Source organism: Priestia sp. HNGD-A6, assembly GCF_045784335.1.
Taxonomy (GTDB): Bacteria; Bacillota; Bacilli; order Bacillales; family Bacillaceae_H; genus Priestia; species Priestia zanthoxyli.
The window spans coordinates 115,343-170,274 of record NZ_CP138622.1; the positions used below are offsets into that span (position 1 = coordinate 115,343).

The 54,932-nt window shown below is 34.1% G+C and carries 53 protein-coding genes, 1 tRNA gene and 1 pseudogene (1 of these 55 cut by a window edge); 35 read left to right on the forward strand and 20 right to left on the reverse strand.

Translation table 11 applies throughout. From position 1 onward, the window contains the following. On the forward strand, positions 1-3 hold the 3' end of the coding sequence (locus tag SCI76_RS27215) for a hypothetical protein (RefSeq protein WP_043981748.1). 564 nt of this gene lie to the left of the window's left edge; the window shows 3 of its 567 coding nt (coding positions 565-567); the start codon falls outside the window, past its left edge; the stop codon is at positions 1-3. Between the two features lie 534 nt (positions 4-537). Next, the gene (locus SCI76_RS27220) at positions 538-1,839 is read left to right on the forward strand and encodes a replication protein (RefSeq protein ID WP_099331432.1); all 1,302 of its coding nucleotides are present in this window, start codon (positions 538-540) and stop codon (positions 1,837-1,839) included. Positions 1,840-1,905: 66 nt separating this feature from the next. Here SCI76_RS27220 and SCI76_RS27225 read toward each other — a convergent pair. Next, positions 1,906-1,990: transfer RNA gene (locus SCI76_RS27225), tRNA-OTHER, on the reverse strand. Positions 1,991-2,150: 160 nt separating this feature from the next. Here SCI76_RS27225 and SCI76_RS27230 point away from each other — a divergent pair. The 5 genes from SCI76_RS27230 to SCI76_RS27250 all read left to right on the forward strand — a co-directional run bounded on the left by SCI76_RS27230 (position 2,151) and on the right by SCI76_RS27250 (position 5,205). Next, the gene (locus SCI76_RS27230; RefSeq protein WP_407545258.1) at positions 2,151-2,930 is read left to right on the forward strand and encodes a plasmid stabilization protein; all 780 of its coding nucleotides are present in this window, start codon (positions 2,151-2,153) and stop codon (positions 2,928-2,930) included. A 43-nt stretch (positions 2,931-2,973) separates the two neighbouring features. Then, positions 2,974-3,468, forward strand: coding sequence for an SMI1/KNR4 family protein (locus tag SCI76_RS27235; RefSeq protein ID WP_157774350.1), 495 nt, complete (start codon positions 2,974-2,976; stop codon positions 3,466-3,468). Between the two features lie 71 nt (positions 3,469-3,539). Beyond that, positions 3,540-3,959 (forward strand): hypothetical protein, encoded by a 420-nt coding sequence (locus SCI76_RS27240; protein ID WP_099331435.1) that lies wholly within the window; start codon positions 3,540-3,542, stop codon positions 3,957-3,959. Between the two features lie 266 nt (positions 3,960-4,225). Beyond that, positions 4,226-4,573, forward strand: a complete 348-nt coding sequence (locus SCI76_RS27245) for a hypothetical protein (RefSeq protein WP_099331436.1) — start codon at positions 4,226-4,228, stop codon at positions 4,571-4,573. A 185-nt stretch (positions 4,574-4,758) separates the two neighbouring features. Further along, positions 4,759-5,205 carry an RDD family protein gene (locus SCI76_RS27250; RefSeq protein ID WP_099331437.1) on the forward strand — a complete coding sequence of 149 codons (447 nt, stop codon included), beginning with the start codon at positions 4,759-4,761 and terminating at the stop codon, positions 5,203-5,205. 300 nt (positions 5,206-5,505) lie between these two features. On the opposite strand, the gene SCI76_RS27255 is transcribed toward SCI76_RS27250, so the two are convergent. Together SCI76_RS27255 and SCI76_RS27260 are read right to left on the reverse strand one after the other, a co-directional pair. Next, a complete protein-coding gene (locus tag SCI76_RS27255; RefSeq protein ID WP_265589655.1) occupies positions 5,506-5,637 on the reverse strand; it encodes a hypothetical protein in 132 nt (43 codons plus the stop codon). Between the two features lie 221 nt (positions 5,638-5,858). After that, complete coding sequence (locus SCI76_RS27260; RefSeq protein WP_194273219.1) at positions 5,859-6,233, reverse strand: hypothetical protein; 375 nt, start codon at positions 6,231-6,233, stop codon at positions 5,859-5,861. A 548-nt stretch (positions 6,234-6,781) separates the two neighbouring features. Between SCI76_RS27260 and SCI76_RS27265 the strand changes: the two genes are divergently transcribed. Further along, positions 6,782-7,012, forward strand: coding sequence for a transcriptional regulator (locus SCI76_RS27265; protein WP_194273220.1), 231 nt, complete (start codon positions 6,782-6,784; stop codon positions 7,010-7,012). A gap of 431 nt (positions 7,013-7,443) precedes the next feature. Here the strand turns inward: SCI76_RS27265 and SCI76_RS27270 are convergent, their stop codons facing one another. Both SCI76_RS27270 and SCI76_RS27275 read right to left on the reverse strand, forming a co-directional pair. Next, positions 7,444-7,761, reverse strand: coding sequence for a DUF3243 domain-containing protein (locus tag SCI76_RS27270; protein WP_099331439.1), 318 nt, complete (start codon positions 7,759-7,761; stop codon positions 7,444-7,446). A gap of 506 nt (positions 7,762-8,267) precedes the next feature. Continuing rightward, positions 8,268-8,612: a hypothetical protein gene (locus SCI76_RS27275; RefSeq protein ID WP_099331440.1), complete on the reverse strand. Its 345-nt coding sequence runs from the start codon at positions 8,610-8,612 to the stop codon at positions 8,268-8,270. A 568-nt stretch (positions 8,613-9,180) separates the two neighbouring features. On the opposite strand from SCI76_RS27275, the gene SCI76_RS27280 reads away from it, so the two are divergent. The 3 genes from SCI76_RS27280 to SCI76_RS27290 all read left to right on the forward strand — a co-directional run bounded on the left by SCI76_RS27280 (position 9,181) and on the right by SCI76_RS27290 (position 10,610). Further along, positions 9,181-9,933: a ComEC/Rec2 family competence protein gene (locus SCI76_RS27280; RefSeq protein ID WP_407545316.1), complete on the forward strand. Its 753-nt coding sequence runs from the start codon at positions 9,181-9,183 to the stop codon at positions 9,931-9,933. A gap of 2 nt (positions 9,934-9,935) precedes the next feature. Beyond that, on the forward strand, positions 9,936-10,157 hold the full coding sequence (locus SCI76_RS27285) for a DUF3006 domain-containing protein (RefSeq protein ID WP_099331442.1): 222 nt from the start codon (positions 9,936-9,938) through the stop codon (positions 10,155-10,157). 267 nt (positions 10,158-10,424) lie between these two features. Further along, positions 10,425-10,610, forward strand: coding sequence for a hypothetical protein (locus SCI76_RS27290; protein ID WP_048022023.1), 186 nt, complete (start codon positions 10,425-10,427; stop codon positions 10,608-10,610). A gap of 733 nt (positions 10,611-11,343) precedes the next feature. On the opposite strand, the gene SCI76_RS27295 is transcribed toward SCI76_RS27290, so the two are convergent. Further along, on the reverse strand, positions 11,344-11,847 hold the full coding sequence (locus tag SCI76_RS27295; protein WP_048022022.1) for a DinB family protein: 504 nt from the start codon (positions 11,845-11,847) through the stop codon (positions 11,344-11,346). A 282-nt stretch (positions 11,848-12,129) separates the two neighbouring features. Here SCI76_RS27295 and SCI76_RS27300 point away from each other — a divergent pair, with 282 nt between their 5' ends. From SCI76_RS27300 to SCI76_RS27310, 3 genes are all read left to right on the forward strand, one after another. After that, entirely contained in the window at positions 12,130-12,600 is a 471-nt protein-coding gene (locus tag SCI76_RS27300) for a VOC family protein (RefSeq protein ID WP_099331443.1), read from the forward strand. A 191-nt stretch (positions 12,601-12,791) separates the two neighbouring features. Then, on the forward strand, positions 12,792-13,265 hold the full coding sequence (locus SCI76_RS27305; protein ID WP_048022018.1) for a hypothetical protein: 474 nt from the start codon (positions 12,792-12,794) through the stop codon (positions 13,263-13,265). Between the two features lie 879 nt (positions 13,266-14,144). Next, positions 14,145-15,347 (forward strand): hypothetical protein, encoded by a 1,203-nt coding sequence (locus SCI76_RS27310; protein ID WP_099331444.1) that lies wholly within the window; start codon positions 14,145-14,147, stop codon positions 15,345-15,347. A 381-nt stretch (positions 15,348-15,728) separates the two neighbouring features. Here SCI76_RS27310 and SCI76_RS27315 read toward each other — a convergent pair whose 3' ends face one another. Beyond that, positions 15,729-16,010: a hypothetical protein gene (locus SCI76_RS27315; protein WP_099331483.1), complete on the reverse strand. Its 282-nt coding sequence runs from the start codon at positions 16,008-16,010 to the stop codon at positions 15,729-15,731. A gap of 199 nt (positions 16,011-16,209) precedes the next feature. On the opposite strand from SCI76_RS27315, the gene SCI76_RS27320 reads away from it, so the two are divergent. The 3 genes from SCI76_RS27320 (at position 16,210) to SCI76_RS27330 (ending at position 18,617) form a co-directional block, all read left to right on the forward strand. Then, positions 16,210-16,791, forward strand: a complete 582-nt coding sequence (locus SCI76_RS27320; protein ID WP_098113790.1) for a metalloregulator ArsR/SmtB family transcription factor — start codon at positions 16,210-16,212, stop codon at positions 16,789-16,791. A 92-nt stretch (positions 16,792-16,883) separates the two neighbouring features. After that, positions 16,884-18,110 (forward strand): MFS transporter, encoded by a 1,227-nt coding sequence (locus SCI76_RS27325; RefSeq protein WP_099331482.1) that lies wholly within the window; start codon positions 16,884-16,886, stop codon positions 18,108-18,110. A gap of 375 nt (positions 18,111-18,485) precedes the next feature. Then, the gene (locus SCI76_RS27330; RefSeq protein WP_265589654.1) at positions 18,486-18,617 is read left to right on the forward strand and encodes a hypothetical protein; all 132 of its coding nucleotides are present in this window, start codon (positions 18,486-18,488) and stop codon (positions 18,615-18,617) included. A gap of 131 nt (positions 18,618-18,748) precedes the next feature. On the opposite strand, the gene SCI76_RS27335 is transcribed toward SCI76_RS27330, so the two are convergent. From SCI76_RS27335 to SCI76_RS27345, 3 genes are all read right to left on the reverse strand, one after another. Beyond that, entirely contained in the window at positions 18,749-19,009 is a 261-nt protein-coding gene (locus tag SCI76_RS27335) for a hypothetical protein (RefSeq protein WP_099331481.1), read from the reverse strand. A gap of 265 nt (positions 19,010-19,274) precedes the next feature. Further along, positions 19,275-19,463: a hypothetical protein gene (locus SCI76_RS27340; RefSeq protein ID WP_063247199.1), complete on the reverse strand. Its 189-nt coding sequence runs from the start codon at positions 19,461-19,463 to the stop codon at positions 19,275-19,277. Between the two features lie 1,375 nt (positions 19,464-20,838). After that, positions 20,839-21,237: a BclA C-terminal domain-containing protein gene (locus SCI76_RS27345; RefSeq protein WP_239993432.1), complete on the reverse strand. Its 399-nt coding sequence runs from the start codon at positions 21,235-21,237 to the stop codon at positions 20,839-20,841. 349 nt (positions 21,238-21,586) lie between these two features. Between SCI76_RS27345 and SCI76_RS27350 the strand changes: the two genes are divergently transcribed. Then, positions 21,587-24,346 (forward strand): mucin 17-like protein, encoded by a 2,760-nt coding sequence (locus tag SCI76_RS27350; RefSeq protein WP_407545317.1) that lies wholly within the window; start codon positions 21,587-21,589, stop codon positions 24,344-24,346. An 11-nt stretch (positions 24,347-24,357) separates the two neighbouring features. On the opposite strand, the pseudogene SCI76_RS27355 reads toward SCI76_RS27350, so the two are convergent. Next, positions 24,358-24,795, reverse strand: a pseudogene (locus SCI76_RS27355) (collagen-like repeat preface domain-containing protein); the annotation flags it as partial. A 299-nt stretch (positions 24,796-25,094) separates the two neighbouring features. On the opposite strand from SCI76_RS27355, the gene SCI76_RS27360 reads away from it, so the two are divergent. The 3 genes from SCI76_RS27360 (at position 25,095) to SCI76_RS27370 (ending at position 28,615) form a co-directional block, all read left to right on the forward strand. Continuing rightward, a complete protein-coding gene (locus SCI76_RS27360; protein WP_099331448.1) occupies positions 25,095-26,192 on the forward strand; it encodes a glycosyltransferase family 2 protein in 1,098 nt (365 codons plus the stop codon). Next, complete coding sequence (locus SCI76_RS27365; protein WP_099331449.1) at positions 26,182-27,732, forward strand: glycosyltransferase; 1,551 nt, start codon at positions 26,182-26,184, stop codon at positions 27,730-27,732. The genes SCI76_RS27360 and SCI76_RS27365 overlap by 11 nt, the downstream gene beginning before the upstream one ends. A 439-nt stretch (positions 27,733-28,171) precedes the next feature. Further along, entirely contained in the window at positions 28,172-28,615 is a 444-nt protein-coding gene (locus SCI76_RS27370; protein WP_048018774.1) for a hypothetical protein, read from the forward strand. A gap of 935 nt (positions 28,616-29,550) precedes the next feature. On the opposite strand, the gene SCI76_RS27375 is transcribed toward SCI76_RS27370, so the two are convergent. Further along, on the reverse strand, positions 29,551-29,862 hold the full coding sequence (locus SCI76_RS27375) for a hypothetical protein (protein WP_099331450.1): 312 nt from the start codon (positions 29,860-29,862) through the stop codon (positions 29,551-29,553). A 326-nt stretch (positions 29,863-30,188) separates the two neighbouring features. Between SCI76_RS27375 and SCI76_RS27380 the strand changes: the two genes are divergently transcribed. Next, positions 30,189-31,283 (forward strand): YsnF/AvaK domain-containing protein, encoded by a 1,095-nt coding sequence (locus SCI76_RS27380; protein WP_099331451.1) that lies wholly within the window; start codon positions 30,189-30,191, stop codon positions 31,281-31,283. Positions 31,284-31,616: 333 nt separating this feature from the next. Further along, positions 31,617-31,787 (forward strand): hypothetical protein, encoded by a 171-nt coding sequence (locus tag SCI76_RS27385; protein WP_167387340.1) that lies wholly within the window; start codon positions 31,617-31,619, stop codon positions 31,785-31,787. A 339-nt stretch (positions 31,788-32,126) separates the two neighbouring features. Here SCI76_RS27385 and SCI76_RS27390 read toward each other — a convergent pair whose 3' ends face one another. Continuing rightward, a complete protein-coding gene (locus SCI76_RS27390) occupies positions 32,127-34,496 on the reverse strand; it encodes a P-loop ATPase, Sll1717 family (protein WP_407545259.1) in 2,370 nt (789 codons plus the stop codon). Between the two features lie 206 nt (positions 34,497-34,702). On the opposite strand from SCI76_RS27390, the gene SCI76_RS27395 reads away from it, so the two are divergent. Beyond that, entirely contained in the window at positions 34,703-35,551 is an 849-nt protein-coding gene (locus SCI76_RS27395) for an abortive infection system antitoxin AbiGi family protein (protein ID WP_407545260.1), read from the forward strand. 3 nt (positions 35,552-35,554) lie between these two features. Further along, the gene (locus tag SCI76_RS27400; protein WP_407545261.1) at positions 35,555-36,790 is read left to right on the forward strand and encodes an abortive infection system toxin AbiGii family protein; all 1,236 of its coding nucleotides are present in this window, start codon (positions 35,555-35,557) and stop codon (positions 36,788-36,790) included. Between the two features lie 136 nt (positions 36,791-36,926). On the opposite strand, the gene SCI76_RS27405 is transcribed toward SCI76_RS27400, so the two are convergent. Continuing rightward, complete coding sequence (locus tag SCI76_RS27405) at positions 36,927-37,508, reverse strand: VanZ family protein (protein WP_407545262.1); 582 nt, start codon at positions 37,506-37,508, stop codon at positions 36,927-36,929. Positions 37,509-37,527: 19 nt separating this feature from the next. After that, complete coding sequence (locus tag SCI76_RS27410) at positions 37,528-38,676, reverse strand: tyrosine-type recombinase/integrase (RefSeq protein WP_407545263.1); 1,149 nt, start codon at positions 38,674-38,676, stop codon at positions 37,528-37,530. Between the two features lie 479 nt (positions 38,677-39,155). Here SCI76_RS27410 and SCI76_RS27415 point away from each other — a divergent pair, with 479 nt between their 5' ends. Continuing rightward, a complete protein-coding gene (locus SCI76_RS27415; RefSeq protein ID WP_155017629.1) occupies positions 39,156-40,127 on the forward strand; it encodes a helix-turn-helix domain-containing protein in 972 nt (323 codons plus the stop codon). Between the two features lie 252 nt (positions 40,128-40,379). On the opposite strand, the gene SCI76_RS27420 is transcribed toward SCI76_RS27415, so the two are convergent. After that, on the reverse strand, positions 40,380-41,387 hold the full coding sequence (locus tag SCI76_RS27420; protein ID WP_108674965.1) for a DUF3231 family protein: 1,008 nt from the start codon (positions 41,385-41,387) through the stop codon (positions 40,380-40,382). A gap of 334 nt (positions 41,388-41,721) precedes the next feature. Between SCI76_RS27420 and SCI76_RS27425 the strand changes: the two genes are divergently transcribed. Continuing rightward, positions 41,722-42,195 carry a hypothetical protein gene (locus tag SCI76_RS27425; protein ID WP_108674964.1) on the forward strand — a complete coding sequence of 158 codons (474 nt, stop codon included), beginning with the start codon at positions 41,722-41,724 and terminating at the stop codon, positions 42,193-42,195. Between the two features lie 280 nt (positions 42,196-42,475). After that, the gene (locus tag SCI76_RS27430) at positions 42,476-43,306 is read left to right on the forward strand and encodes an STAS domain-containing protein (RefSeq protein ID WP_108674963.1); all 831 of its coding nucleotides are present in this window, start codon (positions 42,476-42,478) and stop codon (positions 43,304-43,306) included. Between the two features lie 195 nt (positions 43,307-43,501). Here the strand turns inward: SCI76_RS27430 and SCI76_RS27435 are convergent, their stop codons facing one another. After that, entirely contained in the window at positions 43,502-44,608 is a 1,107-nt protein-coding gene (locus SCI76_RS27435; RefSeq protein ID WP_155017628.1) for an endospore germination permease, read from the reverse strand. A gap of 953 nt (positions 44,609-45,561) precedes the next feature. Here SCI76_RS27435 and SCI76_RS27440 point away from each other — a divergent pair. The 3 genes from SCI76_RS27440 (at position 45,562) to SCI76_RS27450 (ending at position 48,940) form a co-directional block, all read left to right on the forward strand. After that, positions 45,562-46,938 (forward strand): aspartate aminotransferase family protein, encoded by a 1,377-nt coding sequence (locus SCI76_RS27440; RefSeq protein WP_155017627.1) that lies wholly within the window; start codon positions 45,562-45,564, stop codon positions 46,936-46,938. A gap of 277 nt (positions 46,939-47,215) precedes the next feature. Beyond that, complete coding sequence (locus SCI76_RS27445; RefSeq protein WP_155017626.1) at positions 47,216-48,067, forward strand: MurR/RpiR family transcriptional regulator; 852 nt, start codon at positions 47,216-47,218, stop codon at positions 48,065-48,067. 249 nt (positions 48,068-48,316) lie between these two features. Continuing rightward, positions 48,317-48,940: a LysE family translocator gene (locus SCI76_RS27450; protein ID WP_155017625.1), complete on the forward strand. Its 624-nt coding sequence runs from the start codon at positions 48,317-48,319 to the stop codon at positions 48,938-48,940. A 310-nt stretch (positions 48,941-49,250) separates the two neighbouring features. Here SCI76_RS27450 and SCI76_RS27455 read toward each other — a convergent pair whose 3' ends face one another. Continuing rightward, a complete protein-coding gene (locus tag SCI76_RS27455; RefSeq protein ID WP_108674958.1) occupies positions 49,251-50,117 on the reverse strand; it encodes an Rpn family recombination-promoting nuclease/putative transposase in 867 nt (288 codons plus the stop codon). A 418-nt stretch (positions 50,118-50,535) separates the two neighbouring features. Between SCI76_RS27455 and SCI76_RS27460 the strand changes: the two genes are divergently transcribed. Next, positions 50,536-50,961, forward strand: a complete 426-nt coding sequence (locus tag SCI76_RS27460) for a VOC family protein (protein ID WP_155017624.1) — start codon at positions 50,536-50,538, stop codon at positions 50,959-50,961. A gap of 143 nt (positions 50,962-51,104) precedes the next feature. On the opposite strand, the gene SCI76_RS27465 is transcribed toward SCI76_RS27460, so the two are convergent. Beyond that, the gene (locus tag SCI76_RS27465; RefSeq protein WP_155017623.1) at positions 51,105-51,482 is read right to left on the reverse strand and encodes a hypothetical protein; all 378 of its coding nucleotides are present in this window, start codon (positions 51,480-51,482) and stop codon (positions 51,105-51,107) included. Between the two features lie 17 nt (positions 51,483-51,499). After that, positions 51,500-52,684 carry a hypothetical protein gene (locus SCI76_RS27470; protein ID WP_155017622.1) on the reverse strand — a complete coding sequence of 395 codons (1,185 nt, stop codon included), beginning with the start codon at positions 52,682-52,684 and terminating at the stop codon, positions 51,500-51,502. Positions 52,685-53,313: 629 nt separating this feature from the next. Here SCI76_RS27470 and SCI76_RS27475 point away from each other — a divergent pair. The 3 genes from SCI76_RS27475 to SCI76_RS27485 all read left to right on the forward strand — a co-directional run bounded on the left by SCI76_RS27475 (position 53,314) and on the right by SCI76_RS27485 (position 54,458). After that, positions 53,314-53,526, forward strand: a complete 213-nt coding sequence (locus SCI76_RS27475) for an alpha/beta-type small acid-soluble spore protein (RefSeq protein WP_108674954.1) — start codon at positions 53,314-53,316, stop codon at positions 53,524-53,526. 179 nt (positions 53,527-53,705) lie between these two features. Beyond that, entirely contained in the window at positions 53,706-53,978 is a 273-nt protein-coding gene (locus SCI76_RS27480; RefSeq protein WP_155017621.1) for an HU family DNA-binding protein, read from the forward strand. A gap of 33 nt (positions 53,979-54,011) precedes the next feature. Beyond that, the gene (locus tag SCI76_RS27485; protein ID WP_155017620.1) at positions 54,012-54,458 is read left to right on the forward strand and encodes an Rpn family recombination-promoting nuclease/putative transposase; all 447 of its coding nucleotides are present in this window, start codon (positions 54,012-54,014) and stop codon (positions 54,456-54,458) included. Positions 54,459-54,932: the final 474 nt, after the last annotated feature.

Consider the following 54,932-nt stretch of genomic DNA (forward strand, 5'->3'; position numbering starts at 1 on the left):
TAATAAAAAGCTTCTACTAGTGGGTCAGTCCCCGAGATAGTAGAAGCTTTTTATTGTTATGTTGTAACTTGATTATAAAATCCGTCGATTATAACACATTTTTAATATATTGAGGAGGGTTATTTTTTTGACCCTCCTCAATCTTTAAAATGAATTGTATAATAAAATAAATTTATTATTAAGGAAAAACAGTTAAAAAGAATTCTTTTGAGATATATTACTAATTTTTATTGAATTATGAGATTAATTAACGCTATAATAAAACTAACAAAAATGACCGGAATAGAAAAAAGACTTCAACTGTTTAAGTAGTGCGACCAACACACTTAAACCGTTCCCCCTAATTGCGGTAGGGAAAACACTTGTCGAAGTCTCTTGTTAATAGATTTAGTTTTCTATAAAGTAAAACTTATGTTTTTATTTTATATGAAATTAACATCTATTTCAAGGGCTTAGTTCATCAAAATCAAGGCATTGTTTTCCTTTCTTAAGGGAAATAGTGTCTTTTTTGTGTTCCTTGAAGGAGAAGATGAACAAATGACAAAAATATTGACCTGCTATTTAAAAGATGTAGACACCTTCAACGGAAGGTTTAAGTGGTTATGGAAGAATAAATCCATACTTCGGAAAAAGAAAGAAGAGTTTTTAGAAATTATTCGTACCCATTACAAACAGAACCAATCAGCCATACATAAAGAATTTCCTAAAAAAAGAATGGAAATGCTCGATCATGTCATCTATAACCTAGTGGCTACAGGCATCCAAGCCATTCGTTCTGAAACGCTCATGAAGAAATTTGAAGTTTCTAAAAGTACGGTTTCTCGTTTTGTACGTTCGTTAAAAGCGACGCCGTTTGTCCTTGTAGCACGTTACATTAAAGAGGATGCAACAGGTACTCATCCTGATAGCTATGTGTTTATTCTTAAAAGCCATAAGAACTTTAATCACATTTGCGAAGAAATCTTTTTTGCCCATGATACAACAGGTATACAAACGGTCCAACAAGAAGAAATGACAACTCCTGTGACGCTTCCTGTGATGCATCCTGAAAGTGTTGAAAACGTTGATACAACAAGCTTAAAGGCCGATAAATCATCTGGTGCCTTTATTAACCTTGATTTACCTGTAAATCATATAAATAATCATTTAATGTCTGCTTCACAGTCATTTACTTATATCAAAGGTGTTCCTAAGAAAGTCAATCAAGTCTACGCAGGTAAGTATGGTCATCAATTAAAAGACTTTTATGCTCGCATTCAAAATGCTGCAAAAACCGTCAAACGAGATACAGAGATTGATATTACTAAAGGGCAAGTACATGAAATTGCGTATACATCTATTATTGGATTAGACAAATATGTACATGAAGCTAATCATAAAGGCAATTCTTTGTCCTTAGATAATATGTGCCAATTACTCTATAAAATTGCGAAAAACCAATTCTATCAGTTGGTTGATCCTAAAAACCAGGATTATTCATCAGTATATCCAACTCATGAGGAAGTTATACATAAAGAAGAGTCATCAACAAAATTGTTTATACCAAAACATATTATCCGTAAAGAAATCGTTCCTGATTGGTTACAGGCTGAGCAGGATCAAGAGAAGGGTACAAAAAAAGTAGAACTATCTTTAGAACAACAGCTTGAAATGATTCAGTTAAAACAAGACCTAGGACAAGAACTTACACCAGAAGAAGAGAACTTGCTGCAAGAACATTGCTCAACATACAGTACGTTAGAAATGGCGAAACTGAAACAAGATTTAGGACAAGCATTAACACCTGAGGAGCAGAAATTGTTGCATCAACATGTTAAATTAAAGGAACCAGCTTCTTAATTTTTAAAAATAGCTAAAGTACAGCAAGGACTTTCACTATTTTTAACGTATTCAGTGTTTTAAGGGCGGACTTGGCAGGATTTGAACCTGCAAGACACCAAAGTTGTATAGTGTAATACGACTGGCTGCTCTGCCATTGAGCTACAAGTCCACACTACAAGTATGCACATAGTCTTTGTTTATATGTACGACAGAAGAAAATGTAAAAAGTGAAGAAATCCCTTAGAAGCTAAATTATTACTAGGATATGTTTATTTAGAACACTGTTCTAAATAATAAATAAATCTATATCTACGCAGGAGGAGCACATTATGCCACATAAAATTACGTTAACTGGATCAGCCACAGGACCACTACGAGAATACGATCGCTATGTTGCCTTTGATATGCGTGAAAAAGGGTCACCATCTGCGCCTAAAGGCTTGAAGAAGAGTACGTTTATTTCGTACACGGTATTTGTTGCAAAGAAGGCTTTTAACAAAACAGGTCTCACGAAAAAAAGTATTATGCATGAAAAAATCTTAATTCAAGGCGAACCAACTTTAGACATTCCGATTGATGAATGCCCTGGTGAAGTAGGTGTAATCTGCTTCCAGATTACCGTTCTCCCGAATAAGAAAGACAAAGAAGACAATGAACCAAACGATACAAAAGAGGCCAAACAAGAGGCTTCTGCAGCGCAACAAGAAGTTGCTGCTACCAAACAGGAAGAAAAACCGGCACCTACTTCTCAACCTGCAGCAAATGAAGAGAAGAAAGCTGAAAAAGTACAGACAGAAGTGAAGGAGACACCTGTTCAAGAGAAAAAGGTGGAGCCACAAAAGAAACAAATAACAAATCAGCCAAAAGGGACACAAGATCTTCTGAGTTTCGACGAAATCATCGTACCTGAAGAGTTCTTAAAGACACGTCCAAACCCTCAAAAAACACAAAAGGTCATTGATTTTGTGAAACGTACAGGGCGCCTGGATGAGCCATTAACGATCGAAAAAGGATCGAATATCTTGAAAGATGGTTACCGTCGTTATATTGTGGCCAAAACCCTTAAAATGGATAAAGTTCCAGTTATGTACGAATACCAGAAGTCATAATGTATTTCCTTGAAGATGACCCATTGCAAGGAGAGCGATAACAGTGACGATTGTGAAGGAAAGCATCATTTATCCATTACCACAGGATCAAGACATTGCAGAAATAGAAGGTTCTTTTCGCGTCCAACTGCCTAACGATTATAAAGAATTCTTGAAACAATATAACGGATGTACAGTAATAGATTCTACACCACTAACAATCATCAATAAGAGGTGTCAAATTGAACGTTTTTTGGGCATTATTAAAAACTTCAATGAGCATCCTTATGGTGTGTATGATATTGGTTGCTGCGAAACCTCTTTAGGAGAACAAGGCCGGAATTTTTATGATGAAGATCTCATTGGATCTGAATTAATTCCAATTGCGAAGCTAGCATGGGGAGATTATTTATGTTTGAACTTTCACTACGATAAGAACAATCCGTCTGTTGATTTCCTAGACTACGAAGAATCATATGAATGTGATCCAGCTACATCAAAGATTGCTGATACCTTTCAAGATTTTTTGAGTATGTTATTATCTAAGGATACAAAATAGCAGAAAATGCTATTTCGTAATGAGATTATCTACTCATTTTGATTTTCAATCATAAAAGAGGAAGTGTCGACATGAAAAAGTGGCTTTGGATCATGTTATCCGTTGGAGTTATTACTCTCGTGTTTATGATAAATTACTTTATAGACAAAAGTCAGCAACAACAAAGCATGATACACAGCGTCTCACTTACAACCAGCACATCTCCTGAGCAACAAAACATTGTAGAAGTAAAAAAAATGTACAAACAAACCACTGATTACTTTGATTATGAGCAAAAACAAAAGGCTGATTCTCTTAGAATGTACTACGGACAACCGGGAAGCACTCTTAACCAATATAAAGAGCTTCAAGGCATTCAACCTTCTATGATTCATGATGTGAATGTGCATTGGAAAAGTGAGCAACATGTCATCATCAACATTATGAAAACGAATCACCAACACAAAAACAAGGTATACAAACGATTTAACTATAACCTTAGCGAAATGTAGATCTATGGTTTTACGTGTCTTCATCGCGAGTCTTATGTGTGGTCTTACAATAACAATAGTTGTTATCATTAGCCTTTTTATGGTGGTTTACCGCCAGCATAAGCGAAGTTTACACGATTCGATGGCAGCTACCTATGTGAAACGTGTAGATCCTACCACAGTAGACAGCTCTGAACTTATTTAAAGCTTTTTTTTAAAGAGCAATGTTATATATTCAATAACCCTATTATTTCTACTCTTTTACATTTCAAAAAGGAGAAACTTATATGAAAAAGTCAACACCTTGTCCAGGGTGTCAAAAACCTATTACAATTGAGCATTTCGAAGATTTTTCAAGTCCTTTTACAATGAAATGTCCGCATTGTCGAGAAAAACTGAAGGAAACCAAAATGACCCCGTGGTTACTGTTATTAGCTGTTATTATCATTCCTTTATTGGTTTATCTAGGAATTACGGTTAAAAGTTTCTTGGCCGGCCATTTTCCTGTTGTTGAAAAGGTACCAACTATGATTGTATTTATGGCTTTTTGTTACCCTGTGTATGCCTTATATGAAGCTTATAATGCCGTTATTATCTTTAATAAGGGAAATTTACAACTAAAAAAAACTAATTAATCTTTTATCTCTCTTCTATAAATATGTCTTTAACAATATCAATACTAGAGACATGTATTTTATTTTTAGTGGATAAATTTAAAATATTTTATATTTTTTACCTTCCTCTTCAATCATGTTATCATCATCTGAGGAGCTATTTAGATAGATAAAGTGTTAATTTACAAGAAGGGGAGAAATATAAAGTGGATCAAGTAACAAAACCAGCAGGATTTTGGATACGCCTATTAGGAAATCTGTTAGATGGCATTATTGTAAGTATTCCTTTGGGGCTTATTGGCTTTCTTATTACAGGAGACTTTGATCGTGAAGATCCCATTACATCACTCATAGGTTTTATCTATGCAGTTGCTGTACCTATTTTATGGTATGGATATACTATAGGGAAACGAATTGTTGGAGTGAGAATTGTCAAAGTCAATGGAAAGAAACTTGGAATTGGAGCAATGCTATTAAGAGTTCTTGTAGCCGGCATTGTTTATGGTATTACATTAGGTATTGCGTTAATTGTAAGTGTGTTCATGGTGGTTTTCCGTAAGGATAAAAGAAGTCTTCATGACATGATGGCAGGCACTTACGTTACATATTCAAAACCAGGTGAAATAGAGGATAAACAGGCATTTGTAGATTAATACTTAATCTACAATAGGGTAACTTGTGATTTATTACCTTTTGTTATTCCAGATACAGATAGCAAATTGAGAAGGTTGCCATATTCAATAGTAAAGATACTTTTGATAGAATAACATGGAAAGTTAAACTTTCATTTCATATGCATTACCGAATATCCTTTATTTCTAATCTACTATTTGAGACTATTTAAAACTCCTACACCTTAATGGGTAGGAGTTTTTTCTGTGTATTACCTATAGAGTATAAGCAGATAGCTACACATTTGAAAATTTCTTGAGGTGTGAAGGGTTAACTATAGATTATTGAATAAACTCATTATTTTCTTGTTCCACTATCCATACAAGTAACTCTTTTTCTTTGCTATTTAAATGTCGACCTAAACGTTTTTCAAAATCAAAAACTAATTCGTCGAAACGAGGGCTATTTTTCATCTATATTCCTCCTGTGCCATCTGCAGTATAAGGTATAAAAGATATATTTAATATAAATCTTTATCCTTGTTTCTTGTTACTGAAACTTTGCTCACTTTTAAGATGTTTTCAATCATATTTAGAACAAAGACCGCCCATTATGTCTCATTATATAAGGCGGTCTTAACTGTATTCATGCTATATGTTTATGCCCAAAATATCGACACTATTCTAAAAAGACGTCAGGTAAAAAAGCCAATGGCTAAAATCAATGCCACACAAGCCAAATAGATATTCCCACTCCAATCTCTCTTTTCCCTTTCATGCACTGCATAACTGTTATAAGAACCTTCAATCGGCTCTATTTTAAGTTTTCGTTGGACTTCTTTATCTAAGATCAAGTCTAATTCCTCCATTGTTTGATAATTGTAAGGTAGGAATCGCCCTTGTACGTCTCTCGATCGGTTGCTGACGTCTCGTAATTCTTTCTGTCTTTTCATGGCTAGAGGACTGTTGGTTGAATTCAAGAGTTTTTCCAGAGAACGATTGGCCGTCTGTTGATGTTCCAAGTAACGCAGAAGTTCTTGTAGACGTTCTTTTTCTCTCACCGTCATCATTTTCTCCTCCTCCTTTCTCTTCGATGTTGGGTTCTTGTTCCATCCATAACGGGTGGGAAGCAGACTGCCATGGAGAGGAGGGGAGAGGGACGTCACTCATTTTATACTGATTCATTAGCGCTAAAAAAACAGGGTTGTGCGCTGCTGTAAAAAGCGCACATCTTATAATTTGATTTCGGTCTAACTCGGTAGCCTGAAACAGACTATCTACATATGTACGATAAATAGAATGATACCGCACAGTTGGTCGATAGGTGTCTACATGATTTTTCGGATTCTTATTTTTCTTCATATGCGCTTTTCTCTTTCAAAATGACCTCTAACATCTGCTTACCTTCTAACGTTAAATAGACGTCTTTTCGACTCAATAACGTGATTGCTAATTCTTTTGTCATTTCAATCGCTCCATTCTTGGTAGCATAAGGTGACGTCTCTTTCTGACGTCTTACTCTATGATATGAGCCAATGCTTGTCCTATATGTAACTTTTTTTCTTATGATTAAAAAAGTTACATAATGTCCATACTTCTTGATAAAGGAGATGGATGTATGATTCTAGGCTTAGGAAAGAAGCGAACAAGGTTTGGAAGGTGGTTGGATAAGCAAGAAGATATCAATCAATTAGAACTCGAAAATGCCACAAAGTTAAGTCGTCCAACCATATCGAGGCTTTGTAATGATAAAAACTACATACCTAAATACTCCACAATTTATAGAATAAATGCAGGGTTACGAAAGTTAAAGAAGGATGTAAAAGTAGAAGATTTTCTACAGTTGTAAATAGGTAATGCACTTAAGGCTTGTAAATGGAGTTATTAATACTAATAATTTAGCTAAATTAAATCTTGATAAAAAATGATTATATGAAAAATTTCAGGAATTAGATATAAGTTCTATTTCATAGGTATTTTATGCAGAAGTTCACAAAAATGGTCAGCTTTTCATTTCTCTCTGTTAAGCTTTCATAAACTAAATTGCTAATCACATATTCCTATAAAAAACCTAGATTCAGTATAGGTTCAACCTATTGGATTTTTAAAAAAGGTGTTGCACTGTTAGAGCGAACATCCAATACTTTAATATAGCTAAAAAAGAATAGTTGAATATATAAAAGGACGTTATCTATAAAGATAATGTCCTTTTATATGGATGTAATATTACATAGGGTACGGTAAATCGTGTACCCTGGGAATCCGGCAAGCAACTTAAATCTATTCTTTAACTAATTTAACAAGCATATGAGCAAGGTGATGTTGCTCTTCTTCATTTCCAACTTTCCATAGTTCATGCAATAAATATTGTTCTTCATTTTGTGGTTCCTCATGTTTTGCCAAATAATCAGCTATTTTTTTAGCTGCCAAAGTTAATTGATCATCATTTAAGCCTAATTTCTCACCTTTTGTGACTTTATCTCCTAAGTATGTTTTAAAATCGTTAAAACTAGAAAGAATATTGTCTTTCTTCTCTTGACTCATCTCATTTAATTTATTCTCTACTTTATTTTCAACAGTTCCTGTATTATTGTTCATTTTCCATTCTCCTCTCAATTAAATGTTGATGTTCTTACAAGGTAAGTCCCCCAATTAAAGTTATATAAACATTTAATTCCATTTCAATGTGCTGCAATCGTTTAGTCAATAGGTCTTACTCAAGAAGAAATGAAGAAGGTATAGTATTGAAAGCAAAGAAGGTTTTCGGAGCTTTTGTTATATTTTTATACACTATTCTTAAGGTTAAGGTATAGAGATGGACGGTCAAAATTCTTTTTTCTTTACTTAAAATACAACCAGCTTGTTTGGACTAAAAAGCTCTGCACTTTATATTTCCTTTTTCTAATCGTATAAAAAAAGGTGGTCTAAAATTAGACCACCTTCAAATGATTTTATTCTACCAAATAAATTGTGCACTCAATAAGTTGTTCTCAGCCTATCATTCATTGAAAAGGGTTACAAATTTTTGATTTTACTTCTTTTTTATTTACAGTTATTACTTTTATTATGATCTAAAACTCATTTGAATTTAACTGTAAATAAAATTAGAGAACCAATTTGGGGGATTTTTTTGTATTGAGTTGCTTAGAGAAATGTTTAAGGTGGTCAAAATCGTCTTGAGAAATAGTTGAATGCAGATCTAGTGCATTTTGTATATCTGATATTATACACAAGTCATGTAACTCATGATCTGTGAAGATACCTCTAAGAGGAGTTAATCTAAAGAACAGAGGAATGTTATCATAAAGGCGAGTTCCGCCCTCGACGAAAAAGATTTGTCGCCATAAATGCCCATAACATGTAGTCATTTCTTTTTCTATTATACTAACAAGTGATATTTCAATATCAAATAGCAAGACATAGGATTCAAATAAGAGTTCTTTCTTCATTCACATGCCCCCCTTTATAAGATTTTAAAAACAGTCAAACTACAGTTACCACCGAGCTCAAGCTAAATTGGATTATGTAGTATAGAAACACCTTTCACAACAAATACTTTGTTGCTTATCTTCTATATCCATCACTTTTTAGTTGTTTGCCTGTGACATAATATCTGAAAACACCTCTCTTTCAAGCTAATTGTCCATATTGGGAATTTAGAATTAACTATATGTAGTAGCTTGATCATAAGGTCCACTTCTCCTAAAATGTCAATATCACCTAATTCTTAAAATAGCACATTTCATTACTATTTACCTCCATTTTGTTACTTATCTTCACATATAACATGACTTTTTTCACCTTTATAAGTAAAAATATTCAAATTTATTTGTATTAACAAATGGTTTCATGTAGTAAAATTAATTTTGCTATAAATGAAGGATACAAATAAAAATACATTTATTAAAAGGGGATAAAACAATGAAGAGTCGTGTTATCAAGATTGTTTCTTCGCTCGCTATAGGAATAGGGATTGCTGCAGCTCCAGCTTCATCCTACGCAGCAACACCTAAGACTATGAAAGTACATTATATTGATGTCGGTCAGGGAGATAGCATTTATATTAAAGCTCCTAATGGTGAAGATATTGTTATTGACGGTGGAAACAAGGGAAAAGGAAATGAGGTTGTAAATTATTTAAAGAAACAAAAAGTTGATGATATAGAAGTATTAATTTCTACTCACCCTGATGCTGATCATATTGGTGGGTTAGATGAAGTTATTAATGCATTTAAAGTAGAAAATGTTTATGCACCGAAAGTAAGTAATAACACTCAAGCTTACAAAGACTTTTTGAATGCTGTTAAAAAGAAAAAATTAAAGATTCAAACAGCACAAGCAGGCGTAAAGTTACCTGTTAAAGATGTAAATGCTCAAATTGTAGGGCCTACCAAAACATATGCCAACAGTGATTTAAATGACTGGAGTGCTGTTGTACATATGACTTATAAGAAGAATACATTTTTATTTACAGGCGATGCTGAAACAAAAGCAGAAACAGACATGATTAAGGCAAAGAAGACACTACGTGCAGATGTGCTTAAAGTGGGGCACCATGGTGCCAAAACGTCTACGAGTAAGAATTTCTTAGATGCCGTAAAGCCTAAGTATGCGGTTATTAGCGTTGGTAAAAATAGCTATGGACACCCCACTTCTCAAGTTGTGAACCTGCTAAAGAACTCTAAAGCAAGTATTCTGCGAACAGACCAAAGTGGTACTATTATAATTACAGGTGATGGATTATCTTATTCTGTTAAAAAATCGAGGTAATTATGAAAAAGATAAAAGGTATTATTGATCGATTTGAAGAGGAATTTGCTGTTGTTGAAATTGAAGGAAAGACAAAAGATTTTCCTAAAGATATCTTTCCCAAGAATACACACGTTGGAGATGTCGTTTATATTACGGGAGATAAAGTTGAGATTGATGAAAGTGAAACGAAAAAGCTGGCAAAAGAAATTGAAGATTTAATGAATGAAGTTTGGGAAGATTAAACTCCCTTGCTAATTGTATACACAGTTATATAGATACCATGTGATTCAAAAAGCCGAGAGTTACCTTTTCGGCTTTTTTGTTATGGCGTGTTATCCTCTACAAATCTTTTGAAGGTGCTCTATTCACCGTAGTTGGAATTGCTATAAAGCTTATGTGATATAGATAATACCAACATATATGAATAATAAGAATGATTGGTTTCCCCTTGAATGAAATGGGGATTAGTAAAAGGAAAGTCTTAACAATCTTAAATAGGAGGGAAGAAGATGTTTAATGATTGGAAAGAAGAAATTCAAGCTCATTTAATCAAAGAAGGTTATAGCGTTGGAGAATTTTTAGGTGAATCTCGAAGGTGGTATTACTTTAGGGTCAATAGTATTTGGAACGGTGACCATATAGTTAAAGTCCAAAATGGATTTTTAGGTTATTTAAAAGAAAGGGTTAGTGGATAGGGAATAAATTGTTTAAACAACACGAGCATAAAGTATTTAAGGAAAAAGACAAACCGAGAGTAAAACATATTTTTCTACGTAGAACTAAAAAGTTAAGCTTTAAAATAAAAAAGAGACTCTATAAAGAACCTTTTTAAAAATTCTTTAGTGGTATCAAAATCCTGTTGAATTAAAGTTGTGCTTATATATTTATAGCTAGTTATTTGTTATTAACAGGTTAAAGAGATCACAGAAAACATTTGCCTATTAAAAGAAATGTCTTCTGTGATGAGCTCTATATAAGGATTTAATAAAACAATTTACCATAATATGTAATCAAACGCTAATTTGAATGTGTTGCTACGCATACAAAATAAAAGAGGAACCTCGGCAGTGGACGTGAGGTTCCTCAAAAATAGAGTTACGTTGAAATTTGTAAAAAATAGTATGACTTCTAATATATCATACTTGTATACAGAATCAACTATTTGAAAAGAAGGATGTATATTATAAAAAATAAAGCTAGTTAACTTTATTTTTTTTATCGAGCTTTTTTGATAAATAAAAACTCCTTTATAGACTTCACCCTCTAGAGAAGATTATATGTTAACCATAACAGACATATCCTCCGACAAGGACCTTTTTCCTTTAATTGGTTTTATATTAACTACAAAAGTCTACTTTTACGAATCTCACAAAGAGCACATACGTTATTTCAAAAACATTGCTCTTTGTGAGAAGGTTTCTTAATTTATTATTTGGAAGGTTCTTTTTCAGGTAACCCCAATATGTCCGTATTTTTAGGTGTATGCCCTAATAGGCGTAACATAACTACAATTTGTCCTTTATGATGTGATTCGTGAGTAATTGAATGGGTAAGCAATTGACGAGGTGTCTTTCTTACAAAACCACTGTTTGCTCTCCAAGCAAGTTCTTTTTCGATAGACTCATCAAATTTATCTGTGAATTGCTCCAATACTTTTTCTACATATCTATCAGCCTGTTGAAAATAATGCTGAATATCGTCTATTTTCATAGTATTAATTACTTCTTTTGTGAATAGTGGTGATGATGTTTCTGAAAGCACAAAAGAACCTAACCAAGCATGGTAGCAACCTGCCACATGAACTAGAGAATCTCTAATATTTTGAAAACCAAATGCAAACTCTTTCGTCAAGTCACCTTCACTCAATTCTCTACACTGCTCTAATAAAGTTTGTCGTGCTTGTTTTACCCATTCATATTCTAGCTTTTCCATAACAATCCCACCTCTCAGACATATAATGAAAATTATTTTTTACTATACACTATTCGAAATTGTTATTACACCAATTTTTTCATTAATTAGCTTAGTAAATAGTAAAGTCCTTCGTGTATTATTGGCAAATAGATCATTTTCTAAAAAGAATATAAAATACATACCAAATATGGCTTAGTAACAGGGTAAGAATGTTTTGTTTGAAAGGAATTTATAACTTTTTAATAGAATGATTATGAAAATGAACAGATAATAAAATATCACATATAAGGAGATAAAACTATGGAAAAAAACAACCTACTAAGAATGGACAATATCAGTATCGTTGTAGAATCCCTTGATGATGCAATCTCTTTTTTTGAGGAGATTGGCTTGAGTCTTGAAGGGCGAGCCACCGTCGAAGGTCAATGGGGTGGACGTGTAACAGGATTGGGTTCTCAGCACGTAGAGATTGCGATGCTGGTTACCCCGGATGGCCACAGCAGAATTGAACTTTCGCGATTTCTCAGCCCACCTACTATATCAGATCACCGGACTGCTCCTGTAAACGCTCTCGGCTATCTGCGCGTCATGTTTACTGTTGAAGACATTGACGAAATGGTGTCCAGACTCACTAGGTACGGCGCTCAGCTCGTTGGCGAAGTGGTTCAATACGAGGATTCGTATCGGCTCTGCTACATCCGTGGAGTAGAAGGAATCTTAATCGGTTTATCAGAGCAAATCGGTAACAAACAAGTAAGTGACGTTTTATAAGAGTCTTTACTGAAATGTATGTTTAAGCTACCTGAATTTTCAATAGATCGAGATTATTTTCAGGTTTTTTTCAAACCTTTCTCTTGCTTTTTCTCACCTCACCCAATTTTTCTTAATTATGGTATTTTTGTTTTAATATTCAAAAAAAAGGGTAGTTGTTCTAAGAATCAACTAAAATAGGAGGAGATCAAATGAGAAGAGCGAAACAAGCTGTTGTAGCTTCTGCCGTAGGTTTAGCTATGTTAGCGACGCCATTAACTCTACCGAATTTAGGAGGTTCTGCTGGCTCCGCAGAAGCTGCAGAAGTTGGAGGAGACGTAGCAATTGATCCAGTAGCAATTGGGCAAGCGATTGCAGATGCAGCTAAAACGGCTGATAATCGAAGTGGTTTTGTCAAAGGAGCAATGGAAAAGGCGTTTTTTGAATCGGGTCAACAATATAATGTAATGGTCATGAATTTGAGTCAAAGTTATAATTCAGATCAATTACAAGGTGTTCAGTATTTTGATACCGTAGATTATGATGGTATTACGTATGGAGTCTGGATATTTGAAGAAGGAACATTTATTAATGAAGGTGACGGAGGTTATGATAACTGGGCCTTCAGAGGCTGGTTTGAACGAACGGGAGATGACGAAAAAACGGTCAACTTTCATAGACCTTAATCTATATAAAAAGAATTCATTTTGAATAATTATTTTCGAAATGAATTCTTTTTTATATTCAAAATTCTCAAAGCGAAAAAGTGTAGCAGGGCTCTATATTGTATGATACAATATAGAGCCCTGTAAATAATTTGAACAATATACAAAACTTTAGAAGAGCCCTGAGTCTTGAATGATACAGGGTCTTTTCTAATTGCTAATTTTCTACCATTTGAACATCTTGCCATTCCACTGTCGCTTTCTTTACCCTGTCTAGTTTCATAATTTACCTAGTAAATCTTAAACATAGTTAGTTTACTCACATGTTTTTGGTGCGGGTAACATACGCACCTCTTGTTGATTTTATTCTTATTTGTCGTCATTAAGTATAAATGGTGAAAGGTTAATAATATATAAAATACTTTAGTATTTATTTAAAAGATAAAAGAACTTAAATAAGGTTATTTACTAAAAAAAGAATCAATCACAATATTTATTTTTAAAGTTAACTATTAAAAATAAAAGCTTAAAATTACGACGCTAAATAAGTAAACGTTTACTTCATGTTTTTTGGTGGTGTTATTCATAGTTTTAACTGCTATAAAAGGCGTAAAAGGGAACTAATAAATTAACTATTCTAATGAATTATTAATTTATTTTTCATAGATACTTAAGAGTATTCCCATACAATTATCTTAACTTTAAAAACATATTGGATATGAGGTGTTCTTTGAAAAAATTAATTTCAACAAAAACAAATAATAGTAAATGACTAATGGAGTAAATTGATATAGATTGCACTCGTTTTTTGAATTCTAAAATGCACGGCAATAATATAGAAAAATCAGTTTGTTCTTTTAAAAAAGTTGTGGGAAACCACTGCAAAGAAGGGGAATGTGTATGCAAGAGAACCAAAATAAATTGGGTATTGCACTTAACAAAGTGCCAGAAGTCACAATTTTCTTCTGGATAATCAAAGTTTTGTGCACAACTGTAGGTGAAACATTTGCTGATTTTCTAAATTTCAACCTTGGATTTGGGTTAACTGTCACTACTATAATTATGGGAATAGCATTTTTTATTTTATTATACCTTCAATTTAAAGCAACTAAATATGCCCCAGGGATTTATTGGACAACGGTGGTGCTTATAAGCGTATTTGGAACATTAGTAACTGATAATTTGACAGATGCAATGGGAGTACCTCTTGAAGTTAGTACAACTGTTTTTTCCGTTCTACTTGGCTTAACTTTTCTTTTCTGGTATCTTAGTGAAAAAACACTCTCTATACACTCAATTTATACAAGAAGAAGAGAAGTTTTCTATTGGCTTACTATTCTCTTTACATTTGCACTTGGAACAGCAGTAGGTGATTTATACTCTGAACAACTAGGCTTTGGCTACCTTAAAACGGGAGTAACAGTCATCATTATCATAGGCTGTATCTTTTTGGCATACAAATCAAAACTTAATGGGATTTTAGCATTTTGGATTGCCTATATTCTTACTCGTCCACTGGGAGCATCATTAGGAGATTACCTATCACAAACAAAAGTTAATGGTGGATTAGGTTTGGGAACAACTGTTACTAGTGTTATTTTTCTTATAGCTATTTTAGCAATAATTGTTTTTCTCGCCATTACAAAAATTGATATAACTTCAAAAAATGAAATGGTGGATACAAATCCAACACGTGCAAGTAAGAGAAATGTTTTGACACAAACCATTGTAGTGCTCTGTATTTTCTTAGTTCTAAGTATAGGTGGTTATATCTGGCGCAGTAATGATTTAGTATCACAATCCACTGCTTCACAAGCTTCATTATCTGGGCAATTAAAGGATTTTATTAAAATTGAAAATGATATGCTCAAGGATGTAAATTCAAAAAATTTTACTGCAACGAAAAAAGGAGCAGACGATTTAGAACATAAGTGGGACTCATCAGAAGCTAAACTTAGAAAAATAGACGGTTCTAAATGGACCAAGATCGATGGAACTATTGATGTTGTATTAGCAGCAGCTCGTTCATCCAACCCTGATGTCAATAAGTGCAAATCAGCACTTGATAATTCACTGACTGCACTAAACGCAGCTAATAAATAAAAAAGAGGTCGCAGACTGCAACCTCTTTTTTATTACAAATATGGGATTTTATTATCATATTTAAATGCGAAATCAGGTGTAAATTGGAAGTTTGCCTAAAATTGATACTTTTTATTTTCATAACATATGACTAAAATACGAATTCTACAGCAAAAGTCAGATAGTTAGTGCTTAGAGAGCCTAACTATTATGTATTTCTCATTCCTATTATAAACCTTTTTACTTTCTATAAAGAAAGATACTCGCAGACGAATTAAATAGAAAGGTAAGCTCCTAGTCCTAGTTAAAATATATAAATAAGCTCCTAGTTAACATAAAACGTATTATCGGTAATAAATTAAGAGTCTTTTTCTAATGAAGAATTTTAAAGGTTTTAATTTATCAAAAGGAAACTAAAGTTCTTAAAATGGAAATCGAAACCCATAATACAGCTAAAATTATGGGCAAGAAAGTAACAATAAGACCCCATTTTACAGTTTTTTTGATAAATAATAAGACTGATCCTAAAACCCATACGGGAATCACTAGTAACATTTTTGGATCGGTAAATCTGTCTCCAGAAAAGTTTTCGCCTAATCCTCCTTCAGCAAGGAACCAAGCGAATGGGAGAATAATAATACCTGTTATTAAAAGATGGACAACTCGATATATATTGAAAAACATACTAATCCCCTAACTGAATTACCTTTTTGTACCATTTTATCAATAATATAAATTTAAATCACTATATATATTTTATACCTTTAGTTAACGTAATCCATATTATAGGAAATTATCAATCTGGTACTTTTTGACACAGACCTCCAATTCGATTATTATCTAATTAGATAATAATCGAATTGGAGGAGGAAGGTATTAAATTATGCAATTAGATAAATTAGTCAATTACCATAAGGCAGTTGGAGACCCCACAAGAATTAGAATTATTTCCTTATTAAAAAAAGGCCCTCTTCATGGCCAAGCAATCGCTTATAAACTTGGGTTACAACCGCCAACCATTACTCACCATATTTCAAAATTGAGAGATGTAGGGTTAGTTTATCAAAGAAGACAAGGGAACATTATTTATTTTTACCTCGATAGTGAAAGGCTAGAATATAATTCAAAAGCTATCTTAAATATTGGGGAGGAGTCTATGGAGAACCAAGATAGTAAAATCAATAATCAAGATAAGTTATCTATTGTTAAAAATTTTATAAATAGCGACGGGACATTGAAACAAATTCCGAGTCAAAGAAAGAAAAAGAACGTTATATTAGCGTATTTAATACGTGATTTACATCAAGGAAAAACGTATAAAGAAAGGGATCTTAATGAATATATAAAAAACTATCATGAAGATTATGCGACTATTCGTAGAGAATTAATTATGCAACACTTCATGTATAGGCAAAATGGAGAATATGAATTAAATCCAAAAGAGATGTGGCCTGTTACCTTTTAAAATGAACGTTTCTTCGTTCATTTTTCAATCCAACTAATTCGATATCTATCTAATTAGATTACTGTTATTTTTAATAAGAATGAGGTGTAAATGTGATTCCAATAACTAAAGAGGCTAAAGTACAAACAGGTATTTGGAAAGGAAAGTTTATTTATCTATGGGTAGCAAGTATATTTTCAAGCCTTTCTATTTCAATGTATTTAACTATTGAGCAGTGGTATGTAGTCAATTACCTAAACTTGAAGAGCTCTTTAGGAATTATTTTAATGGCGACTACGATTCCTAGAGTATTATTAATGGTCATAGGAGGCGTTGTATCAGATAAATACAGACGATCTAGAGTTATATTCTTTTCATTACTAACTAGGTGTTTTATGCTACTTCTGATGGCTTTATTCTATACAAATAATTTATTATCTCTTTCTGCCTTACTTATATTTGCTTTATTATTTGGGGCATCAGATGCATTTTTTTGGTCAGCTAGAGATGCAATTGTTCCAGGGATTATTCATAAAGAACAACTAGTCAGAGCGAATTCAGTAATACAAACAACGAATCAGCTTTCTGTCATGTTTGGCCCTGTCTTAGGTGCTACTCTCCTTTCACTTTTCTCATATTCAACCATCTTTCTGATAATTGGCTTTACACTTTTGATAAGCATAATCTTGTTACAATTCATCAAAGAAAAGAAGACATTAAGGCCCAAGAAAACATCTATCTTAAGGGATTTAGCTGAAGGAATTAATTATGTTAAAGATTCCTCGTTTCTTCTGACAGTCATGGTGACATTTATTATTGTCAACTTATTCTTTATTGGACCTCTCATGTTAAGCATCCCTATCCTTGCAGAGGATCATTTTAAAGGAAATGCTTTTTACTTAAGTATTTTACAAAGTTCGTTTGCTAGTGGCATGTTGTTAGGAGCTATAATCATGGGCTGGTTGAACATAAAAAGGAATAGAGGAAAACTTGCAATTTCTTTCATATTCTTGGAAGGGTCATTACTTATGATATTTAGCCAAGGAATTAATCTCTGGCTTGCTGCTGCTATTTTGTTAGCTATTGGATGTTGTGTATCAAGTATTAATATTCCCATAGTTAGTTTAATACAGGAGAAAACACCCTCAACCATAGTAGGTCGAGTTATGAGTGTAAATACAATGGTTTCCATGGGACTTATTCCAGTTTCTTATGGATTAGTTTCCACTCTTCTTAGCATTAATGTCGATATTAAATTTATTCTCTTATGTGCTGGTATCGTGATTGTATTATTTAGTGTACTACTTCTTTTAAAGGCTTCAGATCTTAAAAATACATGAGGTATCTATAATAAAATCAGGCCTTATTTAGTCACTATAATCCACATTCTAGGCACCAAAAGAAGCATCTAGCTATTAGATGCTTCTTGCCTCTTATCAAATAGTTTTACTAGAATTCAATCTATACTAGTCATGACAACTTGAGCTCCAATATAGAGTAATATTAAGGCCATTATAATTCCAATGAGTATCTTCTTAAAACTGCTCATTTAATATCCATATCTCCTTCTTAGTACTTATAAACGTATAATCTAAATAATAACATTTATGGATAAATAAAGTCTTTTAATTAACATAATGTGCGTTATAGGAACTGTATATATAAAGAATTTTCGGTAAATTATGATAAAATATGTAATGAAAAGGAGGGAATGAATGATGGAACTAGCTTTTTCAATGACTAAGTTAGCTATGAGAGGAATCTTAAGTGTTATTTTCTATGTTCCAGATGCTTTTTCTTTTGCAGCAAAGAAAGTCTCCAGAAGTTCAAAGAAAGTACCATCTTAAACAAATAAAAAAGGGATTCTAACCTTTCTTTTATAAGAAGCTAGAGTCCCTATTCTCTCTAATTACACTTAACATAATCCATCTTCTAAGAACAAAAAAAGAGACAAATTAGTTTGCCTCTTTTTTGTTTTTTATGGGGTTATTGATTTTAACTCTTTTTTCAAACTTTTATAATGCCAATTGATATGGTCAAGTTCTAATTCTATTTCCATTAACTGATCTATTAGCGTTTCCTTGTCTAGAGAAGAATGACATAAGTGCTTGATTAATAACTTAAGTTTTTCACTACTTTCACAAATATCATTTAAATCAACTGCTAATTCAGCGTACTCTTTGTCAGGTGACAATAGAGAAAGTTTATTTATTAATTCACTGACAATCGGCTCATTCATTACATTCACCTCCCATTAATCCATCATTGAAATTAGGCATTTATAGTATTTTATCAAATAAATGCAAAAAGTTGATGTATATGATATACAAAGTTAGTTAACATAATGTCTCTTTCCGGTAGACATGGAAAAAAGGACTTCTTATGTATCAAGGGCTTTAAGCCTGTCGCCCAAACTGGAGTATGCAACTTTTTATGAAATCTTGATATTATAAGGTTTGTAATAAAGGTGAATGTTCTAAGAATGCATAAAAAAAGTAGCGTTTTCAATCACTTTTTTTATCTAATTTAATGTACATAAAGGCAAAAAATAAAAGCAATGTAATACTAATAGGAAAAATAATATAGGAGTCAGTCGCTTCACTTACGTTAGATTTTAATGTGTAGTTATAGATGACAAATGAAACTCCAACAATAGCTGTTAATATTTGATATGTTCTTTTTTGACTAAACATATAAAACAATCTCCTTTAACTTTAATAAGCTACTCTAAGAATATAGTAGATCTTACTTTAGACAAAATTTAATAAATTACTTATTCCTAAGAGTGCATGTGATGCGTTAATAGCACTTGGAATAAGCAGCCCAAGTGCAGATAAAAAAGAAATAAACCTCTTTATTGTTGAAATTCATTCCTTTTCATAGTAATTTACCATATATTACAATAAAAAGGTGGGGGAGTTGTGTTTATATTGTATTCGATTATGATAACCGTATTTTTTAGTCTCTTTGTAATAGTTCTTAGTGTTCTATTAGGTTACTTAATATACAAATTCTCCAAGAATAAAATAGCAGGTTCAGGTGTAACAGTACTAGTAGCAATTGCAATTCCCATATATTTAACTTATCCTCAGTTATTCATTGCTTCAGTAATCACTATTATATTTTGGTTTGCATATGTAGTAAAAGAGGTGAAAGTGTAAGCCATTTAACTACGGGGAAGAAGTAACTTGGAATGAAGTTTAGTTTAAAGTGTGTTTAAAGGTTCGTAAAATATACTTTTACGAACCTTGATTTTGAATAGAAGATCTATCATTCTTATTGTTCATTTAAGTTTAAAAACACATTACGAACGTATTCTAAAACACACATACGTTTATAAACGTTTTTATTAATATAAGTTAATATAAAAGGAAGAAAAAACAAAATGTATGTCAAATTGCTTTTTTGGTGTGGGAAAATTTGATATAAGCTCCACAACAGTAAACCAAATGTTAGAAAACTTATGTTAAAATTAGGATGATAACAATAATCTTGTTCAACTAACGGAACAGTAGAGTTGAGCAAACTCCTTTTTCTACAAAACAATATTCTCGATCCTTCGGAAATTAACAATGAAAGAAGTTTAGTATAGGAGATAAAAAGAAAAATTCTTCATCTCTCTAGATATAGGGTTTTTTTAACCTAGTTTTAAATAATAATTTGTATTCCTTCCCCTATATGATAGTAATAATCGGGAAAACTTTAGAGTTGGTTTGATGGGTTATGGGCAATGCACTTGTTTAATGTTAACATTCTCCCTTATTACAATTAGTTCCTAGGTATTTCTCACCTAGAAGATATTCTTCTTATTTAAGTTTTCACTATATTGATTTATAACCCTATAAATAATTTGAACAATATACGAAATTTTAGAAGAGCCCTGTATCTTAATTTATACAGGGTCTTTTCTAATTGCTTATTTCTATTAGAAGAAATGAGTACCTACTCACTCCAAAAATCCATCAACTAACTGCTTGCCATTAATTCTTTAGCTTCTTTAACTTAGAGTTATTACGGCTCAAGTTAAGAACTATTCATATTAATTCTTAAGCTAAGAATTGTTTCCTTTTATCCCGATAAACGAATAATTGTTAATGCAGCTCCAGAAGATCCTCCACCCGTCAAAACCACTGTAGCAATTAAACCAAATAATTGAAGGGTAATCGTATTGCCTGCAGCTAAAGAAACGATAACATCATTATTGTAGCTTGATATAGCAAGAGCTGGAGTTATTATGGATCCAGGGATTGGAGTTGTATCATTTAGGATGAGCCTAGATCCAGCAAGTACAGTAGCTGTAGGATTAATTTGATATGTGATGTAATAACGTCCAGTAGCTGGAACTGTAAATGTTGTATTAGTACCATTGACAGTAAAGCCATCGAGATCTTGATTACTAGGAAGTGGAATACTTGTCCCGCCTAATAAAACTGCAATGGTACTGCCGGTTGTGTTGCCTGCAAACATAGAATTAGTTGTAAAACTTATTCCCGTAGCTCCAGTGAGTCCTGTAGCTCCAGTAAGTCCTGTAGCTCCAGTAAGTCCCGTAGCTCCAGTGAGTCCTGTAGCTCCAGTAAGTCCTGTAGCTCCAGTAAGTCCCGTAGCTCCAGTAAGTCCTGTAGCTCCAGTGAGTCCTGTAGCTCCAGTGAGTCCTGTAGCTCCAGTAAGGCCCGTAGCTCCAGTAGGGCCTGTAGCTCCAGTGAGTCCCGTAGCCCCAGTACGCCCTGTGGCTCCAGTGGGTCCCGTAGCTCCAGACTCTCCTTCTTGTCCTGTAGCTCCAGTACGTCCTGTAGCCCCAGTAAGTCCTGTAGCTCCAGTGAATCCTGTAGCTCCAGTGAGCCCTGTAGCTCCAGTAAGTCCCGTAGCTCCAGTAAGTCCTGTAGCTCCAGTGAGCCCCGTAATTCCAGTGAGTCCCGTAGCTCCAGTAAGTCCTGTAGCTCCAGTAAGGCCCGTAGCTCCAGTGAGCCCTGTAGCCCCAGTGAATCCTGTAGCTCCAGTAAGTCCTGTAGCTCCAGTGAGCCCCGTAATTCCAGTGAGTCCCGTAGCTCCAGTAAGTCCTGTAGCTCCAGTAAGTCCCGTAGCTCCAGTGAGCCCTGTAGCCCCAGTGAATCCTGTAGCTCCAGTAAGTCCTGTAGCTCCAGTGAGCCCCGTAATTCCAGTGAGTCCCGTAGCTCCAGTAAGTCCTGTAGCTCCAGTAAGTCCCGTAGCTCCAGTAAGTCCTGTAGCTCCAGTGAGCCCCGTAATTCCAGTGAGTCCCGTAGCTCCAGTAAGTCCTGTAGCTCCAGTGAGCCCTGTAGCCCCAGTGAGCCCTGTAGCTCCAGTAAGGCCCGTAGCTCCAGTAGGGCCTGTAGCTCCAGTGAGCCCTGTAGCTCCAGTGACCCCAGCAATTCCAGCGTTCCCTGTAGGGCCTGTGGCCCCAGTGAGTCCAGGATCTCCCGTAGCTCCAGTGAGCCCCGTAACTCCAGTGTTCCCTGTAGCCCCAGTGAGCCCCGTAATTCCAGTGAGCCCTGTAGCCCCAGTGAATCCTGTAGCTCCAGTGAGCCCCGTAATTCCAGTGAGTCCCGTAGCTCCAGTAAGGCCCGTAGCTCCAGTAGGGCCTGTAGCTCCAGTAAGGCCCGTAGCTCCAGTGAGCCCTGTAGCTCCAGTGACCCCAGCAATTCCAGCGTTCCCTGTAGGGCCTGTGGCCCCAGTGAGTCCAGGATCTCCCGTAGCTCCAGTGAGCCCCGTAATTCCAGTGAGTCCCGTAGCTCCAGTAAGTCCTGTAGCTCCAGTAAGGCCCGTAGCTCCAGTGAGCCCTGTAGCCCCAGTGAATCCTGTAGCTCCAGTAAGTCCTGTAGCTCCAGTGAGCCCCGTAATTCCAGTGAGTCCCGTAGCTCCAGTAAGTCCTGTAGCTCCAGTAAGGCCCGTAGCTCCAGTAAGTCCTGTAGCTCCAGTGAGCCCCGTAATTCCAGTGAGTCCCGTAGCTCCAGTAAGTCCTGTAGCTCCAGTGAGCCCTGTAGCCCCAGTGAGCCCTGTAGCTCCAGTAAGGCCCGTAGCTCCAGTAGGGCCTGTAGCTCCAGTGAGCCCTGTAGCTCCAGTGACCCCAGCAATTCCAGCGTTCCCTGTAGGGCCTGTGGCCCCAGTGAGTCCAGGATCTCCCGTAGCTCCAGTGAGCCCCGTAACTCCAGTGTTCCCTGTAGCCCCAGTGAGCCCCGTAATTCCAGTGAGCCCTGTAGCCCCAGTGAATCCTGTAGCTCCAGTAAGTCCTGTAGCTCCAGTGAGCCCCGTAATTCCAGTGAGTCCCGTAGCTCCAGTAAGGCCTGTAGCTCCAGTAAGGCCCGTAGCTCCAGTGAGCCCTGTAGCTCCAGTGACCCCAGCAATTCCAGCGTTCCCTGTAGGGCCTGTGGCCCCAGTGAGTCCAGGATCTCCCGTAGCTCCAGTGAGCCCCGTAATTCCAGTGAGTCCCGTAGCTCCAGTAAGGCCCGTAGCTCCAGTAGGGCCTGTAGCTCCAGTGAGCCCTGTAGCTCCAGTGACCCCAGCAATTCCAGCGTTCCCTGTAGGGCCTGTGGCCCCAGTGAGTCCAGGATCTCCCGTAGCTCCAGTGAGCCCCGTAACTCCAGTGTTCCCTGTAGCCCCAGTGAGCCCCGTAATTCCAGTGTTCCCTGTAGCCCCAGTGAGCCCCGTAATTCCAGTGAGTCCCGTAGCTCCAGTAAGGCCTGTAGCTCCAGTAAGGCCCGTAGCTCCAGTGAGCCCTGTAGCTCCAGTGACCCCAGCAATTCCAGCGTTCCCTGTAGGGCCTGTGGCCCCAGTGAGTCCAGGATCTCCCGTAGCTCCAGTGAGCCCCGTAATTCCAGTGAGTCCCGTAGCTCCAGTAAGTCCTGTAGCTCCAGTAAGGCCCGTAGCTCCAGTGAGCCCTGTAGCCCCAGTGAATCCTGTAGCTCCAGTAAGTCCTGTAGCTCCAGTGAGCCCCGTAATTCCAGTGAGTCCCGTAGCTCCAGTGAGTCCCGTAGCTCCAGTAAGGCCCGTAGCTCCAGTAAGTCCCGTAACTCCAGTGAGTCCTGTAGCTCCAGTGAATCCTGTAGCTCCAGTGAGCCCTGTAGCTCCAGTGAGCCCTGTAGCCCCAGTGAGTCCTGTAGCTCCAGTAAGTCCCGTAGCTCCAGTAAGTCCTGTAGCTCCAGTGAGCCCCGTAATTCCAGTGAGTCCCGTAGCTCCAGTAAGGCCCGTAGCTCCAGTAGGGCCTGTAGCTCCAGTGAGCCCTGTAGCTCCAGTGACCCCAGCAATTCCAGCGTTCCCTGTAGGGCCTGTGGCCCCAGTGAGTCCAGGATCTCCCGTAGCTCCAGTGAGCCCCGTAACTCCAGTGTTCCCTGTAGCCCCAGTGAGCCCCGTAATTCCAGTGAGCCCTGCAGCCCCAGTGAATCCTGTAGCTCCAGTAAGTCCTGTAGCTCCAGTGAGCCCCGTAATTCCAGTGACTCCCGTAGCTCCAGTGAGCCCCGTAACTCCAGTGAGCCCCGTAACTCCAGTGAGTCCCGTAACTCCAGTGAGTCCTGTAGCCCCAGTAGGTCCCGTAGCTCCAGTAGGTCCTGCAGAAGGACAGTGAGTTAAAATAACTTCGATTTGTATTAAAACTTTGAAGAATAGAATATGCGTCTCTGAATTTAAGCACAGAAGAGTAATAAGTGTTTTTAAACTATTAATTAGTGTTTCGAGTAACTTTACTGGAGGAACCAACCTTGTTTTTAAAGCAGATAATAAATTTTGAACAGTAATAATTAAATGATTAGTCATTGAAGAATCAGGTTTCAATTCATTTAATAAGACAATAAGACAGTTTAGTGAATTAGAAATAGTATTGATATTTTTAGAAGTGGGATTCTTCAGAATCAGAGGGATTTCCTTTTTTAACCTATCTAAAATAGTAAGCAACCTTTTAATTTGAGAACTCTTAATATCTATACAATCCATTTTTTTAGGATTCTTCTTTTTCAAGTAATTCATCTCATCGTTAGAAGTAAAGTACCTAACTTTAGATGCACGTCTATAAGCCATTGTGGTCCTCCTTTGTTTCAAAATAAATAATTCATTATAAATTCAACTTAGGTAATTTTTATATTTTAATTTAAAAAATCTTGGCGATAAAACATGATAGGAGCAAATTTGTATTAAAATAAGGAATTTTTCCTAATTATCTATACATAGTTATTATAAATATTAAAAAATATTTCAAATTAATAGCTATTTTATAGTAGAACTCAAAATTATCGCCTGAAAAACATATAAATATATACTGAGAGTAACAATTTAATATTTTTCCATGGATCTACTAAAATTTATAGGAGGAATGAGAAATGATTTCTATCAGTTTATGTATGATTGTTAAAAATGAAGAAGTATCACTTGGGAGGTGTCTGGAAAGTGTCTACCAATTAGTTGATGAAATAAATATTATTGATACAGGATCAAATGACCAAACAAAGAAAATTGCTAGAAACTATACAGATCGAATTTATGACTTTAAATGGATTGATGATTTTTCAGTTGCGCGTAACTATGCTTTTCAGAAGGCTACAAAAGATTATATTTTGTGGCTAGACGCAGATGATATATTGCTAGAAGAAGACCAAGAAAAGTTTTTTGAATTAAAAATAAATCTAGATTCTAATATTGACTCCGTCACGATGAATTATAATTTAGCAACAGATGAATACGGCAATGTTATAATAAGTCTAAGAAGAAATAGGTTAGTGAAGAGAAGTAAAGGGTTTAAGTGGATTGGTTTTGTCCATGAATACCTTGAGGTATGGGGGAACATTAGTAATAGTGAAGTAGCTATAACTCATAAAAGCATCCACCATGATTCTGAAAGAAATTTAAAAATTTATGAAAAAAATTTAATTAATGGCGAAGAGTTTTCTCCAAGAGACTTATATTATTTTGCGAATGAATTAAAAGATCATGGTCAAATTGCAAGAGCCATTAATTTTTATGAACGGTTCCTTTCAACAGAGAAGGGATGGGTTGAGGATAATATCGCAACGTGTAGAAACTTAGCTGATTGTTATCATGATGTTTTAGATAAAGAGAAAATGATGGAATCCTTACTACGATCCTTTACCTATGCTGCTCCCAGACCGGAAATCTGTTGCAGATTGGCTTACTTTTTTATAAAAAAAAATGATTACCGTTCTGCTGTTTTCTGGTATGATTTAGCAACAAAAACCGAAGTTTCAAAAGACAATTATGGAATTCACAATTATCTTTACTCTACATGGATTCCCCATATCCAACTATGTGTTTGTTATGATTATTTAGGAGACTATAGAATGGCAACCTACCACAATGAATTAGCAGGTGGTTATAGGCCTACCGATCCTAAATACCTGCATAATAAAAGTTATTTAGAAACCCAACTCCTGATAGAAGATGGTGTAGGAAGTGACTCATAAACTGAGAGTACTGATCGCAAGTCCTATACATCAAAAATTAGAAATTCTAAGTTTATTCTTAGAGTCTTTAAAGCAGCTCAAAAAAGAAGAGTTATTAGTACATTTCTATTTCATAGATGATAACGAAAACGCTGACTCTAGTCGTCTTCTTATACAATTTCAAGAGTGTATTGAATCAGTAGTTATTGAAAAATCATTCTATCAAGATGTTTATTTGAAGGATAAGCAGACTCATCAGTGGAATGAACATCTAGTGTGGAAAGTAGCTAATTTTAAAAATTTAATTATTAAGTATGCAAAAGAAAAAAACTATGATTATTTATTTTTTGTAGACTCTGATTTGTTGTTATCCCCAAAAACTCTTGTTCATTTGGTTCAACAACGAAAAGATATTATTTCTGAAATTTTTTGGACAAAATGGCAACCAGAATCGATAGAGCAACCTCAAGTATGGCTTTACGATGAATATACCCAATACAATGTACAACCTGGAAAACAGTTATCTGACGATCAAATAAATATCCGATATCAAGACTTCATTACTAAAATGAGAAATCCAGGAGTTTATGAGGTAGGAGGACTTGGTGCCTGCACTCTCATTTCACAAAATGCTCTTCAAAAAGGCGTTAACTTCAGCAAAATACCTAACTTAACATTTTGGGGAGAAGATCGCCATTTTTGTGTACGTGCAGCCGCAATAGGACTTTCTCTACATGTAGATACACACTATCCTGCCTACCATATTTATAGAGACACGGACATAAAGGGTGGAAAAACATTTCTTGAAAAAAACACGCCTAGACAGAAAGCTCCTATTTTAAACATTAATGTATCTACCCTTACAAAACCAGAACTTACCTTGTCTATGATAATTAAAGACGAGGGGAACCGTTTCTTAAGAGAAGTTTTAAAGAGCCACCTTCCTTACATCAATAATGCTGTCATTATTGATGATGGGAGTACAGACAATTCAGTTGAGATTTGTAAGGAAGTTTTAAAAACCGTACCATGCAAAATTGTGCAAAATAAAGTTTCGAAATTTTCTACTGAAGTAGAGCTACGCCAGCAACAATGGGAAGAGACAACCAAGACGAATCCTAATTGGATTTTAAATGTAGATGCCGATGAACTATTTGAACATAAATTTAAGCAAGAGGTAGAACAGCTTCTTGAACAAGAGGATTATGACCTTTATTCTTTTAGACTCTATGATTTTTGGAGTAATACCCATTATCGTGAGGACGAATATTGGTATGCTCATCTTTTCTATCGACCATTTCTCGCTCGATACAGGAAGGATTTCTCTTATGTATGGAACGAAACTCCTCAGCACTGTGGGAGGTTCCCTAAAAATATATTTCAGTTGCCAAATAGTATCTCTAACCTAAGAGTAAAACACTACGGGTGGTCCAAATTAGAATATCGCTTAGAAAAATACAAAAGGTATTTAACTATTGACCCTCAGGCTCGATATGGAATAAAAGAGCAATATGACTCAATTCTAGATAAAAGTCCCAACTTAATACAGTGGGAAGAGTAAAAAGATTACACATGTCCATTTCTTCAATAATCACTATTATATTTTAGTTTGCATATGTAGTAAAAAAAGTGAGAGTATACTTTGTTTAACTAATAGGAATAAATGAATTGAAGTGAAGGTAAGAGAACTAATAACTATTTTTTACTAGGCAGCTATTATTAAAATGGCTGTCTTTTTATATAGAAGGAAAACACAGTGAAATACTTGGTCGGATTAAGCATATTAGCAATAATAATTACGACATGCTCTCTAACTTAGAAAATGTTGGAGTCCATTCTAACGGCATAGATGAAACTATTAAACAGATTGGAAATAGATTAACTATGCATATGCTGCATGAAAGTGACTACTTTGTTGAGTTTGAACATGATTATGAAAATTCCGCAGAGGTTTTTGCGAAAAAGGGTATGCTAACGTTATTAAAAAAAGAGGTGCTGCTATGGAATCCCCTTTTGAAATGATAACAAATGTGGACAACGTCGAAAATGCTTATTATGTAGAAATAAAACCAGGTGAGTACAATGCAAAGTATTGGAATAAAGACTCGGTCTATTTTGCTGATGAAGCTTTTGCTTATTTCTACACCGTAATTCGCAAGTATGTCCCACAGTATCAACCTACAGAAGTGACAGAAATTAAAGCAGAAACATGGCTACTCATCAGTAATCAGCTGCAAGAACTCGCATGTTTTTTGATTAGCAACCCTCCTATGATTAAACTAAAGAAATGGATTGATTTTAATAAAGTGGAGGAAACGTACAAACAGTTTGATCGTCACAAAAAAACGTACATTCGTGAGTTGATTAACATGATTGACGAGTTCACAGCGTGGGTGACAAAAATCTGTCAAACACAGTCATACATCACCATTTTGGGTACTTAACAGGAAGTAATGCTACGTCTATTGGGTCATAAACCTAAAACTACAGATATATGGGATTATCAGAAAAGAACTCCTTAAGTAATAAGGGAAGTTTGAGGAATGTATATATACCACCTTATTGATAATAGCAGGAAAAAAAGTTGTATTTGTTCAATTATAAGATATATCATATAAAAAGCTAATTGACATAATCACTCTTTCCAGAAGACATCCAAAAAGAGAACCCTTGAGAGGCAAAGAGTTTAAGAATGAATGATTGTTTCCTTTATCCATGTTTTTATACATCCTTTATGTAACTAAGTTTACTCGATACCCAATGGAAGGAGAGTACATAACAGGTGCACGTTTTATTCACAAGCAACACATTAAAAATGGTCTCTAATTACAAAACATGGTAATCTACTTATGCTTCATACTTCGGATACGTATGAACAAACCCTTACAAAAAAAGCAACCTCGTTCATTGGCCAATGCCGAGGTTGCTTTTTTGCTTTTAATAGCTCTATTTAATCTTTTCTAATTCATTTAACATCTCATCAATAAATTGACTAATCTCTTTATCAACAAAGAGAGAGATAATAAGGAAGAATAAAATGAAGAAAAACATCAAAATATAGTTAATAAAATGAGAAAGATTCGGTTCGTGAGAGTAATGAATCAACAAAATTACTTATTATACTCTTCTTTATGCCATATTCTCTACATTCACGTAAGAAAACGCCACCTTTCACGGAAATTTTGAAGTAATAAGCTGAGTTGCAGTTATCGCGTCGGACACTAACTTTATCAGTAAATTCAGCATAGTAGTAAACTTTATCAAGGATGATTTTTTGTTATTCTTTCTCTTCTATAACGAAGTTAACTCTTTCTTCTTCGTTCTCATGTGAAAAATAATTTCAAATCTGTATAGCAGAAAGGAATTTATAGAAAAGCTGTTAGGATTTATTTCCTTTAAATATGATTTTTCTTTTCTCCTGTTTAATCCGTTTTAACCGTAGTTCTATCTTTTTATCTAACGCTCTATACAGTATTTCGCTAGTTGCACATATTAAAAATAAGATTAGAGTAATAATTGCAGCCTTTGGTACATGAAAATAGAAACAAAGTACGACTACAAGTAGTGACATAGCGTAAACAGAGTTGGTTACCCATCTTCTACTTCTATGAGCTTCTAGGTTTCTCTCAAGTAATTCTTTTTGCCCTTCTTCTTTTTTTGTATCTTTTAAATGATGGTATGTAGAACTCATCGCTTTTTCTCCCCCATGAAAACTAATTGTAAATTATCTCTGTATTAAATACCCTATATGTTTCAATTAAGGAAAAATATGAGGTTTTTCCTTTTTCATATTATATACGAACAAATGTTCTTTTTCAATAAAAACTCTAAAGTTTTCCCGAATATGGATATCGCCTCTACTTCATCTTTCTAAATTTTATAATTTAGGGGTCATTTACATAGTCATCCGTATCAAGTTTTAAATAGAAACCCACTGGGTACATGATATACACAATAAGGATGGAATTAAATGTGAAAAGAAGTTTTCGTTTAATTAAAATTTAAGGGGATGGGAAAATGGGAACGAAAAAACGAGTTGCAGGGATTTTTCATTCGGAGCAAGAAGCGATACATGCAATTAAGGGGTTAAAACATCAGGGGTATCGTGAAACAGACATATTAGTAGTAGCAAAGGATAGCACTAATACTTTACAGTTAGGGGCTGAAACGAATGTAATGATAGAAGCTGGAACACCAGCTGTAAGTTCGTTGGCAGGTGTGATGATGGACAGCTTTCTTACCATGATGACAGGTGGAATGATTTCTACTACCCAAGCTGGTGGCCTAACTTCAAAACTTGTTAGAATGGGGATTCAAAACTTTACTGCAAAACAGTGTGAAATGGATGTAAAGGAAGGGAAACTCCTTGTTCTAATTGATGTGGATGAAACTCAAATAATTCCTTCATATACTACTACGGTTAGGGAGTCGCCATACGAGACGGAGGAGCATAGGTCAGTGCAACTTCGTGAAGAGCAACTTAATGTAAGGAAAGAGCGAGTTCAGACTGGGGAAATACAGCTTCGTAAGGAAATTGTAGAAGAACTACGAACTATCCAGGTTCCAGTTATGCGTGAGGAAGTCTACGTAGAACGTCGCCCGGTCATAGACGGTCAGTATGATGGTAGCCCATTGACAGAGAACGAGATCATTCGTATTCCTATTATGGAGGAGCGAGTTGAAATAACCAAGAGGCCTGTAGTTGTGGAAGAAGTCATCATTGGTAAGCGTAAAATTCAAGAGGTTAAAGAGATGAAGGATATTGTTCTAAAGGAAGAAGCAAAAATTGAACAGTCAGAACTTCCCGCGATTCCTGAACTTGCTGACTCTGAAATCTATCAAAACATGGATAATCACGTAGATCAAAGTTACCAAGAAGTTGCTGCCGCAATTGCCTCTGATGCTCCAAAAGAGGAAAAAGTTAAACTTTCACCCAACAAGAAACAAGAAGCTCAACTTAAAGTGACAACTTCTCCTGTTATTAAAGAGATTGAAGAGGTTACAACCTCAGTAAACAATCAGCAACCAGAAAGTCAAATTAAAGACACGGATATTACGACTTCTGAAAAAGGAAAAAACAATGAGAAATCAACAAACAACCAAAAGAAATAAGTATATTTCCTCTATAGTTTATAGTAGAGAGAATAATTAGGAATATTTAAGGAAGGGCTGCCTAACTGTATTGGCAGCTTTTTTTATTTCTCTTTAAATTAACATAAGTAATGTTTCTAAAATCAAAAAAGAATTAAAATAACTCATTAAAATGAGCATAAACAGGTAATAAAATAAAAGAAATGACTTTCATTACTGGGGGTCATTTCTTTTATTCCTAAAAGTCCTGGAGATTATATCAAATTCAAACAGGTATTCTCACTAAATTCTAGAAATATTACTTATCAAAAAAACTTAAAAATATTTCCAAATTTGATAAAAGAAGGTGATTAAATGGAACGAAAGAAATTTATTGAATACATTGATAAGTTACTAGAACAGTCTAATGCATGGAGAAAGGATGCGGAGAAAAGAGAAGACTGGAACAGTGCGTGTTTTTACCAAGGTGAAGTCAAAGCTTATGAGAGAGTAAAGAGATTGGTTAATCAGCAGTTACATGTATAAATAAAAATTACAAACCTAACTCAGAAATGAGTAGGTTTTGCCTTATTTCTTTTTCTAGTTTACATAAGATAAATTCTAGGAACCAAATAAAATAAATTCTATTATTTAAATATAGAATTTATTTTAGCTAATCTAACGTTACTCTTTGCTATTTCTCTTTCACATTTAATTTATAGTTTAAAACATAAGTATGTAATTATAATTGCTAAATAAATACATACTTCAACTGTTAAATACTATGATGACCTTGTGTTTCCTACTAGTGCTTCATATAGCTAACTAGAATAAATACAGCAGCCTTGTAATTAAATTAAATGTAGGCTGCTGCTAATTAATTACTTAAAAAGTATATTGACTATTTTTTGATTTTTCGATTCCAAGGTATGCATAAAAAGCAGGGTTAATTTTATATCTATGTGATTGAGAGTTTCGTTCGGCCAACCTCTCAGCTAGCCTATTAATTACTTTTGATGGTCTCTTTTCACTGTAGTATTGAAACTTATTATCTTGGATTTCTTTTCCGATAAATGTCATCTCACAAAGAATTTCTATTAATTCTTCAGTTCTACCTGGGTTACTGTGTTCTAAATATTCCTTTAGTTGTTCATAGGTAATTATAGAATTTTCGCCAGCAAATTCATAGAACAGGGATTCTAAGTCCTGAATTCTTCCCCCATTCTCAGGAAATAAAGATTGAAGGGCATATTCAGAATAAGAATATTCTGCAGATTTAAAATCCTCCTCTTCTACTTTTGAATGTCCTCTATTGATTGCTTCTTGGAGTGCAGCTTTAAATAAATATATAATGTCCCTTGGCCGGGGTAAAATTAAATCAGTAACAAATTTTTTTAATGGAATTCCGTCTATTTCTTTACAAAAATACTGATCCCATAAAGCTTCAGGGCTTGTAATCCCATCCCTACTATATTGAATTCTATTCTCAATAACACGGAATAATAAAAGAGGTTCAGACCAAGACAGGTGTTTTGTAGGAATTTTGTCTCTTTCAGAAGCGAAACTCATTAATCTTGAAAAGATATCACTTCTTATAAAAACTATTAATGAAAGATTTACCTTTAAATGTTTGTATGAGCTTTTGTGGAATTCATCTGTTATTTTATGGGCTACATTTAATAATCCAAATAACAGATGACTCAACTTCTCAATTTTAGCGTTGTCATTCCAATTTTTATCTAGATTATCTATTAAGATCGTTACCTTTTCTTTATTTTCAAGAACATTCCCTAGGTGATCTCTTAATTGTTTAATTACTGTGTCATGAAGGTATTCGCTTACCTTTAACCTTTGTTCTTCCATCGACTGGCTTTGTGTTAAATTACTAAGGTTAGAAATAATGTTATCAAGCCTTAATGTAAAGTCCGCATTAATAAGTCTTTCGTTCTTTTTTACAAATTCAAAAAACTCTTCTTCCTGTTTAGATCTTTGATGATGTAGTGGTAAACAATCTAAAAATTCAAAATATTGTTTAGCCATCTCGGTATAAATAAGACATTTCCATATACTTTCTATAAGGTGCCCTTGTTCTGCTTCATTCCTTAACTTTGTGAATATATTTAAGACTCCTTCAAACTCATGTCCCTGAGGTTGTATAGGAATAATAAAGTTTCTTTTATCAGCCGAAAGCTCATTTTTTAGCTTTATTAAGTTAGCAGTTTTCCCGGTTCCCTTTCTACCCACAAATAAGACTTGCTGGGAATTTAAAGCTTCTTTGTATTCTGCTGTCTCTAGGAAATACTCCACTAAGTCATGGTTCTCATTTTCTGCAACGTAATCTCCAATAATCAAACTTGATAACTTCCCCAATGCTTTTTGTTCAGACTTATATTCTGTATAATCCTCCTCTAAACTCTTATAGCCTGTGAGTATAGGATCAAACCATTCTCTAAAGTATGTCTCACACTCATCAGCATTAGAATGAATTTTTAATAGGTCCTGATAATCTAAGGGAGCTTGAAAGGGTTCGTGTGCTAGTAATAGAGTTTTTAATCCCAATCCCTTAGAGAGGCCTGAAACTAAGGCTTTTCTTGCTGTAATTATTGGATTTTCCTCTTCACTATCTTTTGTGTGGAAGTGTATAACGACTCCTAAGGCATTAGGCAAAACATTTAAATACCAGCTTAAAGGCTGGTTTCCCTCATACGGATCATCCATTTTCTGAGGTAATGAAGATTTTTTTATTAGTGAGGATACTTTATTAGATGCACTAGTATTCTTCTCACACGTTAAATATATAAGATTTCTAGTAATTTCAACTTGGTTACTTTTTATATCTATAGAATTACTGTACTCATGAGGAGATTCTGCAAAGAAAAGATTTGCTAACTCCTCAGAGTTTTCATATCCAGCATAGCCAATGGTAGTTATAGGCCTTAAAGTTTTGTAGTTTGCTACAGCCCTTGCATGTGATCTGTTTAATGTAATCCATATTTTCTTTTCTTTAGAGATTGCATAACCAAGCTCATATAGTACGTTAAAATTTAGATAGGTAAGATCACAGATAAATAAGTCACACTCATCGATAGCTTTCAAAATCCCATTTATAATACTTTTACCGGATATAGTTAAATCCTCCCAAGTTGTTATTGTTACCCCCTTAGAGTTATTAATTATTTTTACTGCCTCATGTATATCTTCTAATAAATCTTTTCTATTACTTGCATACGCATAAAAAGCTTTTTTATTTCTCATTTTCCCACCCCTTTTAATCAGTCTGATTTTACAAAGAATAACATGGGTTATTCTTCCTGTATATTTAAATATAAGTCAAAAATCATAAAAAAGTAACTATTTTAGTAATTTAATAGGTTTTAAGATGTAAAAGATATAAAAAATGATGTTTTTAGGTGTATAATTCCTTATACAGTTATATCCATTTATTAACTAGGGAGGAAAAAATGACTCAAGCTACAAAGAAATCTACTGACAATAACATTTTTAAAAGTGAAGGAGCTCTTCAAACAAACCAGGCGTTCATTCGACCAAAACAAAGTGCAAATGTTCTATTCAAATGTATGAAAAAGTTGGACTATCTAAAATTCACTTTAAAATCGAAAGCCATTTTACCTCGTTATTATGAAGAGAAAATCGACTATCTGGACATCAAAGAAATAGATAAAATCGCTTTCCCTATGAGTTGTTTTTGTGATATCCATTTGAATAAATTGATTGATCACATGGGTAACTATGGAGACTTTGCAATTGGTATGAATAAGGAATGGGGGATTAGACAAGGAATCCAGCCTATTCATTACATCAATGAGTATTCTGTTTTGGGCAAAGATTTTAGCTCAATCTTTAATCACGCTACACATGCAGCTGATGACCAAAGAAAGGATTTTAGCGCTTACAATAATTATCTATTAACGGACCTGCTTTTTATGAAGCCACTTGAAGGCGAAATGATCACAGACAAAGGGTATGAAATTCGTAATTTTCACGATGAAAGGGAATGGCGCTTTATTCCCAACATCAATGAGGTTGATACAGAGTTGCCATTAGTTATTCCTCAACAGCAAATGAATGAAAAAAGTTATGGTGCTTACTCAGAAGCCATTCAAACGCGCCCAGAATTATGGTTAAAATTCGAACTAAGTGCTATTAAATACATTATTGTGACCGATAAAAGTTCAAAAATGGAGCTAATTAACTTTTTAAGAGATAATAACGTGGCTGAAAACGAAGAAGAGTTTTTTGATCTTGTGTCAAAAATTATGGTGTTTAACGATTTAAAGGAGGATTGGTAAACCATGTTTGCTAATTTTGAAAAAGCTTTTTTTAAAAAAAATGAAATGGATGATAAAATTCCTGCAGAAGTATTAACGTCACTAGGCCAAAAGCGTAACTTGCCAGACGGACTTATGTACGCAGATGTAGGAAACGGTGCATGTGCAGTCTTCGCTAGCGACACAGAGAAAATGAACCTAAAAGGCTTCAACGTAGAAATACCCAATGATTTACCTAAAAACTTCGAACCTACTAATTTCCATGAAGTAATGGAATTCATGTATCGGACACAACGTAAGCTTAAAGTTAAAACAAGTAAAGAGAAAGTATTGTCTCTGAACGGAAAGCAAATCCACATTGAGGACCTAGTTCAATTTCCTTTAAAGGAGGCTGCTTTGGATGAATTTGAACTTTTCTTAGATCCTGCACCGTTTCCACCACCTTTCACCGTATCATTAGAGGGAAATGGAGTGGTTAAACAATTCTCTATGCAAAGACAGCCCTATCCTGACATGAATAAAACGAAATTTAAAAGTATTAACAATCCTGCTTTTGAAATTTCCTATATTTTAAACGAAAGCAATAGACGCTTGACCTTTACTTTTAAATACAATATTGAACATGCTAAAGATTCAACTGAAGTTATTGAAATATTAAAGCTTTATCAGGCTTGTGCAAAACAAGACTTCAAATTACAAGGACATCCATTTCCGCCTTCAAACGCCAATGAAACTGAAAGTAAATCAATTGCTCAAATCATTAATTTTTGGGAGAAAATACGCGCTTTAGAAGATGTTTTACAAGTTACATTCATTCCCTCTTCTAAACCAGATCGAAAAGATGTCTTTAACATTGAAAAGCTGTACCGTTCTTTAGTAGAAAAGAGACCCTTTAAAGAATATGTAAATATCACCGATTTTACATTAGACGTTTCTCCTGGATTTAATGGAGATGAGCTATTAAATGAGGATGGAATCGTACTTCATTACTCTAATCGTGAAGAGGTCAAAGTTCTTGGGGTAGAATTAGATCTTTATAATATAAAAGGTTATTTCCATTTTAGAATAACGCATATGGAACCACTAAATGCTGAAAAATCCAAGTACCGATTGTTTGTGAAACCACTGAAAGAAAAGAGAATATTTCAATCTACTTTTATGTTTAAAACAGAAGCTGAAATGACAAATTATATGAGTAATATTACTACTAATTCCAATACATTTAAGCTTCAAGAAGCAGAAGAGCTTTCAATTGATTAATTGAGAATCTTTATTTTAGAGGAAAAACCACGAATAAATATAACAAAGATGGTTCTGGTTCGAAAACTACGCCCTATTTTTCTAGCTTGTATTTTTTGAAGCAGAACCATAAAAACAGTCATAAAATAGTCTGCTTTTATTTTAATCCAAATATTTCATCTCTTAGAACCTTTACATATATGTATTTGTAGAATAGAAAACCAATTCCAGAACCAATGGTGTTTAGTAGTAGGTCATCCACATCAAAACTTCTATATGTGAATCCTATAATTGAAGAAACAGTATACTGTAATGATTCAATAAGAAGGGAGACTGAAACACACACAATTACAATCGTCTTACATTTTGTTAGCTTAGGAAATACCGATGGAATAAAAATTGCCAAAGGAAATAACAGAATAAGATTTCCACCCAATTGATAAATATTTGACATAATAAAATTTCCATCTATTACTCCAATAATAGACTTTAAAGGAATCAAGTTATTTACTTCATTATCTCCACTACTAATTCGGTATTGTATTAAATTATCATCTACAGGCATAGGAAATAATGTTACAGATAGTAAACCTATTAAATAAAAGATCAATAATAATAACATAAATACCTTTTCTAATTTATATTTCTTTTTTAAGACTATACGATTAAACAAAAAAATTGATATAACAATACCTAAAATCCACGAACCGTAAATGAAAGGAAATATTTCTGTTAACATTCTCTTTTAACACCTACCATTAAAAATCTTGTTCCTTCCACAACAATCCAATTTCTTGTTCACGCTGTAAAACCTTCTCCAGATAACGTTCGGTGGTCTTACGATCACTGTGACCTAGTTCTTTTTGAATTAAAAAGATGTCTGCTCCCTGCTGCCTACTATAAATGGCATAAAAATGACGAAAATAATGAGGCGTAATCCTGTCATTCCGTTCTTTTATAAAAGGTAATTCCGTTCGTTTAATGATACGCACAATATAATTACTTAAGTTTTTATATTGATAATAGTCTCCATCTTTAGTTGGAAATAATGGACTTTGATCACTTGAATTTAATGCTGTACTGGCATGACGTCGTTCTCGAAAAGCAAGAATACGTTCATATAGCGATGGATGAAGTAACTTATCAAATTTCTTTCCACCCTTCCCTACTCCTCTTAGTCGATAATGACCACTTAAACTGTCTAGATATACATCTCCCCACGAGGCTTTAGCTATTTCCTGTACACGCAATCCTGTCATAGCTAACATCGTTAACAATCCATAATTAATAGGATGGTCTTTGTAGTAATCTAGGAGCTGTTTGACTTCATGGTAATACAAATCTCGATTTGGAATTTCTTGCTCAGATAGTGAAGTGCTTAAGATTTCTTTATGTAATGGATGCTGAATATACTCCGTTTCATGTAGCCATTTCATGAAACTTTTTAAAATCGTCATTTTTGCGTCTAAAGTTGCAGGTGAATATGGCTTTCCACCCTTTCCTAATAGTGCTGTGCTTAAATATGTTTGGTAGTTCCGTATATGCCAAGGTCTTAAGTTTTTAAACATAGTTTCTTCTATATAATAGTCTACATCTTGGCGTAAGAATGACTCACTTTCTACCGCATACTGATAGAACTGCAACAAAATCCGCAAGTATTCGTTTTTTGTATTTTCTTTTCGTTCTCGATCCTTTCGAATATGCTTTCGCTGATGAACATAATAGTACATCATTTCTTCATCCGTAAAATCACTGAACTTATCTTCGCTTTTTCTCTGGTGATTCTCATTTCTTTCTTCTAATGCATCATAATATTTATTATCTAGCATCAATGAAACGATTTTATTGAAATCCCCTTTTCTTTCTCTTACTTCTGTTCTTATATGTACTAATGAGAAATCTCCCATAAAACCTCTCCTTTTTCAAAATGCGTCTTCTTATTTATAGCTCTTCCTTGTGTTAAGATATTTTCTTAACTATGTAAGGGTTAAGTTTGTATTTATATGTATATAGATGATAAATAACCTTTAAAACGCAATAATACTTTTAATAACAAGGGTTAAACTACTAAGTATTTTCATTAAATATCTAATATTATTATAATCAAATATACATTTAAAGTTATTTATTATAGTTATTACTTATTAATTGTAACTTATTTAAAAGTAAAAGTATAAACTTACTTTTTATAAAAATAGTTTATTATTTATATTATTTGTAGAAAAATCTCCTATTTGTCATCACTTAGAGTAAATAATAAAACATAAATATTTATAAGTTAGTTATAACATTTACATATTGATTATAAAAACTTTTAAACTCTAACTATATGTATATATGATATAATTAATTATTAGATGAAGAAAAAAGAATAGGAGTGTATGTTATGATTGATAATCCTACTAAAATTATTACTATTGAAGATGTGATGGAGATGTTATCTATTTCATCAAAGAAAACGATTTATACATATATTCAGCAAGGAAAATTAAATCCTATTAATAAAGATGACTGGCATATCGAAGGACGCTATGAATTTGATATCGAAGATGTCGTTCGTTTGCAAGAAGAATTAAAGAAGCCTGGACTTACGACAAAAGAGGTAGCCCAGCAACTTGATATCTCGGTTACAACGGTCAATAAATATATTAAGCAAGAGCTGTTACCAGCATTCCAAGAAGAATATCGAGGAATTAATTGTTATTTTGTCAATGAAGAAGATTTAGAAGAATTTAAGCGTACACATGAAGTTGGGCGCAAACCGAGTAAGCGTCATTTCTATCATGCTGAACAAAATGTGGCTTTATTTCAGCTTTTTGTAAAAAAAGGTGAAGAAAAAGAGCAGTTTGCACGTATCATCTCGGTAGAAGATCCAATTATGGCTGTTACAGAGCAACATGAAGAGATAACAGTAGAAGAATTACTTGATCGAGGCTATGAAGCAGCCTATAAAATTGAATCAAAAAAACCGATTACGAAAGAAGGCTATGCAACATTTGCTTTTAAGCAAACAGCTTATGCAAAATCACAACTTTATAAGCTTATGGATTTATTTTATCAGTACCTAAGTCCAACTAACATGAGAATTACGCCACAAGAAGAGAAAGAACAATTTATAGTTGAAATCAAACCTGTACTGTTGACAGAATCAGCTCAAGAAATCATTGAATTATTAGAGTCGGTTCTTGTCTCAGGAAAGATTAATAAACGTAGCCGTGGCATTTATATTGATAGCGATTTGGAAGTGGTACGTGTAAAGCTATCAAGCGATTTGAAAGAAGAATTGCAACAAAAAGCGAAAGAGCTAGGTAAAAGAAATATTGAAGAATTGTTACTATATGCTGTACAAAAATTATAAAATACAGATAATCAATATAAGCTATTCGTATATGCTGAACTATCTATGTGAATAGCTTATATCTTAAGTGCGTAAAATACTTAAGAAGCCGTGAGGCATCATTGGATAAAGTCGAAAAGTAAAAACTACCTTCTTTCACAAGTTGGTAGTTTTTACTATATTCATTCATATATAATATATCTTTTCTCAAGTTAGGATGAGAGCCTTTATTGATATAGTTTACTTCGGAGTATTACCTTTATGGCTTATAGTTTACGTATTAGCTAATTTGTCACGATCTTCCGAAAGTGGTGGTTCCTCCAGCCAACCATTATTTATCATCATCTTTGCACCATCTTCTGCATATTTAGCAATTTCTGCAGCCAACCGGACATAATCGACAGATAGATCCTTTCTTATACTGGTTGCCATCGATGCGCCATATAGCCCTATACTGAGACCAATCAAAGCTGTTGTCATAAACATCATCATTTTATCGGAAAAAGGAGGGATTTTTGAATCGGTTATTTCGTTATCCCAAGTCATAGGTACTGGCAAGTCATCGTCTTTTAATACAGAACCAAATATCTCTGTATGTTTAGACGCAATTTCTTTTCCACGTACCATAAACCTTCCTACTTCCTTTGACTGAGCGACTTGACTAAATCCTATCATTACAGCTTTCCCCATAGCGTTCTTTTGTAAGTTTAAGAAAAGATTTGTAATTTCAATTGCTGATAAAGGTCTTTTGTGACCGAACCAACCAGACATAAACGTTTGATCCTCAACAAACCTTACTTCTTGAGGAGGGCTCAGGTACGGTGAACGGATGAATAACCCTTTTGACAATAATAAATTTTTAGTTAAACTATCAAATTCACTAAGTTCACGAATACACTCAGAAAAATATGTGTCTACATCCGATCGTACAGATGCTGCCTTCGCAACAGCGTAAAAATTAAGAGCCATGGCCCCCATACTAGAGCTGAAATATAACATGAAGCTATCCGAGAACAATTTTGGAGCAGCAGTATTTACGTCTTCTTTTACAACAAACCCTTGTGGTAAAGGAAATTTCTCTTTATGAAAAATAGTAGTTAATTTCTGTAAATGAATTTGTGTTAATTCTAAACCTTTATCTAGAATAGTTTGTACTTGGTTGTCTTCCACAACTTTCAAGAAATGGGTGAATAAACAGTGACACATGCTGCTATTCATGTAAGATGACCACAGTTGTGCAATTTCTGCAGCACTCAATTTAACATTATGTTCGGTTCCCATGTACTTATCTCCTTGCAAATATAATTTGCCTTTAGTATGTGAAATCACTCTGTAAGTATTCTTAAAACACTCCCTTTTACTTTTGTAGCAAAGAGGATTTAGTTAGAGGATACCTTTTCTTTATTTGAATCAAATTATATTTTATGGAGAAATTATAAAAAATCATTATCACTAAAAAATTACCTCTTTTGAGGAGAGACTACGCTTTCTTTTTCATATGTCGTGCAATAGATTCTACAGTTGAATTGCAATATTTTTCATAATAAAAACCAGCCTAAAGAGAATTTATATTCAATAATATAATTATTTTAGGCTGAAAAGGACCCTAGAAGATATGATTGGACTTGTTATTGCTATTATCGTATTTAACTTATTTGCATTTACCACAAATAAAAAATTAACAGGGAATCAGATTTTTCATATTTGGACATTTACTATTGCTTTTCAACATATGTTTGATGTTTTTATCGATTTAAAATATCACGCCTACTGGTATTTTACAAAACAAGCTGATTGGAAAGGAATCCTTGTCCATACTGTACTGCTTCCACCTGTCAACATGATTTTTCTTAATTGGTACCCTTTTAAAAGACCTATTAAGAAAAAAATTTGCTACTTTATCTTTTGGTTAGTAGGTATTTTACTTTATGAACTCCTTACATTACTTCCTGAACCCTGGGGGTACTTTCATTATGGCTGGTGGAATTTAGGTTACTCAGCTATTATTGATCCTTTTCTCCTCTTAATTATGCTAGGGTGCTATAAGTGGATACGTAAGCTTGAAAATAACCTATTAGAATGTAAGTAATAGGAAAACGCCACTTTAATATAAAAAAGAAAAACTCCTGAATTGTCAAGAGCTTTTCTTTTTTTAGCTTTGAAATGTAGAGTATTCTATTTAGACTTACAAGGATTATGGAATCTATTCATGACAGATACTTCAAACGACAGGTAATTACTTCCTCAACTAGTTATAAGTCATTAAAAGGTAATAACGTGTGGTACAATGAAAAGCAAACCTTCTTCCCTTTAAAAGGTAGACGGCTTATTTATACCTTATATATTATAACTATGAGGAGAAGTGCCTTGTGAAATTACTAAATGTCCAACGATTACAAACGGTTAAAGATAAAATTATTCAACAAAAAGAGGAACTTGCAGATAGGAAGAAACAAGACCTTGCGGAGTTCCATGATATTCATACAGAACTAACACCTTTTCGCCTTGATCTATTAACGATTTACGCCCAATCAATTATTTCAGATAAAGAGACGGCTGCTATTCTCATTAAAAATTGGGCGGGGAAAATGGCCAATGTACTAGTAGAACGTGACCTTCCTTTAAACCTTGCTTTAGAAGAAATTAGTTACTACCGGGACATCATTGGAGATATGATACTAGAAGAATTGGATAAGCAAGAGGTTTCCATTAAAGAGTTTTACTCTATTATCTCCCACTTTAATTCAATTATTGATTGTGCTACACAGTATATTAGTAAGACTTATCTTAACGATTATAAGCAAAACATTAGATATGCTCAGTATGCCATTGATGAGCTCTCTGTACCGATTGTTCGTATGACTGAAACAGTTGGTATTCTGCCTTTAGTAGGTGATTTGGATACAAAACGAGCTCAAATCTTGATAGAAAACGCATTAACAAAAAGTAGTGAATACCATTTAGCTTGGCTCATTATGGATTTATCTGCTGTTCCTATTATTGATACCATGGTAGCAGATCAATTATTTAAAGTTATAGATGGTTTGGGACTTATAGGGGTAAAAGTTGTGCTTAGTGGTATACGTTCAGAAATTGCTCAAACGATGGTAGGCCTAGGAATTAAAGTTGACCATGTTAAAACTTTTGCAAGCTTACATCAAGCTGTAGCTTACACAAATGCTCTCAATACAATAGCTTAAATAATATGAGCATAGATTAAAGTAAGCTTAAAGTAATACAAATAATACAACAATGAGTAAATCTATAGATTCTGTAATATAAGAGAACTATAAGTTTTTTTACCCATAAATATAATGAAAAAGAGCTTTTACGATAAAGCTCTTTTTTTGTTCATAAAAAGACACTACAAGTATATAAGTAATACCTACCATAGCTTAATTGCGTAATTTACTCCTTATCCAACTTAATATCAACAAACACAAAGGAAACAAAACGCCATACGTAATTGAATACGATATCCACGTAGAAGATATAAAATTACCTAGGTATGTGTTATTAGAAATAAAAAGAATGGAACAAACAAATATGAGCATACCAAGTGGAAACGTTAGAATCTTATATTCTTGGACCTTTAATATTTCAGATAAGGCTTGAGTTAATACAAAAAAGCAAATGGCTACTTTAAAAAACAAACTGATAAACCAAATAATAGCTATAACAACCTCAATATGATTAAAAAAGCTAAGTTGCAAAGTCTGCCCTAACATATAGCTTGGATAAAGCTGCATTTTCAAAACAGCAAAACCCGAAACAGCTAATGCAAATATAGAGATAACAATTAATAAAAAGAGGCCTGCCGTAACCCCTTCTATATAAGCTTGGGTAGCCTTTTCTTTCTTTGTTACATAGGGAAAAAGAAAAAGAAGAATAACCGTTTCTAGCGTATAGGATATGATTGAAAAATTCCCTTTTATGATTAGGTAGGTCCCTTTCTCAAACAAGGGTTGGAGATTCTCAAATGTAGCGTTAGATACGTTTGAAAAGATAAGCAAGAGGTACAGGCCTATAAACCATGGAAAAAGGATTTGAGCAGAACGTACGATGGTTTCTAGTCCTAACCTAACCCCGATAATAACAACTAGTAGGAAAGCGATAATAACATACTCAATGGGTGTTTCCGTGATAATAATCGTCACCATAAAAGATCCCATCTCATAAATCATTAAGAGAAGGTCAACAAATATATAAAATAAAAAAGAACCCCCAAGTATTTTTCCTAACCATTTGCCACTAACCCTTTCTAAAAACTCCATAAGGCTATTTGTTTTAAGCTGATTTCCCAGTTTAGCATACAAAAAGGCCAGTAACATCCCTTCACATAAGCTGAGTAATCCAACAATCCACATACTGTGACCTGCTTCTTTTATAATAAGCGCTGGGACATACAAAACGGCATCCCCTACGATAAATAGAATCGTAATAATAAAAAACTGTTTTGAACTAATATGAATGGTATTCATTTGATATGTATCACTCTTCATATGTGTTTGCACCTTCTAAGAATCTTTAAGGTAAAAGTTTATTTGGATAATGAAAGACTGTGGTTAAGCCATTTAAAATATTAGGAACCTGTATGTGTAGTACATCTAAACTGGATAGAATCAAGGAGAAGCACAAGAAAAGCAAGAAAATTAAACGCTCCTTCTTTGAACTGCCTGCTTTAAAAAGATGTTTCTCTGAAATTACGCCTATAGTTCCAAGTAATAAAACAGAAAGAACCATAATTTTTTCCTACCTTTTCTTTATTACGTGATGTAAATACGTTTCCATTCATCAACAAACAATATATTACGTTTATTTTTTCCTATAAACACAGATTTATACTGTTTACTAAAGGTAGAGTAAAGTAAGTAGCTTTATCTAATACCTTCTATTTAGTAATGCTCTTCTTTGTAAATTGAAGAGCATAAAAAGAGAAAAAACATCTTTTCTCCAAGGTGTTTTTTAGAAAGAAATAAATAAACTATGAAAAATTCACTTAAGTACCTGCTTTTCCTAATCGGTGGAGTTATTTAGGTTATCCTCTTACTATTTTCTATCTAAGCTAATCTTGCCCATCTCTATAGATACATTTCTATGCGTATAGCAAAGCAAAAAAAACTTATATAAATGACTGCCTATATTATGAATTGGCTCGTTCTTTGAATGAAAGTACTTTGCTATGAGCAAACTATCCAAGACACCGTGAGGTATCACATAAGTAATTCTACTATACTCCGTTTACAAGAACAGAAAAACCAACCTCTAGAGCTCACAGGTTGGTTCTTCCTATGCATTTGTAGTTACCATAACAGATGTTATCGGTAAAAGGTCAGTTATTTAATTTCTTTTTCTATAAATAAAGAAATTCTCCCTATATTGAAATTATTATTTCGTGTTATAATTATATGTGAAATAATAATTTCAATTTTTGATGGTACAGGGGGATTTTTTTATGAAAATTCAAGAAGAAACATTACTTTCTGAAAAGACTAAAAAGTCTGCGAGTTTATTTAACAAAGCATGCGAGGTAATTCCAGGAGGAGTTACAGCAAACATTAAATACTTTAATCCTCATCCATTAATGATGGAGAAAGGGAAAGGAAGTAAGCTTTTGGATGTGGATGGAAACGAATATATTGATTATCTCCTATGTTATGGTGCTCTCATCTTAGGTCATGGACATCAGCAAGTATTTGAGGCTGTAACGAAGCAAATGATGGAGTCAGGTACAACTATTTTCGGTACACCACATAAAATGGAAACGACGATGGCAGAAAAATTGGTTGAATTGTATCCTGGTATTGAAATGGTTCGCTATACAAATTCTGGATTAGAAGCTACACTTTTAGCTATTCGTACAGCAGTTGCCTATACAGGTAAAGAAAAAATTGCGAAATTTGAAGGTCACTATCATGGAGGATATGATCAAGTTTTAGTCAGTGTGAATCCTGATATAGATCAAGCAGGGGAGGCAACAACCCCTAAAGCAGTAGGAGAATCAAGAGGACTGCCAGACTATTATCTTGAAAATACTGTGATTCTTCCATTTAATGATCTAGAAGCAACAGAAAAGATCTTAAAAGCTCATGCTCATGAATTGGCAGGTGTAATTTTAGAACCTATCCAAGGTGGATTTATTCCAGCTGATCAAGATTTTATGACGGGTCTCCGCAAGATTACAGAGGAACTTAATATTGTGTTGATTTTTGATGAAGTAAAGACAGGTTTTAGAATTTCCCTTGGTGGAGCACAAAAAGTCTATGGAGTTAAACCAGATATTACTGCTTTAGGAAAAGTACTTGGCGGAGGTTTTCCTGTGGGAGCTATTGGTGGTAAAAAAGAAATTATGATGATTAGTTCTGCCAGGGATGGGCGCGATATTTTAACAGCTGGAGCAGAGAATAAGAATAAACAAGATCCTCTATACCATAGTGGAACATACAATGGTCATCCAACTATACTTGCGGCAGGTTTAGCTACAATTAATGTATTGGAGCAGAAAGGTACAATGGACCAATTATTTGCAAATACTCGATTGTTAAGGGATCAATTAGAAGAAATATATAAATCCCACGGGTTGACTATGCAAACAGTTGGTATGGGTAGTATTTTTAATATTATTCTTGGTGAAGGTAATATCAAAAATTATCGCGATATGAATAAAGCAGATACAAAACTACGCGAAAAAATTGATTATGAGTTATTAAAACTAGGTGTTTATACAAAACCTCTTAATCGTTATTCTATGTCTGTTGTTCATACAAAAGAAGATATTCAGCGTACAGTAGCAGCACATGACCAAGCAATTCAGCGTGTAATCACTAAATAAAGTATCAATTTACTAAGAGCTATAACGACTATGCACATGCATAATTTGTTATAGCTCTTATTTTTATTACATGCTTCAATGTAATATGTGAATGTTTTCGGAAAAGAATAGACTAATTGTTATTGGTGATATTTTCAAAATCTTAAAGGTATAAACTAGAGGGGTATTCTAAAACTGATCAATTTTTTGAAGGGCATTTTAGTTTATAATGATGGATATATAATTGAAAATAATTTTTTATTACACATAACTTGATTAGAATGAAGGAGATTATTAAATGAAGAATGTTTATAAACATATTGCAGAACAGATGCCTACTATGAGTAAATCAAATTTGAGGATAGCTAAATACATTTTAGAAAATCCTAATACAGTTCCTTTTTTAACGGGGGATAAGTTAGCCAAGATTACAGGGGTTAGTCCTGCGACTGTTGTACGTTTTGCTACTTTTTTAGGATGTTCCGGTTATCCAGAACTTCAACAATATATGCAAAGTTCTGCCCAACGACAGTTGACAACAACTGAGAGGTTAAAAATATCCAAAGAAGTATATAAAGATCAGGATCAAAGCGTATACGATATCTTTTTAGACGATATTTCAAACATTAGATCCACTTTAGATGGACTAGATATTGAGGTTTTTAAAAATGCGGTAGAGAGCCTACTTAAAGCTAAAAGGGTATATATTGTGGCAAATAGAAGTGCTACAGCTTTAGGTGTATTTTTACAGTACTATTTGCAATTTCTTTTAGAACAAGTCGAGCTTATTCATTCAATTGAGAATGTATCAGAACGTATATATGATTTAAATGAAGATGATGTAGTAATTGGAATCAGTTTTGCAAGATATACGGAAAGTACAATAAAAGTTTTTTCGTATGCAAAAGAAAAAGAAGCAACAACTGTTGCAATAACAGATAATCTATTATCGCCTCTAATACCTTATGCAGATATCCCATTAACAGCATCTAGTCAAATGCCGACTTTTATTGATTCATTCGTAGCTCCACTTAGTCTCATAAATGCACTAATTATATCTGTAGGAAAAGAAAAAGAAGAAAATTTCCAAGATAAACTAGAGTCCCTTGAACAACTATGGGATAAATTTAATATTTTTCATAAAATTTAATTGAGCACTCACAGGAAAAACTATTGATCGCTGATAAGTCAGTAGTTTTTTTCTGTTTTTAAGCTATATACGATATACACCTTTAGTTAACATAATATTTTTTTGAATTCATAAAAAAGAATCCATTAGTTTTAAAAAAACAAAGAAGAAGTATTATAGGATTTATCTTCAATTAATAAAATGATTAACCTATAATACAATGTAAGAATTGTAGATACAGAACTATTTTAATCGAGGGGCGATAATAAGATGGAAAACTTTTATTTGTTCGTGATTACATGCATATTTCTAATTATTTTACCTGGTCCAGATACTGCTATCATGACAAAAAACACTCTTACTGGTGGCAAACAGGGAGGGTTTAAGACAATGCTTGGGATTTGTTGTGCGCTATCTATTCACACACTAACTGCTATTGCAGGACTTTCGGCAATTATTGCGAAATCAGCTCTGTTATTTTCTATCTTTAAATATATTGGTGCGGTGTACTTAATTTATTTAGGTATCAAGTCATTATGGACATTAAGAAATCAAGAAACAACTGAAACGGTTGTCGAAAGTAAGTATAAGAATAAGTCTTCTTTTAAACAAGGTTTCCTTACCAATCTACTAAATCCAAAAATAGCTGTTTTTTTCTTAACCTTTCTACCACAGTTTGTGAATCCTGAAAGACATACTTTTATGCCATTTCTTATACTTGGGATAACTTATATTGTATTAACTGTCGTGTGGTATTTATTTTATATCTATTTACTTAACCAGATTAGTGCGTTTATGAAGAAGCCTAAGACACAAAAGGTTATTGAGGGAATAACAGGTACTATATTAATAGGATTTGGTATAAAACTCGCTCTGGAAAAAGCTCGTACATAAATAGTTCTAATTTCAACTATTAGTAGAGGATATAAAGTGTGTGCTCTACACACCTCTAATTAACATAATATGATTTATTAGGAGGTCAACTTTTTTCTTCCTATTTACAAAAAGAGGTTCCCTTATATTTTAGAGGAGCACCTTAGTTCTAGAAACCATTCATAATTAATTATAGATTATAAGTTTCACTTTAAAAAATAGCTGTTTTATTCGTTTTCCTATTGTGCATAATAACTCCAAAAAAAATTAAATAATTGTAAAATAAAAAAGCTTTACGAAATCTTTCGCAAAGCTTTTGTCATCCTCTATGTTATCGGATTACTCTTTTTATTTCTTCTATATTTAACCCAGTAAACTTTGCAATGTCGTCTAAAGGCATACCATTCTCATGCATGCTGCGAATCAATCGAATTTTCCCTTCTTCTAATCCTTCTTCACGGGCATGTGCTAATTTAGCTTGCTCATCAAGTAATAGTTTTTCACGCGCTTCGTATGCGCTTCGGAAAGAAGAATCGTGACTCATATTTTCCCATTTATCCATCGCTTTTTGTAAAATTGGATCTTGATTCATCGCAATCTCCTCCAACGTTTGAGTTAAATGTTCATCTTCATGAGCTGGTAACAATAATATCCAACGAACGAATGCATTTTCCCACGGGTTAACCTTTTCTTGCCTCCATTGTTTCACAAGCTTTGGAATTTCCACAAAATGAATTTCAATATCATCACTTAAAACACGTTGCTTTGTTGTGTCCCACAGCTGCCCTGTCGTTTGAAATTCTTCATCTGAAGAGAATAAAATAAAATCCAACAAATTAATGGTGATGGTTTTTCGTAAGGCGCGGTAAGGCATCCCCTCTTGCATTTGGGACGTATATAATTTACTCCAATAATATAAAGAGCGTTTAACCATATCATGCGTATTACGAAGTTGGATTTCTATATTCACTTGTGTTCCGTTGTTCAATGTAGCTAATAAATCTAGAATAGATAACTTGTCATCTTCGTAAGCCTTGTGAAGATGTGGGTCTTCCAATTGAAGAGATGTAATAGGTGCTTCTAGAGACTTTTCTAAAACAGCGTTTAAAAAGCCTGCTAAGATATCCTCGCTGCCTTTTGTACCAAATAATTGTTTAAAAGCAAAATCAATTCGTAAATTTACTAATTTTGTGGACATGAATTTCTCTTCCTATCTTTCTTATTTCTTACTCTTATTTTATAAGATAGAAGGATGTGTTTGCAAATGTTGAAAAGAAAACTAACCTGTTTTCATGATTATCACACTAAAAGTTATTTTGGATTGATATAATCTCAAAGGTTGCTATGGTATTCATGATAAACAAGGTACAGCGTTAACCCTGGCTTACCCATGAACGTTAATAGAAAGCAACGTTCATGGTCGCTTTTTATTAAACCCTTTATTACATATCTTTCTAAAACAATTTTTTCTTCTCAAACTAACCGTGCAGGATAACATAATAAATTTGTTGTATAAATACGTAGTAAGTGTTATGACCAAATCGAACTTACGTTCTTCAACTTGATTAGCTATAATTTATTGAAATCTAAATAAAATTTTAAAAGAGGTGTTTTTCATGGTTTTAGGAATTTATCCTTATTTAATTATGAACGGTAATGGGCAAGAAGCTGTCAAATTTTACGAGAAGGCACTGGATGCAAAAGTTATTGGTGTTCAAACTTTCGGAGAAATGCCCAGCAATCCAGAATTCCCCACTCCTATAGAAGCAGTAGATCGTGTAATGAATGCACATTTAAAAGTTGGTAATACGGATTTAATGCTTTCTGATACATTCCCAGGTCAACCATACCAAATTGGATCACAAGTGACGGTAGCTATTACTATAGACAGCGTAGAAAAATCAAAAGAAGTATTCCAAAAACTACAAGAAGGTGGGCAAATAGAAATGCCACTTCAAGAAACTTTTTGGAGTCCATCATATGGCCAATTAACAGACAAATTCGGTATTACTTGGCAAATTTCAACACAAATTGATAGATAAAAATTTAATTGTTCAACTAGATCAAATATTTTATTGGACTAAAGGGTACATTAATTCAATAAAGTATATCTAAATACAGTCAATTTTACTTTATAGAAAAACCACTAGAATTGGGGTGCAGTTCAATTCTAGTGGTTTCCTGTTTAAAAATCGTTATATTCTTCTAAGTCGTCATCGTCTAATGAGCCAGATATATTTGCTAAATCTGCAATCTTTCCTTCTTTGAGTTGGGGAACCTCTGAAGGCTCTTCTTCTTTGAAGGAATCGTTTCCTACAAAACCTGTTGTTTTTGCTAATGTTTTTAAATCAGCTAATTCACTCTTAATATGTTCAAGCATTTCGTAGGTTTTTGTGTCTTCCATTGCTTTGCTTTCAGTAGATGAATCTTCTAGATCACGAAGAATTAAAGATGAAATATAATCCCCTAACTTACGCGATTTAGCATATGTAGCTAGTTGATTATAAACTTCATCACTCAATCGATTTGTCTTAATCGTAAACGCATTTTGACGCTCTGACATTCCTATCACCTACGTTGTTAGGATTTAACGGCTTTCTTCTCTGCTGCTTGCTTCTTTTGAACGTAACCAATACTACGAATCTCTAAGCCAAATAAATTTAAATGGCGGCTATCTTGTGGAACCTTATGATACTTCTCTGTACGTTCTTCTCCAATTTTTTCACGCATACTATTCATGATAGGGACTTCTAAAGTAGGAGCTACCCCACCGCAGTATACATACTTACGCAGTTTATTTGCTGGTGGTGGTGCGACATCATTTAATTTAGCCAATAAGATTTCCACATAGTCTCGTAGTGAAGATTTGATTATGCTTGTTAAATCAATAGATTCACCTGTATTCTCGTTTTTCAATACAAACTTTTGCTTGCTGTAGTTATCAAGAATAAATTGATCAAAGGCACGTAAGTCTGTAAATAATTCTAAGAACTTCTCTTTGCGCAATTTATCAATATGGGCTAAATACGGAATGCCTTCAATGCTCTGGAACGATTCACGGCTATTCGCAGCTTTCAGCCCTTCCGGTAGAATAACGACATCAATAGATCCGCCACCAATGTCTACCATCACTGTTTCACATTCTGCATACTCATTTGCATCTTCACGATTTTCAAGGGTTAAGTCTTTTTTTAACGCAAAACGTGCGCTTTCTCCCTCTTTCAAGCACGCACTTTCTTCTACTACTACCTTTAACGTATTTTCAAAACCAGGCGTGTGCACGGTAAACGTATGGTCGCCTAAGAAGCGATTAGCCATAGCTTTTTGAGCCGCCCCAAATGTGCTCTCTTTCTTAAGGAGCCAGATTGGTAACATCGTAGAAAAATAGTCAATTTCAATTGTGTTGTCCTTTTTATCTTTCGCATGTAAAGCATGGTAGTACGCAATTGCAGCTAAAAAGGTGATGTATGGAATATGACTTGTAATTTTATTATGTAATTTATTAATGTGATTGTTAGCAAGCAATTGACTTGCGGCAATGTCACCTACTAAGAAATAACGCTCTTTCTCTTCACCCTTAATGGTTGTAGAAAGTAAAATACGCTTCTTAAATTCTTCTGGAGCCGTAACAGCATCTGTAAAAAAAGAATCTGCAGCTTCTTTTTGAAGTTCAACTACATTCGTTGGGAAATCAAATAGATACCCATCCATAATGTTCATATCAACAGAGTTCCCGCAATCTTTATTAAAACGTGAAATTTTCATTCTTAAACACCTCATTTTTTAAGTTGAACTTATATTCAACTTATTGTACTTGATGTAGGATAAATATTCAATATGTGGGAGCAACTTAATTATCTACAAAACCTTACATCTATCAACAATATTTAGATTTAATACCTTATGTACCTTATTTTATAGCTTCAACTTAAAAAGAGCCCGCATCAAAAAATGATGCAGGCTCTCCTCTCTTACAACAAAATAATTATCATGTTCATTTGCCCTTGTGAGGCCCTTTCGTTACGTATATCGATTCATAACGAGAGTACCGTTCGTTAAATCACAATACCTACTTTTCAATTCGGGTAATACATTTGTTGAAGTCGCCGTTACGTCTTTCAAAACCGAACCAGTCCCTTCATCAAGTTAAGTATTTAACCTTTTACAGTAGCCTATAAAATTCTTACATTGACTCTGTACTATTTGTTTACCACCTATATATACTCTAAAACATCTTTTTTACTTTCTATTTTACAGCCTCTTTTAGTTCTTTCCCTCTTTTTATTACAAATTGGTCAACTTCACGACTTTTTAAAAATAATTTCTTACCTTATGAATAAATCATTCTTTTTTTACACATCTTAACGATACAAACTGTAAAGGAGTTGTATAAAATGGCAAACAATAAAAATAACAACACAAATGAACTATTGGTATATGGTGCTCAACAAGCAATCGACCAAATGAAATATGAAATCGCTAGTGAATTTGGAGTAAACCTTGGTCCTGATACAACTGCACGTGCAAACGGATCAGTAGGTGGCGAGATTACAAAACGTCTTGTACAAATGGCGGAACAACAACTTGGTGGTAGTAACATCCGATAATGTAATCGTTCTAGCTAAACGTGTATGTAAGGAAGAAATGGGTTTCCATTTCTTCTTTTTTTATTGTTATGTATTTGCCTATACTTCCATCTAAAAAGAACATACGTTTGACCTTTTCTCAAAATATATGATATATTCTTAATCGACATACCCTATAAAAAGAGATGAGGTAGTTACATATGAAAAAAGCTGAATTCATTGAGGCAGTTGCTTCAAAGTCAGAGTTAACAAAACAAGATGCAAAAAAAGCTGTAGACGCGTTATTTGAAACGATTTCTACAACGCTTGCAAAAGGCGAAAAAGTTCAACTAGTAGGACTGGGAACATTCGAAGTACGTGAACGTTCACAGCGTACAGGACGTAATCCTCAAACTGGAGAAGAAATGACAATCGCAGCAACAAAGGTTCCAGGTTTCAAAGCAGGAAAAGAGTTTAAAGAAGCTGTTAAATAAAGAGCATTTATATAAAGCCTCCAGAAATCCATTCTGGAGGCTTTACATGATGTCTATCTTGATCTCATTAAATGGCGTAACAGAGAGGTAGATCCACGGGAAGATCAACTTGTGCGATGGTTATTATTACTTGAAGCATCCGAAGATGAAGAAATCACTCAGGTATTGGAGGAGATTGCGATGCAAGAAGATCAAGTATTAAAGAAAGCGATGGAAGAGTGGGAACGTGTTAGCCAAGATCCAGAAGTGCTACTAGCATATGAAGCACGAAGAAAAGCATTATTAGATGAAAAGTCAGCTTTAAAACGAGCTGAGAAACTTGGAGAAGAAAAAGGAAAACAAATAGGTGAAGAAATAGGCGAAAAGAAAGGTATCCTAAAGGTGGCCTTAAGTATGATTCAAAAGGGTTTAGATACCCAAACAATCGCTGAATTTACACACCTTACACCAGAAGAAATTGATAAATTACGTCACCAATAATCATAATTAAAAAAGGGACTGCCTAACAAATTAATTTGTTAGGCAGTCCCTTTTTTAACTTCCTTATTATCAGTACATCTAATTTAAAGTTTTTTGTAATTGAGTTAGCTTATCTTTATTATGCAGCGTACTAAATGTTATTGCGTACTATAGTAGGAAAATATAAGTCTTATATTTTTTATTAAATTGAAGACCTTTTCTTATATATCCCCTTTTAAGTTGCACTAGCATTTTTCTTTTTTTTCACAGGTAATCCGTACTTGTTGGAGTTTTCTTTTATTTTTTTTGCGATTTCTTGTGCTTCTTCTTTCGTCATTTTCATACAAAAGACTCCTCTCATGTTCTACTATTATAAGTTTTTTCCACTATCTCAAAAAAATATACATGCTCCTCCCTCCCCTGCCATATACATGTTTTAGGTATGTACAAAAAGTCATTGTCCTAGAGATAATTTTAGATTTTAGGAGTGATTAT

What these genes read in the sequence shown, in the direction of transcription:
- SCI76_RS27220 (WP_099331432.1), top strand. Translation starts at nt 538, where the DNA reads ATGACAAAAATATTGACCTGCTATTTAAAAGATGTAGACACCTTCAAC.
- SCI76_RS27230 (WP_407545258.1), top strand. Translation starts at nt 2,151, where the DNA reads ATGCCACATAAAATTACGTTAACTGGATCAGCCACAGGACCACTACGA.
- SCI76_RS27240 (WP_099331435.1), top strand. Translation starts at nt 3,540, where the DNA reads ATGAAAAAGTGGCTTTGGATCATGTTATCCGTTGGAGTTATTACTCTC.
- SCI76_RS27245 (WP_099331436.1), top strand. Translation starts at nt 4,226, where the DNA reads ATGAAAAAGTCAACACCTTGTCCAGGGTGTCAAAAACCTATTACAATT.
- SCI76_RS27255 (WP_265589655.1), bottom strand. Translation starts at nt 5,637, where the DNA reads ATGAAAAATAGCCCTCGTTTCGACGAATTAGTTTTTGATTTTGAAAAA.
- SCI76_RS27260 (WP_194273219.1), bottom strand. Translation starts at nt 6,233, where the DNA reads ATGATGACGGTGAGAGAAAAAGAACGTCTACAAGAACTTCTGCGTTAC.
- SCI76_RS27265 (WP_194273220.1), top strand. Translation starts at nt 6,782, where the DNA reads ATGATTCTAGGCTTAGGAAAGAAGCGAACAAGGTTTGGAAGGTGGTTG.
- SCI76_RS27270 (WP_099331439.1), bottom strand. Translation starts at nt 7,761, where the DNA reads ATGAACAATAATACAGGAACTGTTGAAAATAAAGTAGAGAATAAATTA.
- SCI76_RS27275 (WP_099331440.1), bottom strand. Translation starts at nt 8,612, where the DNA reads ATGAAGAAAGAACTCTTATTTGAATCCTATGTCTTGCTATTTGATATT.
- SCI76_RS27280 (WP_407545316.1), top strand. Translation starts at nt 9,181, where the DNA reads ATGAAAGTACATTATATTGATGTCGGTCAGGGAGATAGCATTTATATT.
- SCI76_RS27285 (WP_099331442.1), top strand. Translation starts at nt 9,936, where the DNA reads ATGAAAAAGATAAAAGGTATTATTGATCGATTTGAAGAGGAATTTGCT.
- SCI76_RS27290 (WP_048022023.1), top strand. Translation starts at nt 10,425, where the DNA reads ATGTTTAATGATTGGAAAGAAGAAATTCAAGCTCATTTAATCAAAGAA.
- SCI76_RS27295 (WP_048022022.1), bottom strand. Translation starts at nt 11,847, where the DNA reads ATGGAAAAGCTAGAATATGAATGGGTAAAACAAGCACGACAAACTTTA.
- SCI76_RS27300 (WP_099331443.1), top strand. Translation starts at nt 12,130, where the DNA reads ATGGAAAAAAACAACCTACTAAGAATGGACAATATCAGTATCGTTGTA.
- SCI76_RS27305 (WP_048022018.1), top strand. Translation starts at nt 12,792, where the DNA reads ATGAGAAGAGCGAAACAAGCTGTTGTAGCTTCTGCCGTAGGTTTAGCT.
- SCI76_RS27310 (WP_099331444.1), top strand. Translation starts at nt 14,145, where the DNA reads ATGCAAGAGAACCAAAATAAATTGGGTATTGCACTTAACAAAGTGCCA.
- SCI76_RS27315 (WP_099331483.1), bottom strand. Translation starts at nt 16,010, where the DNA reads ATGTTTTTCAATATATATCGAGTTGTCCATCTTTTAATAACAGGTATT.
- SCI76_RS27320 (WP_098113790.1), top strand. Translation starts at nt 16,210, where the DNA reads ATGCAATTAGATAAATTAGTCAATTACCATAAGGCAGTTGGAGACCCC.
- SCI76_RS27330 (WP_265589654.1), top strand. Translation starts at nt 18,486, where the DNA reads ATGATGGAACTAGCTTTTTCAATGACTAAGTTAGCTATGAGAGGAATC.
- SCI76_RS27335 (WP_099331481.1), bottom strand. Translation starts at nt 19,009, where the DNA reads ATGAATGAGCCGATTGTCAGTGAATTAATAAATAAACTTTCTCTATTG.
- SCI76_RS27340 (WP_063247199.1), bottom strand. Translation starts at nt 19,463, where the DNA reads ATGTTTAGTCAAAAAAGAACATATCAAATATTAACAGCTATTGTTGGA.
- SCI76_RS27345 (WP_239993432.1), bottom strand. Translation starts at nt 21,237, where the DNA reads ATGTTTGCAGGCAACACAACCGGCAGTACCATTGCAGTTTTATTAGGC.
- SCI76_RS27360 (WP_099331448.1), top strand. Translation starts at nt 25,095, where the DNA reads ATGATTTCTATCAGTTTATGTATGATTGTTAAAAATGAAGAAGTATCA.
- SCI76_RS27370 (WP_048018774.1), top strand. Translation starts at nt 28,172, where the DNA reads ATGGAATCCCCTTTTGAAATGATAACAAATGTGGACAACGTCGAAAAT.
- SCI76_RS27375 (WP_099331450.1), bottom strand. Translation starts at nt 29,862, where the DNA reads ATGAGTTCTACATACCATCATTTAAAAGATACAAAAAAAGAAGAAGGG.
- SCI76_RS27380 (WP_099331451.1), top strand. Translation starts at nt 30,189, where the DNA reads ATGGGAACGAAAAAACGAGTTGCAGGGATTTTTCATTCGGAGCAAGAA.
- SCI76_RS27385 (WP_167387340.1), top strand. Translation starts at nt 31,617, where the DNA reads ATGGAACGAAAGAAATTTATTGAATACATTGATAAGTTACTAGAACAG.
- SCI76_RS27390 (WP_407545259.1), bottom strand. Translation starts at nt 34,496, where the DNA reads ATGAGAAATAAAAAAGCTTTTTATGCGTATGCAAGTAATAGAAAAGAT.
- SCI76_RS27395 (WP_407545260.1), top strand. Translation starts at nt 34,703, where the DNA reads ATGACTCAAGCTACAAAGAAATCTACTGACAATAACATTTTTAAAAGT.
- SCI76_RS27400 (WP_407545261.1), top strand. Translation starts at nt 35,555, where the DNA reads ATGTTTGCTAATTTTGAAAAAGCTTTTTTTAAAAAAAATGAAATGGAT.
- SCI76_RS27405 (WP_407545262.1), bottom strand. Translation starts at nt 37,508, where the DNA reads ATGTTAACAGAAATATTTCCTTTCATTTACGGTTCGTGGATTTTAGGT.
- SCI76_RS27410 (WP_407545263.1), bottom strand. Translation starts at nt 38,676, where the DNA reads ATGGGAGATTTCTCATTAGTACATATAAGAACAGAAGTAAGAGAAAGA.
- SCI76_RS27415 (WP_155017629.1), top strand. Translation starts at nt 39,156, where the DNA reads ATGATTGATAATCCTACTAAAATTATTACTATTGAAGATGTGATGGAG.
- SCI76_RS27420 (WP_108674965.1), bottom strand. Translation starts at nt 41,387, where the DNA reads ATGGGAACCGAACATAATGTTAAATTGAGTGCTGCAGAAATTGCACAA.
- SCI76_RS27425 (WP_108674964.1), top strand. Translation starts at nt 41,722, where the DNA reads ATGATTGGACTTGTTATTGCTATTATCGTATTTAACTTATTTGCATTT.
- SCI76_RS27435 (WP_155017628.1), bottom strand. Translation starts at nt 44,608, where the DNA reads ATGAAGAGTGATACATATCAAATGAATACCATTCATATTAGTTCAAAA.
- SCI76_RS27440 (WP_155017627.1), top strand. Translation starts at nt 45,562, where the DNA reads ATGAAAATTCAAGAAGAAACATTACTTTCTGAAAAGACTAAAAAGTCT.
- SCI76_RS27445 (WP_155017626.1), top strand. Translation starts at nt 47,216, where the DNA reads ATGAAGAATGTTTATAAACATATTGCAGAACAGATGCCTACTATGAGT.
- SCI76_RS27450 (WP_155017625.1), top strand. Translation starts at nt 48,317, where the DNA reads ATGGAAAACTTTTATTTGTTCGTGATTACATGCATATTTCTAATTATT.
- SCI76_RS27455 (WP_108674958.1), bottom strand. Translation starts at nt 50,117, where the DNA reads ATGTCCACAAAATTAGTAAATTTACGAATTGATTTTGCTTTTAAACAA.
- SCI76_RS27460 (WP_155017624.1), top strand. Translation starts at nt 50,536, where the DNA reads ATGGTTTTAGGAATTTATCCTTATTTAATTATGAACGGTAATGGGCAA.
- SCI76_RS27465 (WP_155017623.1), bottom strand. Translation starts at nt 51,482, where the DNA reads ATGTCAGAGCGTCAAAATGCGTTTACGATTAAGACAAATCGATTGAGT.
- SCI76_RS27470 (WP_155017622.1), bottom strand. Translation starts at nt 52,684, where the DNA reads ATGAAAATTTCACGTTTTAATAAAGATTGCGGGAACTCTGTTGATATG.
- SCI76_RS27475 (WP_108674954.1), top strand. Translation starts at nt 53,314, where the DNA reads ATGGCAAACAATAAAAATAACAACACAAATGAACTATTGGTATATGGT.
- SCI76_RS27480 (WP_155017621.1), top strand. Translation starts at nt 53,706, where the DNA reads ATGAAAAAAGCTGAATTCATTGAGGCAGTTGCTTCAAAGTCAGAGTTA.